The sequence below is a fragment of the Myxococcales bacterium genome, from assembly GCA_016712525.1.
In the GTDB taxonomy this organism is placed as follows: domain Bacteria; phylum Myxococcota_A; class Polyangia; order Polyangiales; family Polyangiaceae; genus JAAFHV01.
Genome location: JADJQX010000001.1, coordinates 2,432,844 through 2,489,131 on the forward strand (window position 1 = coordinate 2,432,844; position 56,288 = coordinate 2,489,131).

The 56,288-nt window shown below is 68.8% G+C and carries 51 protein-coding genes (2 of these 51 cut by a window edge); 26 read left to right on the forward strand and 25 right to left on the reverse strand.

The genetic code is table 11. From position 1 onward, the window contains the following. The 8 genes from IPK71_10375 to IPK71_10410 form a co-directional block, all read left to right on the forward strand. Positions 1–1,904: the 3' portion of a protein kinase gene (locus tag IPK71_10375; protein ID MBK8214139.1), read on the forward strand. The gene continues 520 nt to the left of window position 1, outside the view; only the last 1,904 of its 2,424 coding nucleotides appear in the window; the start codon falls outside the window, past its left edge; the stop codon is at positions 1,902–1,904. Positions 1,905–2,090: 186 nt separating this feature from the next. Continuing rightward, a complete protein-coding gene (locus IPK71_10380; GenBank protein ID MBK8214140.1) occupies positions 2,091–3,212 on the forward strand; it encodes a hypothetical protein in 1,122 nt (373 codons plus the stop codon). Beyond that, positions 3,209–3,748, forward strand: coding sequence for a hypothetical protein (locus tag IPK71_10385; GenBank protein ID MBK8214141.1), 540 nt, complete (start codon positions 3,209–3,211; stop codon positions 3,746–3,748). The genes IPK71_10380 and IPK71_10385 overlap by 4 nt, the downstream gene beginning before the upstream one ends. Next, positions 3,748–4,686, forward strand: coding sequence for a SpoIIE family protein phosphatase (locus IPK71_10390; GenBank protein MBK8214142.1), 939 nt, complete (start codon positions 3,748–3,750; stop codon positions 4,684–4,686). The genes IPK71_10385 and IPK71_10390 overlap by 1 nt, the downstream gene beginning before the upstream one ends. Continuing rightward, on the forward strand, positions 4,683–5,216 hold the full coding sequence (locus IPK71_10395) for an ATP-binding protein (protein ID MBK8214143.1): 534 nt from the start codon (positions 4,683–4,685) through the stop codon (positions 5,214–5,216). The genes IPK71_10390 and IPK71_10395 overlap by 4 nt, the downstream gene beginning before the upstream one ends. Beyond that, positions 5,213–5,620, forward strand: a complete 408-nt coding sequence (locus tag IPK71_10400) for a hypothetical protein (protein MBK8214144.1) — start codon at positions 5,213–5,215, stop codon at positions 5,618–5,620. Before IPK71_10395 ends, IPK71_10400 begins: the two co-directional genes overlap by 4 nt. A gap of 95 nt (positions 5,621–5,715) precedes the next feature. Continuing rightward, entirely contained in the window at positions 5,716–6,396 is a 681-nt protein-coding gene (locus tag IPK71_10405; protein ID MBK8214145.1) for an NAD(P)H-binding protein, read from the forward strand. A 124-nt stretch (positions 6,397–6,520) separates the two neighbouring features. Continuing rightward, complete coding sequence (locus IPK71_10410; protein ID MBK8214146.1) at positions 6,521–7,126, forward strand: hypothetical protein; 606 nt, start codon at positions 6,521–6,523, stop codon at positions 7,124–7,126. 56 nt (positions 7,127–7,182) lie between these two features. Here IPK71_10410 and IPK71_10415 read toward each other — a convergent pair whose 3' ends face one another. Continuing rightward, the gene (locus IPK71_10415; GenBank protein ID MBK8214147.1) at positions 7,183–7,737 is read right to left on the reverse strand and encodes an FKBP-type peptidyl-prolyl cis-trans isomerase; all 555 of its coding nucleotides are present in this window, start codon (positions 7,735–7,737) and stop codon (positions 7,183–7,185) included. Positions 7,738–7,800: 63 nt separating this feature from the next. Beyond that, a complete protein-coding gene (gene dnaA, locus IPK71_10420) occupies positions 7,801–9,219 on the reverse strand; it encodes a chromosomal replication initiator protein DnaA (GenBank protein ID MBK8214148.1) in 1,419 nt (472 codons plus the stop codon). A gap of 1,023 nt (positions 9,220–10,242) precedes the next feature. On the opposite strand from dnaA, the gene IPK71_10425 reads away from it, so the two are divergent. Both IPK71_10425 and IPK71_10430 read left to right on the forward strand, forming a co-directional pair. After that, positions 10,243–11,157, forward strand: a complete 915-nt coding sequence (locus tag IPK71_10425; GenBank protein ID MBK8214149.1) for a hypothetical protein — start codon at positions 10,243–10,245, stop codon at positions 11,155–11,157. Positions 11,158–11,201: 44 nt separating this feature from the next. Then, entirely contained in the window at positions 11,202–11,663 is a 462-nt protein-coding gene (locus IPK71_10430) for a transcriptional repressor (GenBank protein MBK8214150.1), read from the forward strand. Between the two features lie 171 nt (positions 11,664–11,834). On the opposite strand, the gene IPK71_10435 is transcribed toward IPK71_10430, so the two are convergent. Both IPK71_10435 and IPK71_10440 read right to left on the reverse strand, forming a co-directional pair. Continuing rightward, complete coding sequence (locus tag IPK71_10435; GenBank protein ID MBK8214151.1) at positions 11,835–14,300, reverse strand: DEAD/DEAH box helicase; 2,466 nt, start codon at positions 14,298–14,300, stop codon at positions 11,835–11,837. After that, positions 14,297–15,709, reverse strand: a complete 1,413-nt coding sequence (locus IPK71_10440; protein MBK8214152.1) for a DUF4403 family protein — start codon at positions 15,707–15,709, stop codon at positions 14,297–14,299. The genes IPK71_10435 and IPK71_10440 overlap by 4 nt, the downstream gene beginning before the upstream one ends. Before the next feature lie 45 nt (positions 15,710–15,754). Between IPK71_10440 and IPK71_10445 the strand changes: the two genes are divergently transcribed. From IPK71_10445 to IPK71_10460, 4 genes are all read left to right on the forward strand, one after another. Next, on the forward strand, positions 15,755–16,399 hold the full coding sequence (locus tag IPK71_10445; protein MBK8214153.1) for a carbonic anhydrase: 645 nt from the start codon (positions 15,755–15,757) through the stop codon (positions 16,397–16,399). Between the two features lie 300 nt (positions 16,400–16,699). After that, complete coding sequence (locus IPK71_10450; GenBank protein ID MBK8214154.1) at positions 16,700–17,917, forward strand: hypothetical protein; 1,218 nt, start codon at positions 16,700–16,702, stop codon at positions 17,915–17,917. Positions 17,918–17,992: 75 nt separating this feature from the next. Further along, on the forward strand, positions 17,993–18,427 hold the full coding sequence (locus IPK71_10455) for an SRPBCC domain-containing protein (protein ID MBK8214155.1): 435 nt from the start codon (positions 17,993–17,995) through the stop codon (positions 18,425–18,427). A gap of 115 nt (positions 18,428–18,542) precedes the next feature. Next, complete coding sequence (locus tag IPK71_10460) at positions 18,543–19,079, forward strand: GNAT family N-acetyltransferase (protein ID MBK8214156.1); 537 nt, start codon at positions 18,543–18,545, stop codon at positions 19,077–19,079. Between the two features lie 213 nt (positions 19,080–19,292). On the opposite strand, the gene IPK71_10465 is transcribed toward IPK71_10460, so the two are convergent. Then, positions 19,293–20,816 (reverse strand): hypothetical protein, encoded by a 1,524-nt coding sequence (locus IPK71_10465; protein MBK8214157.1) that lies wholly within the window; start codon positions 20,814–20,816, stop codon positions 19,293–19,295. Between the two features lie 182 nt (positions 20,817–20,998). Beyond that, positions 20,999–21,592 (reverse strand): hypothetical protein, encoded by a 594-nt coding sequence (locus IPK71_10470; protein MBK8214158.1) that lies wholly within the window; start codon positions 21,590–21,592, stop codon positions 20,999–21,001. A gap of 264 nt (positions 21,593–21,856) precedes the next feature. Between IPK71_10470 and IPK71_10475 the strand changes: the two genes are divergently transcribed. Together IPK71_10475 and IPK71_10480 are read left to right on the forward strand one after the other, a co-directional pair. Beyond that, positions 21,857–24,001, forward strand: a complete 2,145-nt coding sequence (locus IPK71_10475; protein ID MBK8214159.1) for a hypothetical protein — start codon at positions 21,857–21,859, stop codon at positions 23,999–24,001. A gap of 133 nt (positions 24,002–24,134) precedes the next feature. Further along, positions 24,135–24,944, forward strand: coding sequence for a HEAT repeat domain-containing protein (locus IPK71_10480; protein ID MBK8214160.1), 810 nt, complete (start codon positions 24,135–24,137; stop codon positions 24,942–24,944). 30 nt (positions 24,945–24,974) lie between these two features. Here IPK71_10480 and IPK71_10485 read toward each other — a convergent pair whose 3' ends face one another. Beyond that, entirely contained in the window at positions 24,975–25,385 is a 411-nt protein-coding gene (locus IPK71_10485) for a hypothetical protein (protein MBK8214161.1), read from the reverse strand. A gap of 577 nt (positions 25,386–25,962) precedes the next feature. Between IPK71_10485 and IPK71_10490 the strand changes: the two genes are divergently transcribed. Next, positions 25,963–26,400, forward strand: coding sequence for a hypothetical protein (locus IPK71_10490; protein ID MBK8214162.1), 438 nt, complete (start codon positions 25,963–25,965; stop codon positions 26,398–26,400). Positions 26,401–26,680: 280 nt separating this feature from the next. After that, positions 26,681–27,232 carry a hypothetical protein gene (locus IPK71_10495; GenBank protein MBK8214163.1) on the forward strand — a complete coding sequence of 184 codons (552 nt, stop codon included), beginning with the start codon at positions 26,681–26,683 and terminating at the stop codon, positions 27,230–27,232. An 814-nt stretch (positions 27,233–28,046) separates the two neighbouring features. Here the strand turns inward: IPK71_10495 and IPK71_10500 are convergent. From IPK71_10500 to IPK71_10520, 5 genes are all read right to left on the reverse strand, one after another. After that, a complete protein-coding gene (locus IPK71_10500) occupies positions 28,047–29,270 on the reverse strand; it encodes a ferritin-like domain-containing protein (protein MBK8214164.1) in 1,224 nt (407 codons plus the stop codon). A gap of 176 nt (positions 29,271–29,446) precedes the next feature. Beyond that, complete coding sequence (locus IPK71_10505; GenBank protein MBK8214165.1) at positions 29,447–30,262, reverse strand: hypothetical protein; 816 nt, start codon at positions 30,260–30,262, stop codon at positions 29,447–29,449. A 543-nt stretch (positions 30,263–30,805) separates the two neighbouring features. Next, entirely contained in the window at positions 30,806–31,492 is a 687-nt protein-coding gene (locus tag IPK71_10510) for a hypothetical protein (protein MBK8214166.1), read from the reverse strand. A 288-nt stretch (positions 31,493–31,780) separates the two neighbouring features. Then, positions 31,781–32,149, reverse strand: a complete 369-nt coding sequence (locus tag IPK71_10515; protein MBK8214167.1) for a hypothetical protein — start codon at positions 32,147–32,149, stop codon at positions 31,781–31,783. Between the two features lie 121 nt (positions 32,150–32,270). Next, positions 32,271–33,041, reverse strand: a complete 771-nt coding sequence (locus IPK71_10520) for an ATP-dependent Clp protease adaptor ClpS (GenBank protein MBK8214168.1) — start codon at positions 33,039–33,041, stop codon at positions 32,271–32,273. 216 nt (positions 33,042–33,257) lie between these two features. Here IPK71_10520 and IPK71_10525 point away from each other — a divergent pair, with 216 nt between their 5' ends. The 3 genes from IPK71_10525 to IPK71_10535 all read left to right on the forward strand — a co-directional run bounded on the left by IPK71_10525 (position 33,258) and on the right by IPK71_10535 (position 37,501). Beyond that, positions 33,258–34,406: an N-formylglutamate amidohydrolase gene (locus IPK71_10525; protein MBK8214169.1), complete on the forward strand. Its 1,149-nt coding sequence runs from the start codon at positions 33,258–33,260 to the stop codon at positions 34,404–34,406. A 317-nt stretch (positions 34,407–34,723) separates the two neighbouring features. After that, the gene (locus tag IPK71_10530; protein MBK8214170.1) at positions 34,724–35,503 is read left to right on the forward strand and encodes a transposase; all 780 of its coding nucleotides are present in this window, start codon (positions 34,724–34,726) and stop codon (positions 35,501–35,503) included. Between the two features lie 435 nt (positions 35,504–35,938). Next, positions 35,939–37,501: a hypothetical protein gene (locus IPK71_10535; protein ID MBK8214171.1), complete on the forward strand. Its 1,563-nt coding sequence runs from the start codon at positions 35,939–35,941 to the stop codon at positions 37,499–37,501. A 60-nt stretch (positions 37,502–37,561) separates the two neighbouring features. Here IPK71_10535 and IPK71_10540 read toward each other — a convergent pair whose 3' ends face one another. From IPK71_10540 to IPK71_10585, 10 genes are all read right to left on the reverse strand, one after another. Then, positions 37,562–38,818, reverse strand: coding sequence for a hypothetical protein (locus IPK71_10540; GenBank protein ID MBK8214172.1), 1,257 nt, complete (start codon positions 38,816–38,818; stop codon positions 37,562–37,564). 127 nt (positions 38,819–38,945) lie between these two features. Then, complete coding sequence (locus IPK71_10545; protein MBK8214173.1) at positions 38,946–39,305, reverse strand: hypothetical protein; 360 nt, start codon at positions 39,303–39,305, stop codon at positions 38,946–38,948. Between the two features lie 222 nt (positions 39,306–39,527). Further along, complete coding sequence (locus tag IPK71_10550) at positions 39,528–40,586, reverse strand: hypothetical protein (protein ID MBK8214174.1); 1,059 nt, start codon at positions 40,584–40,586, stop codon at positions 39,528–39,530. A gap of 173 nt (positions 40,587–40,759) precedes the next feature. Continuing rightward, entirely contained in the window at positions 40,760–41,575 is an 816-nt protein-coding gene (locus IPK71_10555; GenBank protein MBK8214175.1) for a hypothetical protein, read from the reverse strand. 615 nt (positions 41,576–42,190) lie between these two features. Then, positions 42,191–42,895, reverse strand: a complete 705-nt coding sequence (locus IPK71_10560) for a hypothetical protein (protein MBK8214176.1) — start codon at positions 42,893–42,895, stop codon at positions 42,191–42,193. 263 nt (positions 42,896–43,158) lie between these two features. Beyond that, a complete protein-coding gene (locus tag IPK71_10565) occupies positions 43,159–43,977 on the reverse strand; it encodes a hypothetical protein (protein ID MBK8214177.1) in 819 nt (272 codons plus the stop codon). 18 nt (positions 43,978–43,995) lie between these two features. After that, a complete protein-coding gene (locus IPK71_10570; protein MBK8214178.1) occupies positions 43,996–44,739 on the reverse strand; it encodes a hypothetical protein in 744 nt (247 codons plus the stop codon). Positions 44,740–44,891: 152 nt separating this feature from the next. Next, positions 44,892–45,221 carry a hypothetical protein gene (locus IPK71_10575; GenBank protein MBK8214179.1) on the reverse strand — a complete coding sequence of 110 codons (330 nt, stop codon included), beginning with the start codon at positions 45,219–45,221 and terminating at the stop codon, positions 44,892–44,894. Between the two features lie 110 nt (positions 45,222–45,331). After that, a complete protein-coding gene (locus tag IPK71_10580) occupies positions 45,332–45,757 on the reverse strand; it encodes a transposase (protein ID MBK8214180.1) in 426 nt (141 codons plus the stop codon). A gap of 136 nt (positions 45,758–45,893) precedes the next feature. Next, positions 45,894–46,574, reverse strand: a complete 681-nt coding sequence (locus tag IPK71_10585) for a hypothetical protein (GenBank protein MBK8214181.1) — start codon at positions 46,572–46,574, stop codon at positions 45,894–45,896. A gap of 1,729 nt (positions 46,575–48,303) precedes the next feature. Between IPK71_10585 and IPK71_10590 the strand changes: the two genes are divergently transcribed. The 3 genes from IPK71_10590 to IPK71_10600 all read left to right on the forward strand — a co-directional run bounded on the left by IPK71_10590 (position 48,304) and on the right by IPK71_10600 (position 51,110). Further along, the gene (locus tag IPK71_10590) at positions 48,304–48,972 is read left to right on the forward strand and encodes a hypothetical protein (protein ID MBK8214182.1); all 669 of its coding nucleotides are present in this window, start codon (positions 48,304–48,306) and stop codon (positions 48,970–48,972) included. Beyond that, the gene (locus IPK71_10595; protein ID MBK8214183.1) at positions 48,966–50,276 is read left to right on the forward strand and encodes a hypothetical protein; all 1,311 of its coding nucleotides are present in this window, start codon (positions 48,966–48,968) and stop codon (positions 50,274–50,276) included. The genes IPK71_10590 and IPK71_10595 overlap by 7 nt, the downstream gene beginning before the upstream one ends. Positions 50,277–50,576: 300 nt before the next feature. After that, positions 50,577–51,110: a hypothetical protein gene (locus tag IPK71_10600; GenBank protein ID MBK8214184.1), complete on the forward strand. Its 534-nt coding sequence runs from the start codon at positions 50,577–50,579 to the stop codon at positions 51,108–51,110. A gap of 59 nt (positions 51,111–51,169) precedes the next feature. Here the strand turns inward: IPK71_10600 and IPK71_10605 are convergent, their stop codons facing one another. Beyond that, a complete protein-coding gene (locus IPK71_10605; protein ID MBK8214185.1) occupies positions 51,170–51,553 on the reverse strand; it encodes a hypothetical protein in 384 nt (127 codons plus the stop codon). A 34-nt stretch (positions 51,554–51,587) separates the two neighbouring features. Further along, entirely contained in the window at positions 51,588–53,405 is a 1,818-nt protein-coding gene (locus IPK71_10610; protein MBK8214186.1) for a sigma 54-interacting transcriptional regulator, read from the reverse strand. A 218-nt stretch (positions 53,406–53,623) separates the two neighbouring features. On the opposite strand from IPK71_10610, the gene IPK71_10615 reads away from it, so the two are divergent. Both IPK71_10615 and IPK71_10620 read left to right on the forward strand, forming a co-directional pair. Next, positions 53,624–54,061 (forward strand): hypothetical protein, encoded by a 438-nt coding sequence (locus IPK71_10615; GenBank protein MBK8214187.1) that lies wholly within the window; start codon positions 53,624–53,626, stop codon positions 54,059–54,061. A 237-nt stretch (positions 54,062–54,298) separates the two neighbouring features. Next, positions 54,299–56,224, forward strand: a complete 1,926-nt coding sequence (locus IPK71_10620) for a protein kinase (GenBank protein ID MBK8214188.1) — start codon at positions 54,299–54,301, stop codon at positions 56,222–56,224. A gap of 9 nt (positions 56,225–56,233) precedes the next feature. On the opposite strand, the gene IPK71_10625 is transcribed toward IPK71_10620, so the two are convergent. Further along, positions 56,234–56,288, reverse strand: partial view of an alpha/beta hydrolase gene (locus IPK71_10625; GenBank protein MBK8214189.1) — the end only. The gene runs 926 nt beyond the window's last position; only the last 55 of its 981 coding nucleotides appear in the window; its start codon lies off the right edge, out of view; the stop codon is at positions 56,234–56,236.

Here is a 56,288-nt window from a genome sequence, read left to right on the forward strand (position 1 = left end):
AGGGCACGCTCAAGAACTCGCAGATGCTCGGCTCGCCCTTGTGGATGGCCCCCGAGCAGCTCCGCCCCGGCGCCACGATCTCCCCTGCGACCGACGTGTGGGCCCTCGGGCTCATCGCCTATTTCCTCCTCACGGGCAGCCACTACTGGGCCACGGCCAACTCGTCCGACGCGAGCATCACCGGGCTCCTCATGGAGATCGTGAACGATCCCATGCCTCCACCGAGCGAGAGGGCGAAGGCGTACGCGCCGTCCGCGTCGCTCCCGGAGGGCTTCGATGCGTGGTTCGCGGCGACCACGAACCGTGCGCCGGAGGGTCGGTTCGAGCAGGCGGGGCCGTGCCTCGACGGGCTCATCGCGCTGCTCGGGGAGCCGAGCGTCTCCGCGGTCCCGCTCCCGTCCATCGGCCCGCGCCCCTCGTCGGCCGCGCTCGATCGCGAAGGGCTCTCCGACTCGAACGATCCCGAGATGCTCCTCCGGCTCGCGCGCGTCTACGAGCTCCGCGACACCGACCAGCCACGCGCGGTCGAGGCGTACCGCAAGGTGCTCGAGCTCACCGCGTCGGACGACGCCCGCGACGCGCTCGTCACCTTGCTCGAGCGCATGGGGAGGTACGCGGACCTCGCCGACGTGCTCACGCAAGAGGCGGAGCGGGCAGGCCCAGGCGCTCGTGCGGCGCGGCTATGGCGCAAGGTCGCCGCGGCCAAGCTCGAGCACCTTGGCGACGAGCCCGGCCACATCGAGGCCTTGCGGCAGGCGTTCTCTGCCGAGCCCAAGGACGGTGAGGTCGCCGAGGGGCTCGTCGACGCGCTCGTCGCGGCTCGAGGTCTCGACGAAGCCGAGGCCGTGGTCGCCGCCGCACGCGAGGCGGGGCTCGGGGCCACGTTGGTCGAGCGGCTCGCGGGCCAGGTCGCCGAGGCGCGCGGAGACCTCGTGGGCGCCGAAGCCGCCTACGCACGAGCGCTCGAGGGCAACGCGCGTCAAGACATCTCCTTGCTCGTGAAGTCGGCGCGCGCCGCGGCCCTCTCGGGATCCGCCCCGCGCGACGTGCTCCGCGATCGTTGGGCTCGTGTCCTCGCCGTCGATATCGAGCACACGGAGGCGTGGGAGGGGATCCTCGCGATCGTCGCCGACGATCCGTTCGAGTCCATGGCCGTCGGAGACGCGGCGCGCACGCTCCTTGGTGATCGAGCTCCTGCGGCCGCGCTCGATGCCGCATCCCTCGCGTCGGCCAAGGTCCCCTCCATGGAGATCGGGCGCGAGCTCCTCGAGCAGCTCGCCGAAGCGCCGCTCGTGCTCCCCGATGGGCTCGCTTCGCAGTTGGCCGAGGTCACGGCGGCGGCTCCGCTCGCGTCGTTCGGGCTCGGCCTGAAAGAGCTCGTCGATCCGATGACGAGCTCCCGCGCCCTCCTGTCGCGCGCGATGCCGATTTACAAGCAGCTCTCGTCGGCCGGGGCCGCGCTCGACCTCCCGTCGACGCGCAAGGTCTACTTCCGCGAAGGCGGTTCGGCCGGGCTCACGCGCCTCCACTCCGATCCTCCGGCCGTGGTCATCGGGGCCGACATCGAGAGCTTCACGCCCGAAGAGGTGGTGTTCGCCGCGTTCGAGTTCTCCGCGCGCATGCGCCCCGAGCTCGACGCCCACTTCGTTCTCGGGCAGCTCCCGGGCCAGGTCGAGCTTGGTTCGGGCGCGTCGGAGTACCTCGAGGGGGTCGAGCGGGCTGCGGCCAAGGTGGGCCTGCTCGCGTCGGGGCGTCTCTCGGCGTCGAAGCGCCCGCTCGCGTCGCGGTCGACCGTCCACCCCGACGCGCACCTCACGCCTCCCGCGCTGCTCCGAGAGCTCGGCCTCTTCGTCGCTTCAGGTGCCTTCGCTCGTGCGCGCAAGGCCGCGGTCGACGCCGCCTGAACGCCCGAAGGGTACGACACCACCCCCGGGGGTGGGACGGTAAGGACCATAGATCCGCGAAACGATGCGATTTTTCCGCGTGCCGCGTGAGCATCTCGGATATCTTGAGAGCCTCGTGACTGGCGCCCGCTTCGAGGCTCCGTGCACGAGCATCGTCCCTGCCATGACTTTCGCTGGAGCTCCCCGATGATATTCGAGCCGGTCTACGAGGGTCTTCGCGACGCCTGCCGAGCCTTCGACATGCGCCGCGAGCGCATCGCCAAGAGCGCCATCGAGCGGTGGCTCGAGCCGCAGGTCGGCCCCGCCCTCTCGAGCGACAAGCTCATCTCGCACATCATCGCCGACGCCATGCTTCGCCGTATGGACCGGAGGCTCGTCGAGGCGAAGAACATCTACCTCGAGTCGTTCGACATCTCGCAGATCGAGCTCTTCTACGCGATGACCAAGGGCTACCCCCAGGTGCCCAAGGCGCACGACATCGCGAACCAGTACCTCTCGCACGAGCTCCGGAGCCACACCTCGGCGACGTTCGTCGAGATCGGCATCGGCCGCGGCGTGCAGGTGAAAGGGGTCGTCGACCGCCTCGCCGCCGACCCGGGGAAGCTTCGCGAGCTCACGGTGCTCGCCATCGATCCCGACCCGGAGAACCTGCGCGCGTCGAGGGCGCTCCTCGAGGGGACGAAGGGAGCGCTCCCGTTCTCGCTCACGGTGCTCGAAAAAGAGGGGTTCTTGGAGCGCTTCACGCCCGCGACCTTCGAGGATCTCGCGCGCACCGCCGGCCCGAACGTGGTGATGAACTCCGCGTACACGATCCACCACACGGCCCACCCGGTGGGGAACTCCGACGTGCGTACGCGCCTCTTCCGCGCGCTCCGCGAGGCCTTCGCGCCGAAGCTCTTCACGCTCGTCGAGCCGAACGCGAACCACGACACCGAGCAGCTCGGGCCGCGCCTCGCCGCGTGTTTCGAGCACTTCGGCACGGTGTTCGATCTCATCGACCGCTCGCAGCTCCCGGACGTCGAGAAGTTCGTCATCAAGGAGAAGTTCTTCGGCCGCGAGATCCGCGACATCTTCGGCACGAGCGACGCCTTCCGGTGCGAGCGCCACGAGACGCTCGAGAGCTGGCTCCTCCGCCTCACGAAGGCCGGCTGGGAGCCCTACGAGGCGCTCGGGACGATCGACGTCACGCTGCCCACCTACTGCTCCGCCGCGCTCGACGACGGCATGGTGAGGCTCGGGTACCGCGGTCTTCCGCTGCTCTCCGTCTTCGCGTACAGGTCAGGGAACACCCCCTCGAGGCACTCATGAACGACGGTCTCTCCGACGAAATGCAGGTCCATGGCGCGCTCATGGTGGGGTTCGCCCAGGCGTGCGTGAACCTCAACATCGTGGCGGGCCAAGAGGCGACACGCTTCATCGGTGGCCTCCAAATCAACGACTGGTACCCCCTCTCCGAGTGGGAGAAGCTCCAGAAGCTCGTGATTCGCTCGTATGCCAACGTGGACCCGATCATGGTCAAGGTCGGCATCGCGATGATGCACGGCTGGTACCACTTCGGGCCCGGCAAGAGCGCGGTGAAGAAGGGCGTCTCGTTCTTGCACTACCAAACGGGGTCCGGAGGCTTCGCGAGCGTCGTACGAGGGCCGGAGAGCGTCGTGGGCTCGTTCGAGCTCGAACAGTTCGACAAGACGCGAGGCCTCGCGGTCGTCCACTCGACGACCCCGTTCGATCGGAAAATGGAGTGCGGCGTGCTCATCGGAGGGATGACGGCCCCGGGCGACGTCGACTACGTGGACGTGACGAATACCGACGATCCCGACCGACTGATCGTGGAGTTCCACTGATGAATGCTCCGATTACCCTCGAGGACGTCCTCGCCGGGAACGACACGCAGCTCCTCGCCCAGCTCTCCGAGAAGGAGCTCCTGCGGCTCTACTGGAAGTTTCGCGGCCTCGCGAAGACCCTCGAGCGCGACACGGCCTTCTGGAGCTCCACGAACGACAACCTCAAGGTCGCCTACGAGCGGCTCGACGAGAAGGAGCGCGAGCTCGCCGCGGCCTACCACATCATCCGCGAGGACCTCGAGGTGGCCTCGAGCGTGCAAAAGGCGCTCTTGCCCCGCATGTTCGCCACGATGGCGAGCGAGCTCGAGCTCTCGGTCTATCACAAGCAGCTCTCCGAGGTCGGCGGCGACTACTTCGACTATTTCCGCACGGCGTCCGACAGGTACGCGATCGGCCTCTTCGACATCTCGGGCCATGGTGTGAGCTCGGCGCTCGTCATGGCGTACCTCAAGGCCCAGTTCATGACGATCATGGAGCGCCTCGAGGACCCGGCGGAGATCGTCGAGTGGGTCAACAAGGCTTCGTTCGAGTTCCTGCGCGAGGTCCGCAAGTACGCGACGGTGAACTTCACGACCTTCGCCGAGGACAAGCTCACGTACGTGTGCGGCGGTGGGTATGGCCTGCTCCTCGCCAAGAACGGCGAAGAGTACGTGTTCGAGAAGAAGAACCACTTCTTGGGCTTGCGCCAGAAGCCCTACATCGAGCGCGAGCTGCCGTTCGGTGTGGGCGACATCTTGGTGCTCTACACGGACGGCATGGTCGAGGCCCAGAGCGCCGAGGGCGCCGACTATTCGGTCGCGCGCCTCAACGGGCTCATCCGCAAGAACCGCGATCTGTCGACCGACGACATCGTTCGCATCTGCGTCGAAGATTACCAATCGTTCCGAGTTCAAGACTCCGACGACATCACGCTCATCGTGATGAGGAAGACGGCATGAGCCAAGAGCCCACACCCGTGAACGAGCTCGACGAAGCTCGGCTCATGCAGACACGAACCCGGTACCGCATGTCGCTCGGCCCGCTCGAGCACGTGAGCGGAGACCTCGGCGGCTTGCTCGGCGAGCAGGTCATGCAGATCTTGGGCATGTTCTACCCGCGTAACTTCGCCAAGAAGGCCAACGTGGTGGTGACCGAGCTCGTGACCAACGTGTTCGAGAACGTCTTCGACCCGAAGTCGACCTTCGACCTCGAGATCGACGCGGGCCCGAGCGGGCTCGTCATCGCGGTGAAGAACCGCGTGAGCCCCGAGCAGTACGAGAAGGTGAAGAGCCGCATCGACACCATCCGGACCACCCCGGATCTCCGCGCGCTGCTCGCCAGCACCATTCGAGAGCGCCGCGCGGAGCGGCTGAAAGGAGGGCTTGGCCTGATGCGCCTCGCCCAAGAGAACAAGTTCGACCTCGCCATCGCCTACGAAGACGGAGCCATGACCGTGACCGCGACGTACACGACGGGGGTAGAAGCATGAAGATCATCACCTTCGGCGAGATCGTCGACGCTGGGCAGAGCGTCTTCCACTCGGTGCTGTCGGTCGATGGCCGCTCCCTCAAACACCGGTTCGAGGGCGTCATTCGTGTCGACAACCCGTACCGCTCCCTCAAAGACCACATCGACGAAATCCCCAAGAAGGTCGAAGGTTTGGCGATCGACGAGGTGCTGATCGATTTCGCCGAGCTCCGGTTCTGCAACTCGAACGGGTTCTACGTCATCATGGACATCGTCGAGGCCATCTACACGAGCGCCTCCGACGCGAAGGTCACCGTGCGGCGCCTCGACGACGACGACTGGCAGCGAGAGACCTTGCCGATTTTGCTCAACGTCGACGACGAGTCGATCGGTCGCCGCACGAGCTTCACGAACGTGCGCGAGTAGCGGTCGAGCGGACCGTAAAGCTTCGTGAACGCACGTTGCTCGCGGGCAGCCGCGGAGCTACCGATACGGGCTCACTCAGGCCGAGGGAGCTCGTCATGAAGGTCGTGTTGTTCGGGGCGACGGGGATGGTCGGCCAAGGTGTCTTGCGCGAGTGTCTGCTCGCGCAAGACGTCTCCGAGGTGTGCGTCGTGGGCCGCACGAAGCTGCCGGCTCGGGGGCCCTCCGAGCCTCCGCGCGACAAGGTCCGAGAGGTCACGGTCGACGACGTCGGCGAGCTCGGCGCCGTGGCGGGGGAGCTCGCCGGGGCCGACGCCATCTTCTTTTGTGCCGGGGCCTCGTCGGCGGGCATGACGGAGGAGGCGTACACCCGCGTCACGTACGACCTCACCTTGCGCGCGGCGAAGGCCCTCTTGCCCGCCTCTCCGGGCGCGACCTTCGTCTACGTGTCGGGGGCCGGGACCGACGCGTCCGAGCGGGGGCGAACGATGTGGGCACGTGTGAAAGGGCGCACCGAGAACGCTCTCCTTTCGCTCGGGTACGCGCGTGCGTTCATGTTCCGGCCGGGCCTCATCCAGCCGCTCGACGGGATTCGCGCGAAGACGCCCCTCTACCGCGCGGCCTACGTCGTCCTCGCGCCCGTCGTGCCGGTGATGCGGTGGCTCGCACCCGGCCTCGTGACGACGACCCGCTCGGTCGGTCGCGCCATGCTCGAGGTCGCACGGAAGGGCGCCGACAAGGCCGTGCTCGAGAGCGCGGACATCGCCGCCATCGGGTGAGCGCACGAGCGCCGTTTCGGTCCTCGCGGGAGACCGATTCGTTCCTCCGCCCCTCCCCGGTGGCTCGCGGGAGCCAAGGAAAACGAGGGGATTCGCTCGGCACACATGCTGCTCTCGCGCCGGCGTGGACCTCCCTGACCGCTCGTCGTCCGTACCACCGGTGCTCGTCCGAGCGCCCTCGTGGGAGGACGACACGAGCCCGACCGAGGTCTTCGTCCGGCCCGACTCTCTCGCCCCCGTCGCGCCCGCGTATCCTCGCGAGGGACCGTCGCACGTCGTGCGGACGGGCCATCTCGGTCGTGGGCTCACCCTCGCGGCGCTCGTGCTCGTCGGCTTCGTGTCGGGGCACGGCGTCGTGAGCTCATGGCGGCACGCGAGAGGTACGGCCGCCACGCCGCTGCCGCTCGCCGCTGCGGTCGCCACCGTGGATCGTCCACGCACCGACATGTCGGTCTCGCCCGGTGTCGCGCCTGTTCCGCGCGTCGATGGGCGCCCCGTGCCCGCCTCGTCGATCGCGCCGACCGCCGTGGCGAGGCCTTCGCCCGTCCCGCCACCGAGCTCTCCCGCGGTGGTGCCCGCTCGTCCGCTGCGAGGTGCCGTTCCGGCCGTGAAGCAAGGACGAAGAACCAAGGTCGACGTGCGCTCGGCCGAGCCTCCGCGTTCGTCGGGCGACGAGTCGAGGTCGCGTGCGATCGCTACGGCGAGGTCGGCGTTGGACGGCGCGTTGTGAGCTCGCGCCCGTCGCTCCCTCACGCGTCGTCGAAATGTCGATCCTTGGACGGCTCTTCACTCCACGAGCACTTCGAGGAGCTCGACGTCGAAGACGAGGGTCGCCTTCGGGGGAATGTTCCCGTGCCCGTCGCGGCCGTAGGCGAGGGCGTAGGGGATCACGAGCTTGCGCTTTTCGCCCTCTTTCATGCCGAGCATCGCCTCGGTCCAGCCGGGCACGACCTGGCTCAGGCGAAAGTCGAACGGCTTGCCGCGGTCGACGGAGCTGTCGAACTTGGTGCCGTCGAGGAGCCATCCCGTGTAGTGTGCACGTACCGACGAGAGGCGGCTCTTCGGCTGTTTCCCAGCTCCCGGCCGCAAGACCACGTACTTGAGGCACGAGGGCGTCGTGACCCACTCTCCGGTCACGGGCTCGCCCGCGAGCTTCGTGAGGTCGGGCGTGTTCGGGCAGTCGGGCGGCGGGGGCGGGGGCGTCGGCGCTTCGGGGGTGAGCGCGGCCCCGTCGGATCCGTGGCGTTCGGCCGCCCGCGGGGCTGCCAGGGGCTTCGGCTCACACGCCGTGACGGAGAGGCACACGAGAGACACGAACGGGATCGAAGCGCGCAGCGACATGCTCCCTTGGTAGCCGAGCCGAGGTCGCGTGGGCAAGGTCACCCGCGCCGGCGTGCCGTGGGATCAGCCTCCGAGCTTGCGATCGAGCGCGTCGAGGTGGGCGCGTGTCTCCGGATCGGTGTCGCGGAGGCCGTCGACCTTGCGTACGGCGCTCATCACGGTCGTGTGATCCCGGTTGCCGAACGCGCGCCCGATCTCCGGGAAGCTCGCCTTGAGGCGCTGCTTGCAGAGGTACATGGCGATGTGCCGCGCGAAGGCGATGCTCTTGTGCCGGTCCTTCGAGCAGAGCTCGCGCTCGGTGAGCTTGAAGTGGTGGCATACGGCGCGCTGGATGTCGTCGATGCTCGTCTCGGTGATGCGAGGCACCGTGACCGAGAGCTCCTGCCGCACGAAGTCGAGGTCGATCGGGTGACCGACGAGGCTCGACTTGGCCGCGAGGCGGATGAGGGCCCCCTCGAGCTCACGCACGTTGCTGCGCACGGCTTGGGCGAGGAGCAGCACCACGTCGGGGGAGAGGTCGATGTTCTCGGCGAGCGCCTTTTTCCTGAGGATCGCGACCCGGGTCTCGAGCTCGGGCCCCTGGATGTCGGCGACGAGGCCCCACGTGAAGCGCGAGATGAGGCGCTCCTCCATGCGCTCGAGGTGCTGCGGGTACTTGTCGCTCGTGACGATGATCTGTTTGTCGGCCTGGTGGAGCGCGTTGAACGCGTGGAAAAACTCCTCCTGGGTCTGCGTCTTCGAGGCGAGGAACTGGATGTCGTCGACGAGGAGGAGATCGCACTTCTCGCGGTAACGCGCGCGAAACTCGGCCATTTTGCCCTCTTGGAGGGCCTGGACGAACTCGTTCACGAACTTCTCGGCCGAGATGTAGACGATCTTGGCCTGCGGCCTCTCCGAGCGCACGCGGTGGGCGACCGCGTGCACGAGGTGCGTCTTTCCGAGGCCCGTTCCACCGCACAAAAAGAGCGGGTTGTGACGAGGCCCTCCTCCTCCGGCCGCCGCGATCGCCGCCGCGTGCGCGAGCTGGTTCGACGGGCCCACGACGAAGTTCGCGAAGGTGTACTTCGGGTTCAGCGTGATGGGGGGCGGTGGGGCGAGGTTCGGGCGTCGCGCGGACGCGGGCGCAGGCTCCCACCCCTCGGGTAGCGCGGGGGGCGGGGCGGCCGACGGGCGGAGCACGCGCGGGCGCACGGCGGGCGCGATGGGGCCGTCGACGACGGGGCTCTCGAGGTCACCACCCACCGACCACGCGGTCTGGATGGAGAGCCCGGTCTGCGCGCGGAGGTAGTCGGCGAGCGTCGGCAGGAAGTGCTGCTCGACCCAGTCGCGGACGAACTCGTCCCGAGCGCGCAGCGACAGCACCCCGTCGATGAGCCCCTCGAACTGAACGCCCGAGAACCACTGCTCGAAGCTCCCGGGAGAACGCCCCCGGGTGTACGCGACGGCGTCGTGCCAGAGCTCGTCGTGCGCGCGATCGATCATCCCCATGCGAAACGAACCTCGAAAGAGTGAGCGGGAGAAGAGAGCCAGAAGGCCGAAGAAAGGACGAAGCGGCGAGGTACTGAAAAAAGGACTGGACGAAAGAACAGGTTCGAGTAGAAGAGACGACGAAGCCCCCCCGTGCCGCCGAGGCATGGGTGGGTGGGAAGATTCGGGTTATCCACAGGCTTCCCGCAGCGGCGGGCTAGCCGGTGCTACGGAGCGACGGGCAGGAAGGCGAACGACCTCGCACACTTCGGCGCGCGCGTTCGGCACACGAGGGGAGCCTCACCGAGAGACTGTCCACAAGTTCTCCACATGCCCATGTCGACTCCTCGAAGCGTCGGGTAGCGAGAGCGGCGAGGCGAGCGGCCTGCCAGAAGACCAGTCCCGTGAGACAATAGAAGCCCCTCGCACGCCAGGCTTCGGCGCGCGGGTCGAGAGTCGGTTTCAGCGTCACGGGGCCCGAAGGCCGAAGCCACCGGGAAAAAGCCTAGGCACGGAGGGAGCACTTCCCCTTCATGTTCGGCGAATCCAAGCACACGTCCGTGTCGGGCGAACGATCGAGGGGAAACCCACCCGCATGTGGGAGGGAGACCCACCCCACGGAGCCGATGCGCTCTCCGCCGATCGCTCGCGACGACGAAGATGGAGCTAGCACCCGTCCTTCCGGGCCGTCCACGACCATTCGAAAAAAACGTATAAACTCATGAAATGAGTGGGTTTTATTCCTTGTAGATGCCCCGCGAAACGCGGCCGAGGGGCCTGCGTTTCGACGCGCTGCAGGGAAGCCGATGGAACCCTTGTGGAATTCGCGCGTCACGTGAACGTTGCACGGAAAGTTCTGTCAAATTTCCGAGGGATTCGCTGTCAATACTGGCCAAGTGCCCGATATTACAGTGTTAAAAGGTTCCGCTAGAAATTGTCCCAGCCGAGGTGCCCTTGTTAGGTTCGGGCGCGGTGACCCCCATGCGTCTGGCTCTTCGCGCCTCGTTGGCCTCAGGTTTCGCGCTCGTTTCGATGCTCGTGTCGGCTGAGGCACACGCCGATCCTTCGACGACCTCTCCCGAGCAAGGGTACGATTTGGGCGAGGTCCAGCACCCCCGATCGGTGGCCATGGGCGGCGCTCGAACGGCCCTCGGCACCTCGACCAACGCGCTCTGGGGCAACCCCGCGAACCTGCCGATGTCGCGCGTCTACCACTTCGAGGCGCTGGCGAATTGGGGGCCCGAGGCCCGAAGGCAGAGCTACGGCGGCGCCATCGTCGACTCGAGCACGAACCGTCTCGCGGGGGGCTTCGGCGGCGTGTGGGGCTCGATGGACCCCGATGGCATTCGGAGGCAGTGGACCGATCTGCGCCTCGTGCTCGCCTATCCGCTGCTCGACAAGCTCTCGGTCGGCGTGACGGGGCGCTACCTCCGCGCGAACCAGTCGGTCTCGTCGGGCCCGCTCGGCGAGAGCTTCGTCTCCGGCGGAACGCGCGGCGAGGCCGTGTGGAACAACCTCACGCTCGACCTCGGCGTGACCCTCGCCCCGATCGATGGCCTCCGCATCGCCGCGGTCGGCAAGAACCTCTCGAACCCCGGGCACGGCATCGCGCCGACGCTCTTCTTGGGCGGTGTCGGCTACCAGACGGGCATCGTGTCGATCGAAGCCGAGGGGCTCGCCGATTTCACCACCCACGGTAGGGCCGCGGGCCGGTTCATGCTCGGCGCCGAGGTGTTTTTGGCCGACCACGTGCCGCTCCGCGCGGGCTACCGCTTCGACGAAGCCACCAAGGTGCACACCGTCTCGGGCGGCGCGGGCTACGTCGACAAGCGCTGGAGCATCGAGCTCGGTATTCGGCGTGACGTGTCGGCCACCTACCCGGCCACGCTCGCCACGCTCGCCCTCCGGTACTTCTACGACGCGGGCGGCGCTGACGCGGGCCCCGAAATGTAAGGTCGAGAGCGACGACCGCCCCGAGTCGCGGTAAGCTCACCCTCGTGGCCAGGCCGAAAAAAGACCCTCCTCCCGGCATCGACGAGCTCAAAGAGCTCCTTCGTGGCTCCGGGCTCCGCGCCACCCGTCCGCGGATCGCGGTGCTCCAATGCCTGCATGATGCGACCGTCCCGAAGAGCCACGGCGACCTCGTCGAAGAGCTCGCGCGCGAGGGCTACGACCGCGCGACCATCTACCGCAACCTGACCGACCTCGCCGAGTCCGGCATCGTCGCGCGCACCGACCTCGGCGACCACGTGTGGCGCTTCTCGCTCGAGAAGAGCGCCTCCGGGGCCCGCCACGAGGGGCACCACCCGCACTTCGTGTGCTCCGACTGCGGCACCATCGCGTGCCTCTCGGGGATCTCGCTCGCCGTGAAGGGAGACGTCGCGAGCGTGCCCAAGAGCGTGGGCAAGCTCGCCGTCGAGGTGCAGCTCCGCGGATTGTGCGACGCCTGCGCGAGCTGAGCCGCCCGAGGGAAGCGCCGAGAGAAAAGGCGAGAGAAGCGCCGAGAGAGAAGAGCCGAGAGAAGAGCGCGGAGAGGGGTGCCCCCACTCGCAGGTGCTCGGCCTTCGGCCTTGCGCGCCTGCGGTCTCCCCCAAACGTCGAGCTCCGCTCGCCGTGGGGGAGACACCTCGTCACCCGCGTCGCGCGGCGCGTTTCCCGCGGCCCTCGAGCTTCTCGAGGGCCGCGAGCAACGCGCGCGCGGCCCCCGGCGCGGCCTCGACACGCACCCCGCCGTCGGCGAGGTGCGTGACCGTGATGCCCGCGAGGCGCGGCTCCTCGGCCGCCGGCCGAGGCCCCGCACCCCGCGCCCCCACGTCCTCCACGTCCCCCGCGTCCCCCGCGTCGCTCGCGGCCGCGTCGTCGTTCGACTCCGCGGCCGCGATCGGCACGGGATCCACGAGGCGCCCGATCGCCGAAAAGAGCGACTCGGCCGAGCTGAGCTCGACCTCGTCCCTCGTGTCGTCGAGAACCGCGGAAAACAAGGCGGATTTTCGCTCGAGCAGGCCCGCGATGCGCCCCTCGAGGCCCTCCTCGGACACGAGATCGTACACGTCGATCGGCGCCTTCTGCCCGAGCCTATGGATGCGCCCGATGCGCTGCTCGCGCACCTGGGGGCTCCACGGGAGCTCGAGCTCGATGCACGCCGTGATCGTGTCTTGCAGGTTCAAGCCCACGCCGCCCGCGTCGCTCGCGAAGAGCACGGCGCACGTGTCGTCCTCGCGAATGGCCTCGAGGGCGCGCTCGCGCTCGGCCTTCCCCTCGGCGCCGGTGAAGAACACCGCGCGCTTTTTGGCGGCCGCGAGCACGTCCCGCACGGCCCACTCGGCGAGCTGGAGCATGCTGCGAAATTGGCTGAAAATAAGGGCTTTTCGGCCCTGATCGACGACCACACGCTCCACGAGCGCGCGCAGCACCGAGAGCTTCGGCGAGTGCAGGCTCGCGCGCACCTCGTCGGTCGGGGGGAGGTCGCGGATGCGCGGCCACACCGTGGCGAACGCGTGGTGGGCGATGCCGTTGCACAGCATGCGCTGCTCGGCGAGGAGCGCGAGCAGCCTTCGTGACGAGCCCGGCGCGAGCTTGCCGCTCCGAGAGAGGGCGAGGAGCTGCGAGATCGGCACGAGCAGCTCGTCGTGTTTTTCGCGCTGCTCCGCGGTGAGCTCCACGGGGACGCGAATGTCGGTGCGTGGAGGCAGATCGGCGAGCACGTCTTTTCGCGCTCGCCGCAGAAAAAACGGGCCGAGGCGCGCCCTTAGGCCCCCGAGACCCCGCGCCCCGGTGGCCGGGCCGTCCCCTTCGGGGCCCGAGGTCACGTGCTCGGCCGCGAGGCGCCACTTCGGCTCGAGCACGCCGTCGTCGACGAGGTCCATGAGGCTCGCGAGCTCGTCGAGGCGGTTCTCCATCGGCGTGCCCGTGAGCACGAGGGTGTACTTTGCATCGATCGCGCGCACGCACGCCGACGATTTGGTCGCCCAGTTCTTCACGCGCTGGGCCTCGTCGACCACCAGCACGTCGGGGCGGAGCTCGAGCACGTGCGCGAGGTCACGGAGGAGCTGCTCGTAGCCCACGACCACCGCGCCCCGCGTGACCGCGCGGAAGGCCCTCGCCCGCTCCTCGCGCGAGCCCTCGACGACCACGATCGGCGCCGCGCCCGTGGTCGCCTCCCACTCGCGTCGCCACTGCGAGCGCAGCGCGACCGGGCACACCACCACGACCTTGCGGGCTCGCTCGCTCGCGAGGAGCGCGTGGCACACCGCGATGGCTTGCGTGGTCTTTCCGAGGCCCATGTCGTCGGCCAAGAGCGTGCGGCCCGAGGTCAAGACGTGCTCCACGCCCGCGCGCTGGTACGGGTAGAGCGGCCGCGCCAAAGACGTGAGCGTGGCGAGGGAGCGCGGCAAGGCTCGGGCGGCCTCGGCGCGGAGGTGAGCCGTGCGCCCCTCGTCGGCGAGGAGCGTCCCCACGGACGGATCCGCGGTGAGCTCCGCGCGCTCCAGGGCTTGCGTGAGCGCGTCGACGAACGCCGCGCGCGACTCGGGAGATGCGAGGGTCTCCGCCGACGGACGCGGGCCGTCGAGGTACGGCGCGAGCGCCTCTCCCGCGCGCCGGATGCCGAGCCTCGCCAGACGATCCCGCGACCCCGCGAGGGGCACGAACGGGTCCCACGCGACGTCGACCTCGGGTCCCGCGCACTCCGAAAAAACAAGGGCTCCGAGCGACTCGAGCACCACGAGCCCGTGTTTACAGATGCCGAGCCCGCTCCGCACGAAGTCGGGGCACGAGCAGCGCGTGACGACGGGCCCGAGCGACACGATCCGGGTCACGTAGGGCCGCTCTCCGGCGCGTTTCCCTTTGGCGCCCGCGGTCGTGTAGTCGCCGAGCGGTGGGGATCCGAAGGTCGTGGCGTGGGTCGGGGAGAGCTCGTCCCTCCGCGCGAACGCGTACCTCCGCGCGAGCGCGTCGAAGGCGGCCTTGGCGACCGCGAAGTCTCCACCGCTCGCCGCCCCGAGCGCGAGGCTCGCCACGAGCTCCGGCGCCAAGCGCCCGAAGCGCCCGCGCGATTGCCCCTCGAGCAGCGCCCGTGTCTCGGCGAGCGACGTCATGGGGCGCTGCGTTTGCCCTTCGGTGCCTCGTCGGCCACGGTCACGGTGATCTGCGCACGCACACGTGAGCCTACACGTACGTCCGTGTCGAGCACATGCACCTCGCCGGGAGCGACGCTGGTCGTCTGCGCGTCGACGGTGACGTCCTGGGTCGCCGTGGCGGCCGCGCGCGCCAACGCAGGGAGCCCCGTCTCGAGGCCTCGCGGGGTGAGCTTCGGCGTGACGGCGACGTGGGCTCCGACGAAGGTCGCGAGCGCGTCTCCGGGGAGGCGCGCGTGGGCGAGGGCGTCGCGGTCGGATGAGCCGGGGCGCGCGTCGACGAGCCGGATCGCGAGCGCGTCGCTCGACCACGCCGGCCGTGCGTGTGCGCGCGAAGGGCCGCACACCTCGCCCTCGAGGGTGGCGTCGAGCCAGAGGCCGTCCGCGTCGGCGCGCGCCTCGGCTCTCGCCACGCGGGTGACCTTCGCTCCGAGGTCGACGGGCGTCGTCGATTCGGCGGCGCGCGCGAACGCCGCGAGGGGGACGAGCTCGGAGATCTCGGTCTCGTCGGAGGCGGGCATGGCGGCGTCGTGCCCGAGCTTCGGGACGAGCGGCGCGAAGAGGGGCGCGGGCGCGTCGCAGCGAGGCCGCACCTCGGGGCTCACCTCGAGGCGGAAGCGGAGCGAGACGGCCTTGTCGGTGGCCGAGGCGGGGCCTTGCGTGATGCCTTGCGGGTGCACGTACGCGCACCCGAGGCCGAGGGGCAGCTCGCGCGGGTGCCCGAGCTCGGCATACGCCCGGACGACCTGGGGTTTGAGGCTCGGGAGCTCGGATGCGAGCCGCTGCTCGACCTTGCGCAGCTCGGGCTCGATGCGCGCTTCGATCGTCGGGGTGATGTCGATCTGGACGAGCCCTCCGAGCGCGGCGATCCGGCACCCGCGTGTGATCTTCACCATGACCCTCGGCTGGGCGAAGCCATAGCTCTCCGTGAGCGCGAGCGGCACGTGCACTTCGGCTGCGGCCTCGGGCGCGCACGTCGCGTAACACCCGCGGGCCTGGGTGCAGGCGCGCGCTTGCCCTCGGAGGTTCGTGCGGACGACGAGGTCGCGGTCGGTGGCCGACACGAGGAGAGGACCGCGGTCGACCGTGAGGTCGAGAGAGCCGGCAACGCCGATGTCGTGCCCGCGCTCGTCGGCGAGGCGGGTCGGCACCCGGGGCTCGAGCTCGCGGGCGATGCGCGAGTACGGGACGACGACGTGGGCGACGAGGCCCGTCGTGCGCGCGGGGGTGGTCTGGGCGGGCAGAGAGACCTCCGACGGGCTCGGAACGAGCGTGATTTCGCACGTCTTGGGCACGCTCCTCGGCCCCTCGGTGGCAGCAGGCCCGCATCCGGCGACGAGGGTAAGCGCGACCATAAAAAAGCGAAGCATGGCCCTTGGCGCCGGCCCGAAGGTCGGTAACCTAACGAAACCGTCATGAAAGCCCATACCAAAGAGACCCAAGCCTCGATGACCCCGGCCAAGGCGCTTCAGTTCCTCCGCGAGGGGAACAAGCGCTTCCAGGAAAACCTTCGCGCTCATCGCAACCTGCTCGAGCAGGTGAACGACACGCGCGACGGGCAGTTCCCCTTCGCGACCATCCTGAGCTGCATCGACAGCCGCACCTCGGCGGAGCTCATCTTCGACCAAGGTCTCGGCGACATCTTCAGCGTTCGTATCGCGGGCACCATCGTCAACGAGGACATCCTCGGCTCGATGGAGTTCACCTGCAAGATCGCTGGAGCGAAGATCATCGTGGTCCTTGGACACTCCAAGTGCGGCGCGGTCAAGGGCGCGTGCGACGGCGCCCAACTCGGAAACCTGTCGACGCTGCTCAACAAAATCCAGCCCTCGGTGTACCGCGAGAAGTCGGTCACCGAGAACCGCAACTCGAAGAACGATGCCTTCGTCGAGAAGGTTACCGAGATCCAGGTGCGCCGCTCGGTCGAGCAGATCCTCGAGGCGAGCGTCGTGCTTCGTGAGATGGTCGAGAAGGGGGAGATCTACCTTATCGGTGGCACCTACTCCGTCGAGACCGGGGAGGTCACGTTCTTCGATGACACCCTCCACGGCGCGAGCTGAGCGCCGCGCGGGCGGGCCTCTCTTTCAGGAAGAGCGTCGGGTCCTTCGGGCTCGGCGCTCTTGCGTTCGGGGGCCGGGGCCTGACCACGAGGGGGCGGGGAGGGGCGCGTGGGCGTCACTCTGACCTGCGTTGGGAAATGGGCCTCTTCTGAATCCTTTCGATGGGTTGGCGCCAACGTCGGTCGCCCATTTTCGACTTCGACCGGGTCGGGCGGCGGGGGCGACCGTTCGGCGTTCCCGGTCGACCGCTCGGCGGGTCACCGTTTGGGACCACCCGCGGGCAGGCGCTAGCCTCGAAGGATGAGCGAAGACTACCGCGACGCCCTCGACGCCGCCCATCGTCGCATCGAGCGCCTCGAGCGTGAGCTCTCGATGGCCCGCGCGGGGATCTCGCATCCGGCGAAGTCGTTCGCCTGGGTCTTCGCGGTCGTCCCTCTCGTGCTCGTCGGGAGCGTGGCGCTCCTCGCCTACGCGCTCCACTCTCCGCCACCGCCCCCTCCACCTATGCCGACGCCGCCGCTCGGAACCGCGGCCCCGCAGCCCGCGTCTCGCTACTACTCGGCGACGTTCTACACGGCCGGCGACACGAAGCCCCACCTCGAGGACGTCGACGGCGACGGCAAGCCCGAGATCGTGGGGCTCTTCTGGAGCGCGAACGATCCGCGGCCGCTGCGCGTCGGCGCCCTCGATGCGGAGACGCACACCGTACGGTGGATGAGCGAGGGCATGACGAGCCAGTGGGGAGGGGTGCACACCCACGTGACGCGGATCGGGGGGCACGTCGTCGTGCACGACTCGAACGCGAAGGCTCACGTGTTCGAGCTCGCCTACGGCGCCGAGGAGCGCGTCGTCTCGTTGCCCTCCGGGGTCATCCGAGCGTGCCCTGCCCGCGGGTCTACGACCACGCTCTTGCAGCAGACCCAGGACGGCGCGACGTTCTCGCTCGACGTCCTGTCCGGCGCCCTCACGCCGAGCGCCGAGCGCATGCCCGAGTGCAACTCGCCGCCCCCGTGCACGCCCACGACCCCGCGCGAGACGGCCTGCCTGACGTACGACGAGGCGGCCGCGCGCAAGGCGAAGACCCCGGGCCTCGTCGTCTGGGGGACGGCGCGTGTGCAAGGCGACATGCGGCTCTATCCTGGGAGCATCACCCTCAAGAAAGGGGAGCCCGACCGCGACGGCCTGCTCTTGCTCGACCGCGCCGGAAAGGTGCGCACGTGGGACGGGCCCGCGGTCGCAGAAGGCGACACGATCCACCCCGGGGGCTCCGCGCGCAGCCTCGTGACGTCCCGTGGCGCCGTGTCCGTGTATCCTGCACGAAATGGAGAGCTCTACGTGGTCGTGCGGAACGCGGAGGGCAAGGTGCTCGTGCACCACGCGGTGCAAGGGGCGAAGGAAGGCTCGTACGTGGGAGAGGTCTACGCCGAGGGCGACGAGCTCTTCGTCTTCGTCGACCACGCGCTCCACCGGGTGAGCTTGGAGACCGGGGCCGAGCGCCCGCCCATCATGTGGCTTTGAGGTGGGGGACTTTTCCCCATCGGTCGCGCCTCCGTCGGCTAGCCTGCGCCCTGCACCGATGCCTAGGAGGCTCCCATGACCGCCGAATCCAGGACCATGCGCACCGCCCGCGATCTCCCGTTTACGCCCGACCAGGTCTACGCGGCGTTCGCGTCGCCGGACGTGCTCGCTTCGTGGTGGGGCCCGGACGGGTTCACCAACACGTTCGAGTCGTTCGCCTTCGAGGTCGACGGGCGGTGGACCTTCGTCATGCACGGGCCAGACGGCGCGAGCTACCCGAACGAGAACGTGTTCAAGGTCCTGGAGCCGGGCAGGACCGTCGTCATTCGGCACGACTGCGCTCCGTACTTCACGCTCACCGTGCGTCTCGCTCCGGCCGAAGGGGGGACGCGTCTCACGTGGGAGCAGGTCTTCGACGACGCGACCTTCGCCGCGAACGTCCGGCACATCGTGGTGCCCGCGAACGAACAGAACATCGACCGGATGACGCGCGCGCTCGCGAAGGCGTAAGGCGGTCGAGGTCGTCGTCGGGTGAAGTCAGCGGTTATGACCTTCGATCAAGACTGCTGATTTGGCCTGCCACTTGAACCCATCTTGACGGTGGCAAGGGCACCAGACCTGACGGATGGTACCTTCACTGCCGAGGAGGGCCGGAGCCCCGAACACGTGGTACCTTTGGTCGGTGAAGGCCGTGGAGTCACTCGCCCTGAGAATTCGCCCCGACGACCTGACGGGAGAGGCCATTCGAGCGGTTATCGCCGAACACCTCCGGGGGATGCGCGAGGCCTCTCCGCCGGAGAGCGTCCACGCGCTGGATATCGACGCTCTCCGCGCGCCCGGGCTGACGTTCTGGTCGGCGTGGGTCGGGGAGGAGCTCGCGGGGATGGGGGCGCTCAAGCGCCTCGATGGCCGCCGCGGAGAGATCAAGTCGATGCGTGTCGCCGCCTCGTTCCTGGGGCGCGGGGTAGGGCGCGCGATGCTTCGTCACATCATGGCGGAGGCGAAGGTCTCGGGCCTTGCCAGCCTCTGGCTCGAGACCGGAAGCACCCCGGCCTTCGCGGCCGCCCTCGGGCTCTACGAACGCGAGGGGTTCACGCGCTGTGGCCCCTTCGGCGACTACGAGCTCGACCCGTTCAGCGTCTTCATGACACGGACCCTTTGACGGAGGCTTGGCTCGTCCGTCGAGCGCCACGCTTCTCGGTATCGTACCCCTGTCTGCGTTGCGGCGATGGGCGGTTCAAAGCGACATCGTGACGTTGGCGTCAACGCGGTCGGAATTCGGCAGTCGGAGCTCGGTACCCCAAGCAAGTACGGCTCCCTTACTGCGGTCGTTGACGAACGTGCCGGAGGCCGCGGGCCCTCTCGACCCCCACTGTCAGAACGACACGGTCGGTAAGGCGTCGCCCATTTGGTTCGCGCTCGCGCCGCGACCGGCCTTGTCGCCGAGGCCGAGCTGTCCGCTGTTGTTGCTGCCCCAGCACTTGAGCGTGCCGTCGTCGAGCAGCGCGCACGTGTGGTCGATGCCACACGCGAAACCCGTGGCCTTTCGGCCCGTGCCGAGCGCCACGGCGGGCAGGGCGTCTCCCATGTGGGCTGTCAGGGTGCCGCGATCGCTCGTGTCGCCGAGGCCGAGCGGGCCCCCGAAGTTGTATCCCCAGCACTTGAGGGCGCCATCGTCGAGCCGCGCGCACGTGTGCGAAAAGCCGGCCCGCACGTCCACCACCGTGCGCCCCGCGCCGAGCCGTACGGTGGGGAGCGCGTCGCCCATTTCTCCCGGGCCGTCGCCGCGTTTTTGGGTATCTCCCAGGCCGAGCTCGCCATTTTGGTTGTTGCCCCAGCACTTGAGGGTGCCGTCGTCGAGGCGGGCGCAAACGTGGTGTGCGCCGCTCGTGAGCTGCTTCACCGTGCGGCCGGCGCCGACGTTCGCGCGCTGGAGGCTATCTCCCATCTGATTGGGCGAAGTTCCACGATTTTGGGTGTCGCCGATACCGAGCTTTCCGTGGTTGTTGTTGCCCCAGCACTTCACGGTCTCGTCGTCGAGCAAGGCACACGAGAACTGAGCGCCCGCTGTGACTTGTTTGGCCGTGCGCCCCGTGCCGAGGCTCACGGATGGGAGGGCGTCGCCCATTTCGCCCGGGCCGTCGCCACGGGCGGAGGTGTCGCCGAGCCCGAGCTGGCCGAAGTCGTTCTCTCCCCAACACTTGACCGTGCCATTGTCCAGGAGCGCGCAGGTATGCATGTATCCTGCAGCGAGCTGGACGGCGGTGCGGCCGATGCCGACATTGACGACGGGTAGGGCGTCGCCCATCTCGCCGGCCTGGTCGCCGAGGATGTCCGCCCGCCCGAGGCCGAGCTGACCGGCGTTCACGTCGTTGTATCCCCAACACTTGACGGACCCGTCGTCGAGGAGCGCACACGCGTGGGCTTTGCCGAGCACGACTTGGCTCGCGGTGCGGCCGGTCCCGAGGGCGACGGTCGGGAGCCTCGTGCCCATTTCGTTCGGGTCGTCGCCTCGGTTCGTGGTGTCTCCGAGGCCGAGCACGGCCTGGCCGTTGAATCCCCAGCACTTCGCGGCGCCGGTGCTCGAGAGCGCACACGTCGCTTGGTACCCGGCGACCAGGCGGTTCGAGAGCTGCAGCGCGCCGGCATCGTTCGTGGTGCCGCCGTCGTGTCGTGCGTCCGCGGTCGCGTCGTTCGGCATGCCTCCGTCGCTCGTGTCCGTGGCGCTGCCGTCGTCACCCGGTGCGAGCCCAGACTCCGTGGCCCCGTCGCCCGAGGAGGTGGTCGCGTCGGGACCACCCGGGCCGTCGAAGGTCTCCGAGCCGCACGCCACGAGGAGGTGCACCAAGAAGAACGCGGTCGCCGCTGGCCAAACGAGCAGGGGAAGGGACGGTCTCATCGGAGGGAGGAGGCGGCTCGGGCGGAATGTCGCGCGGGTGGGGAGCGAATTTTTGGTCCCGGCGGAGCGCCCGCGGACGTGCCTAAGGCCTGCGTTGCGATGAGGGGTGGAGTTGAATGGTTCCGTGGGGTTGGCATCAACGTCGGTCGGATCTCCCCCGGGATCCCCCGCTCGACGCGCCGTCACTCGTGTTTCGCGCCGGCCGACTCCGAGACGTGCTTGGTGCGCGGCTCGTCCGATCCCGGGGCCGTCGGGACGCTGTCTCGCATGAAGAGGAGCGCGACCGCGAACACCCCGACCACGAGCACCCCGACCGCGACGAAGATCGCGGCGAGAGGCACGAGCCCCCGCGCCTTGGCCTGGTCCACCGCGCGCGCCGTGCCCTGCGCGGTCTTCACGCGTGCGTCCTCGAGCATCGGGGAGAGGTGCGCCGCAGCGCGCGCGCCGCCCTCGGCGACCCTCTGGGCGATTTCGCGCACCGACGGCTTGGGGGCGGGAACGGCCTGGGGCTGAGGGGGCGCGTACGGCTCCGGGCTCTGCGCAAAGGGGTCAGCCCCGGGGGTAGGTGCGGGCGCGGGCGCGCCAAGGTCGGGCGTCGCGAGCCCGGGCCCCGCAGACAAATCAGCGCCTCCCGCGGGCTCGAACATCGACTGGGCTTCCGGCGCGGCGTGAGGTGCGGCAGGACCCGGCCCGAGGTCGAGCTCGATCGATTGCAGGTTCGCGAGCTCCTGCTCCGAGAGGTTGGCGGACTTCGCGGCGTCGTCGTTCCCGTTCATGGGCGGTGCTCGAGCAAGGGCACCCGAGGGACAGAGCGACGACGCGAGGGCCGCGAGGCAGGGCGAACCGGCATGTCTTCATCATGCCGCGAATCGCCGCCTCCTGCCAAACCCCTCGGAAGGAAACCGGAAACAGCCGAGCCACGTGGGCGGTCGTCGTGCCGAGCAGGTTCCGCGTATCGTTGTCGCGCGCGTCGGTCCGTACGTCCCTCGAGGTCGCAGCTCGCGCTCGACACCTGCGATTCACCGGCCTATTCGTCGATCATGGCCATCTCCCTTCGCCGCGCGACGCGCGTCATGGGCGCCCTCGTGCTCGTGCTGGGCTGCTCGTGGGCGTGCTCCAGCCCCTCGGAACGAGAGCTCCCGGCCTACGCGCCGCGCCCGCCTCAGGCCCATGACCCGGGGCCATCTCTCGGCGCGACGTTCGACGATCCCATCCTCCTCACGTTCGCGGCCGCGCGACCGCGCACGCGCTACCTCGGAGATCAAGGGTTCACGCTGACCCGCACGAGCGAAGGGTTCGTCTCCGCGAGCTCGCAGCACGCGGGAGACTTCGGCATCGCGTTCGAGGTCGACGGCGAGTGGCGAGCGGTCGACGCGCGCATGGCGAAGCCCATCGAGATCGTGTCGACGGCGAGTGACTCGGTGGTCTACCGGTACTCCCTCCTCGAGGACCTGACGGTGGAGGCGCGCTTCGTCGTCGTCACCTCCGGTGCGGCGGCGCTCGATGTCCAGGTACGCGGCGTCGGGAACCAGGCCCACACGGTCACGGCGCTCCCGTTTCTCCGCCGGTGCGACGCGCCGTTCACCGAGCTTGGCGACCTCGAGGGAGGCCTCAGGGCGACACGAGAGGTGCTGCCACCGCCCGTCCTGCCCGTGATCGGGCCCGGTACCTACCTGACCTCGATGGTCGATGGATTCGTCTCCGAGTCTCCGACCTGGAGCTGGGCAGGCATCGAGACGTGCAGCGCCGGCGACACCCCGTCTGCCCAAGACATGATCGCGCTACGCCAAGCGTGGAGCGAAGACAAGAAGCCAAGCACGGCCGCGGCCGTCGCGCTCGCGCCCATGCGAGCCGTGGTCCATCCCGGCGAGACCGTGCCGTTTCGTGTGTTTCGCGGCGCGGTCGACGCGGCGAGCCCCGAGCGGCTCGGCGCCGAGCTCGGTGCCGCCCGGGACGCGTCGTTGCCTGCGCTGCTCGACGAGGGAAAGAAGAGAAACGCCAAGATCCCGAGCCCCAAGCCAGGGCTCACGCGCGAAGAGTCGTTCCTGTGGACCTCGTCGTTCGTGTTGCTCGACCAGCTCCTCATGCCGGCCGAAGGCAAGCTCCGGCACGAGTACTTTCTCTTCTCTCGCGAGCCGACGTGGTGGTTCGCGCGCCTCGGGCTTCACATTCACGAGGCCCTCGCGATGATCTTGCTCGCTCACGCCGACCCGCGCGCGGCCACGGAGGTGCTCAGGAACTTCGTCGATCGCACCGAGGCCGACGGATACTTGCCCTACAACTTCGGGCCAGTCGTGGAACAGACGACCGGTCGAACGGCCAGCTCCCCGCTCTTCTCCTACATCTCGTGGGAGGTCTACGCGGTCGCCAAAGACGAAGCCTTCTTGCGCGACGCGTACGCCGCCGGAAAGCGCATCCATGGCTTCTGGACGCGCGAGCGAGACACCAACAAAAACGGCCTCTTCGAGTGGGGTGGGCTCGCCATCAGCGAGTCGCTCCGCGACCTCGAGAATGTCATTTGGACGAACGTCGCGGCGCCGAACCTCGTGGAGGCCATCGATCTCCAAGTCGAGATGATCGTCGAGGAGCAGAGCCTGGCGAAGATGGCGGATGCCCTGGGCCTTGCGGGCGAAGGCGCCGAGTGGCGGGCCAAGGCCGACGCGCTCGCGAGCGCCGTGAATGCTAAGATGTGGGACGAGGCCACCGGCTTCTACTACCACGTAGGGCGAGACAGTCAGTCGTTCACGTTCAAGACGGAAGGGGATCTCAAGCGCAAGGAGATCGCGGGGTTCTTGCCTCTTTGGGCGAACATCGTCCCGACCGACCGAAGAGCGCGGCTCCTCGGGCACCTCACCAACCCCGATACCTTCTATCGGCCCTTCGGCATCCCGGGCCTCGACCGCACCGACCCGTACTTCTCGGCGGGGGCCACGCGGTGCTGCCGCTGGAACGGCCCCGTGTGGGTCCCCTGGATGATGCTCCTCCACCGCGGGCTCCGCGCGGCAGGACGCCCCGAGCTCGCGGTCGAGCTCTCGCGCCGCACACGGGCCGGCGTGATGGCGCAGCTCGCGCGGTACCACCAGTTTCGGGAGCTCTATGACCCGGACGACCAGAAGGCGCCGAACGACTCCATGCCCAACTACGTGTGGAGCAGCCTCGCGACGCTGATGATGATGGAGGACTAGTACCTCCGCGACGCCGCCGAACGGAGGTGCCTTGATCCACCCTGGAGAGGCGCCGTGTGGGGGACGTCGATTCCGAGGCGGAGCACGCCCACGAGCTCTTCCACGGAAAATTTCCCAGGCCGAGGAGCCGCCGATGTCCACGTTGTCCGAAGCCATCGACGAAGCGACGCGCCCCGAGGAGGACGATGACGCCTATTGGGCCGCTGTCGAAGGGCTCCGAAAGGAGGGCCCCTCGGAGGCGTGGCGCCTCGTAACCCCGCTGGCGCTCGACCCTCGGCCCGAGGTGCGTGCGCTCGTCCCGGACGTCATGCGGTACTTCTCTCCTCACCCGTTGCGCGACGAGGTCGTCGGGCGGCTGGCGACGATGCTCGAGATCGAGAGGGCGCCGATCGTGCTCCGCTCGATCGCGATGGCGTTCGTCGACCTTCATCACCCGCGCGCCGCCGAGCTCCTCCCTCCGTTACTCGAGAGCGCAGACCCGCGTGTCCGGGGGGCCGCCGTGCACGGGCTTTTGTCCGTCCCGAACGCTACCCCCACGGACTGCTTCGTTCGCTCTTCGTCCGATGAAGACGATGACGTGCGGAATTGGGCGACGTTCGGGCTTCGGGTGCTCATGGGAGCCGTCGATGACCCCGACGCGCGCGACACCCCCGAGATCCGGGCCGCTCTCGTGGCCCGCCTGGACGACGAGGTCGCCGAGGTTCGTGCCGAGGCCATCCTCGCGCTGGCGACGCGGCGAGATGCGAGGGCGCTGCCTCGCCTGATGCACGAGCTTCGTGAGTGGCCGGAGTGGAATCATTGCATCGAGGCCGCAGAGCACTTCGCGAACCCAGCGCTGCATCCCTTGCTCCTTTCTCTGGCGCGCGAGTGGCCGGAGGAGGCTGCGGCGCTCGCACCTGCGATTCGGGCGTGCGCCCCGCCGGCCGGAAACGGTGAAGCGTAGGGGCCTTCCGCGTCGCCGAATCCTCCGCGCTCACTCGCCGGCGCCACCCCACATCCACAGCGCGGCGAGGGCGAACCCCGTGATCGCCGACGCCCCGAGGCCGACGCGCTTCCACGTGGGCGCGGCGCCCGGTGTGCGGTAGTCGCCACCGACGAGCGCCTGCCACCCGCCCGCGCCCACGCAGGCGCCTCCGAGCACGGCGATGGCGGGATAGTACCTATTTGCGAAGTGCGCGGCCGCGACGTTGGCCGCGAACATGCCGGCGCCTACGAGGCCGATGACCACCCCACCCCCGCGCTCTCCGAACGGCGATACCTGCGCTGCGGGGCGTGCGTCGATCGTCGCCTCGAGCGGTGACGGCAGGGTGCCGCAGCGCGGGCACGGGCGCGAGCCGTCGAAGAGGTACTTGAGGTTGCATCCGTCGCAGGTGACGCCGCGCATCGCGCAGCATCCTTCGTGCCCCCCGGCGCCGGGTCAAGGTTCAACGCGGATACGGCGTCGAGCATGTCGTCGTGGCACGTTCATGCGCCCCTCAGAGGCCGACGTCGGGTGGAGTCGTCCTCGGGCTCGGGCGATTCGCTCCACATCGACCCGAGGGGGAGAGCCTCGCCGCCCCGCCGGGGTGCGGCTACGAACAGCGCTGTCGCGAGGAGGAAGGGGAGGGGCGAGAGTCTGCGGAGGGGCATGGCCGGTCTGGTGCTGGCGCCTGGGCTGGGGTCGATGTTCCCGGCGGGACGGCGGGAGTGAGCGCGAGCGGCTGCCGCGAGCACCTTTGCTCGTCGCAAGACGCTGCCCTCCTGTTCGTGTGGGAGGGAGTCACCGCGTAGCTCCGACCACTCGTGCGCGAGACGTGAGAGGGCTCGGGAACAAGCTCGCCCCCATGAGACCGTTCGACGGCTCTCGGTCGGGTCGAGCGAGCGGCGTGGAGCCTTGACGCCGCGCGTGAGCTCGTGTCGTCTCGGGGGCTTCCGGCGGCCATGTGCCTCCAGCTGATGCGCGACGAGCAGACGACCCGGCGATGAGCGAGTACGGACCTCCTGAGCACGTGTACGTCGAGAACGATTGGTACGACGGTCCGCGGTCCGGCGTGGCCGACGTCGACGGTCGTCCTCACCGCTTCGTGTCTCGGTTCGACGAGGCCGAAGAGGATGACGACATGGGAACCTTCGTTCTATGGCCCCTCGAGGAGGCGGAGCTGCTTCTCGAACGAGAGCAGTGGAACATCTTCGTGAGTTGGAACGAGCAATACGAGGCGGGGCGATGTGGTGTCGAGTCGCATCCGGGCCATGGTGGAGTAGACAGGCGGTGGGACGAGCTCGAGTCCATCTTGAAGGAGCTTCGCGCGCGGGTGCCCGAGGGCGTGAGGTACGCCAAGGCGCGGGTGGTGCCTGTCGAGCGCACGGCGCGATATGCGCCGTCGGGGCCGTCGTATCGGTTGGCGTGGAAGCTCTTGTGACGTCGGAGACGAGGAGGCGACCGACGTTGACCCCACCGACTCTCGTGCTGCGCCCGGAGGAGGGGTCGAGGCGAGAAGATCCGACCGAGGCCAAGGAGAAGCATTGGTCGGGTGTTCCCGTGAGTGCGCGGCGTCGCGTGCCTACGCCCTACGTGTCGTCGGGGCCTAGTTCCGAGTAGTTTCGGCACCTTGGCGCCAACGTCGGTCGGATCTGGCCGCGGTTGGATCTGGCCGCCGCGCCCGCTCGTCTCCCCCTCCGGTTGATGTGTCACGCTCGAACATGCGCTCCGCGATCTCCCCCGCCGTCCCTTTTTCCCCGTGTTTCGTCTGCGGCGCGACCACCACGGTCGCCGCGCCGGGCTCGGACGTGCGGCTCTGCGTCCCGTGTGTGCCGAAGCTCGGGGCCACGCTCGGCGACGCGTCGGCCGCGGCGCTCGAAGCGTGGTTCGTCACGTCCGACCGGGCTCACGCGGAGCGCGCCTCCCCGGGAACCGTGCACACCCTCGTGGTCTCTGGAGACCGCGGGGGGTCGCGCGCATCGACGCCGGACGCACGGCCAGCCATCGCATCGGAGCTCGAGCCCTCGTTCGTCGACGCGCCGACGCACGTCGATGCACGCGAAGAAGGCTCGCCCGAAACCCACCTCGACCTCGCGTTTGCCTACGACTCGATGGGCCTCGTCGGCGACGCGATTCGGGAGGCTGCGTGCGTCCTTCGGCGGGCCCCCGAGGACCTCGAGCTCGTGCGCGGGAGCTTGCAGATCGTCTTTCGCAAAGGGAGGACACGCCCCGGCGCGCTCGCCGACCTCGCCCGCGTGACCCGCGACCAATGAAAAGAGTGCTGGCATCTCGAATGGAAGGGGCCCCGATGCACTTTCGAACCGTGCCCGTGATCACCTTCGTCTCTCTCGGGGCCTGTTCTGGCGGACCCGAACAGCAGGTACAGGTCGTCGCGCCCGTGAGGCCGCGAATCGCGATGATGGAGCGCTTTCCCAGCGAGTGCCCGGCGGAGATGATCCAATACAGCAGTATCTGCACGGTCTGTCCGCTCGTTCCTCGCACAAAATGCTTGGCAAAGTGCGATTCGGGAGACCCAGATGCCTGCGCGCTCTACGCGTTTTCGACGGCGATAGGCGTCGATAGTGACGCTGACCCGGTCACCGCCGCCCGATACTTCAAGAGAGGGTGTGATGGGGGCTCGTTGATGGGATGCGAGGCCGTGGCCCACGCGATTCGCAGAGGCGACGGCTACCCGAAGGACGAGGCGCGAGCGCGCGCCATGCTCGAAGATGTTTGCGTTAAGGGTCTCTCATCGGCATGTGTAGGTATCGCGACCATTCTGTTGCGCGGTGGCGAAGCGACGGCTGCCTTCACCTGGGCGGAACGCGGATGTACCGATCGCTACGGTTGCTCGTCGCTCGCGCGGCTATGTGTACAAGACCCGGCCCATGCTCCCCCTCGTTGTATCGAGTCCGCCGCTGCGCGAGCGTGCCAGTACGGCCACGAAGCGAGCTGCGGGGGTAGCCGAGCTCCCGGTGAGGTGTCACCGCCGCCACCGCCGTCGCTTCCGTAGCTCGGATCACGCGCGGTGGCACGCGCGGTCGGTGCTCGTGGCACGCGCGATCGGGCTGTCGACGCGGCTCTTGGTCAGGCGGCCTGGGCTGTGCCCGTCGTCTCACGGACCATGGTTCGAACGGCGGTGAGCGCGCGGGCACGTACCCGCACTAGCGGGGCTGAGGCGCGGCTCCCGCGACGCTCGTCCTCGGGCGTCGACGCGGCGAGGAGCCCCTCGAGCCAAGGTCGTACGGACGACGGATCCGCGCGGAGGGCGTCGCGGACGAGGTCGAGGCCGAGCCGGGCGTGGCGGGCTTCGTCGCGTGCGATTCGCGTCAGGATGGCGCGCTCCTCTGCGCTCGCCGCGGCCCGGGCGCGGGCCCTGAGGCGCGCCGCGGCGACCCCTTCGTTGATGGCGCCGTCCACGAGCCCCTCGCGCGCGATCGTGAGCCAGCTCGCGGTTCGTGCGACGGTCGCGACGCCAGGCATCCGCGCGATGGTGACCTGGCCTGCGCCGTGGCGGGAAGCCAAACGAAGGCAGGCCTCGGCGTGACGGATCTCGTCGAGCGCGGCGGCGTGGGCGCGCCGTACGAGGTCGGCCTCCGCGCCGAGATCGAGCAGCTCGAGGGCGAGCCTTCCGAAAGTGGCGATCGATGCGTGCTCGTCGCGCGCGGCGGCGAGCCATCGCCGAGCCGCGAGGGGCGCGCCGTCGGCCACGGGGGTGAGCTCGGGCTCGGTGCCTTCTCCCCCTCGGAGTGGGCGCCCTTCGATGACGTTCGGGGGGAAAGCCTGAAAACCTTCGGGTAGATACCGGACTCCGATGTCGACCGACATGGAGAACCGGTGACGCCTTTCGCCGCCGGTCAGAGGAGCGAAGAGCGTGATTCCGACGAATGGCATGACGCCCGCCGAGCGCGACGACGAGCCGATCGGCGCGGGGAAGCCGTGCCCGATGCCGCCAAGGAACCCCGAGCTCGTGCTCCGCTCCTCCGAGCCGGTCCGCAGGGCCCAGCCGACCTTGGCCTCTCCCGAGAGAAAGGCCGCCGACACGCCCGCCGCGCCGAAGAGCTGCGGCTCGTGGGAGAAGGGGAAGACGACGCGTGGCGTGACGAAGCCTCCGAGCCCGGGCAGCATCGCTGCGTCGGAGAGGTGGACGCGGACGATCACCTCTGGGCCGACCGAGATAGCCCATTCGTCGAACATGTGGAGCGACACGATCCCGCCCACCAGCGGCGTGGGTGTCTCGGCGCGGGCGAGGCGAGGGGCGGCGACCAAGGTGAAGGCGAGCGCGACGCACGAGAGGGTCTTGGAAGGCATGACGACCCTGGTTTGCATCGCGTGTACCAGCCCGTCGATTCTTGGGAAAAACGCCTGGAATGTGGCCTTCGTGGCACGGGTTGGCACGTCGAAACGGCGTGTCTCGGCGGCCGGCGCCATGGGGTTCCTTCGGTCGGCGCTTTTACTCCCAACGCGCTCGCGGCAGCCGCTTGTGCTCACCGCGTGTCGCGGCGGAGCTGAGCGCTCGTCATGGGCACGTCGCGGAAGCGCCGGATCTTGACGACCTCGAGGGTCGTGTCGTCGACGTCGACCGTGCTGGGCACGCGACCGAGGCGAAGGAAGAAGCGATGCACGAGGTGCGCGCGGTTGCCCGCCGAGACGACCACGACCGGCTCGGGCGGCTCGCCATCGGGCCGTGGATCGGTGACGACGAGCTGGCGAAGCGCGGCCTCCTGCGCTTCTCCTCGCGTGTACTTCGGCTCGTCGGGAAGCGACTCGGCGCCGTCGAGGCTCTCGAAGGCGATCCATGGGGTGCCGTTCGCCTCGACGCCCACCGCGCAGTCGCACGGAAAGCGGCGGTGCACGCTGCGGGGATACCAGCTGATGCCGTCGGCGACTCGCAGCGCGGAGCCGAGACCGCGCTCGGGATGGGCGCCGACGAACAGGGCATTTTGTGCGCGAAGGCCCGAGCGGAGGGCCTGAACGTTCGGCGGGGAGCCGAGAAAGACGCGGGTGACACCGCAGTGCGGGGCGCACCTCACGCGAGCGCGCTCGAGGCCGCTCGACGGCGCGTAGTAGACGCCGAGCGCGCGCGCGATGCGGGCCTCTTCCTCGTTTCGGACGGACTCGTCGTAGAGGCGCCGGGCCTCTTCGGCGGGCGTGGGCGGAGTGGGTGTGGAGGCGTCGTCGGGCTCGGGCGAGTCGCCCCACATCGACCCGAGTGGGAGAGCCTGGCCGGCCCGCGGGGGCGCGGCCACGAACAGCGCGGTCGCGAGGAGGAAGGGGAGGGGCGAGAGTCTGTGGAGGGGCATGGCCGGTCGGGTGCTGGCACCTGGGTGGCGGTCGATGTTCCCGGTGGCGGATGGACCTCTCATGGGCCGAGTGTCGGCGCGGTGGCGCCTTTTGTTGCTCGCTGGGAGGCGCTATCGCGAGGGGTACCAGAGTGCCTCTGGTGTGCGGTGCGTTGGGGGCGTGTTCTGAATCATTTCGGAGGCTTGGCGCCAACGTCGGTCGGATCTGGTCCGGCGCTGAATCATTTCGGAGGCTTGGCGCCAACGTCGGTCGGATCTGGTCCGTGGTCCGTGGTCCGCGCCGGCGCACGGAGGTCGTGACTAAGGCACGAGGCATGACGAAGGGCGCTCCAGAATCCTTTCGAGGGCTTGGCGCCAACGTCGGTCGGACCCCGACCCCATTTCGGTCGGACCCTATTGTGCGGGCGGAGGGGCATGGCCGCCCCATGTGCCAGCGCCCGACCGCGGTCGATGTTCCCGGGGGCGACGCGGTTTGGCGCCAACGTCGGACGAACTTTCGCCCAGAAGCGGCCCGTGCGCGGTGGCGCAAAGGAGCCGACCGCGTCAGTCGATGCGGAACGCCTTTCCGACGCGCACGGGCGTGTCCGAGAACGGTGGGATCGAGATTCTCTCCAGTGCGTCCGTGATACATTTCCCCGCGGGCGTTCCGGCGAACACGGGGCCGGGCGCGCCGAGCGTGAGCGAGGTCTCGTCGAGCTCGGCGAGGGCCACTTTGCCCGAGGGCGCGAAGGTCACCGTGAAGTGCCCGACGCCTGTCGGACCATCGGGGCTCTTGCACGCTTGGGGTTTCACGGACGCGATCGCGGCGGCAGCAGCCCCTCTGTCGAACGGAGGGAGCGAGCTTGGCCCTGACCGCGCGACGATGATGCGTTTGCGCATCTCGACCCCCGGAGGGAAATGCCCCTTGGAAACGTGGCTCCGTACGAGCTCCGCCTCCAAACACCGGCACAAGTCGGGAGAGGGCACGAGCTCGGGTCGGCTCGGCGAAGCGGGCTCGACGCGGACACGCGACACCTTCTGCTCGGCGTCGAACGTGACGAACGCGCTTATGTCGCGCGCTTCGCCCTCGGCGAGGCCACACCTCACGAGCGACCCGTCATGGACTACCAAATCCTCGATCTTGTCCGACGCCGAGGGGTCTTCGGCGCCCTGCTGAGGCACGCAGCCCGACAGGAGCGCCGTGCCGACGACGAGGCATGCGAGGAGCCGGAGGCTCGCGAGGCGGACCATGTGGTTTCGTTATCTCACTTGTGCCACGAGGCGAAGAGGTAAGTCGCTTAGGGGCAGCGCGCGCGGGCGCGTTCATGCCTCGCTTCAGAACAGCGAATCGACGAACGCGGGCCTCTCGGGGATGGCGAGCCGTGCGCGCTCGAATGCGGATACGCGCAGCAAGATCGTGCCGAAGCGGCCTTCGTGGTCGCGGCCGGCCTGGAAGAGCGCGCGCGCCTCGGCGGCTTCGGCCGGGTCGTCTCCAAAGGCGATCGAGCACGTCCTCGTGCTGGTGGCGGGGCGACGCCCCTACGGCCCACCAGGCACGGCCGCCGGAGGGGCCATGGACAGCAAGCTAATGATCTGAATCGAAGCGTCGGTCACCGCATGGAGCTCGCACGGCGTGCCAGGCAGGACGACGAGCTGCGACATCTCCCGCATGGGAACGGTCCCGGAAGGGAGCGAGGCATCGACGCTGCCGCGGATCACCAGGATCACGAAGACGTGGCGCGGCCACTTCTCCGTCCACACGGGCATGCGCTCGTGCGCTGCCAGGCGGAAGATCTGACCGCGCAAATCCGAGTGCATTCCCTCGGCGAACACGTGAAACGAGGTCTGATCGGCTCGAGCTGCCGCGACGTCGTCGAGCTGCGCAAACCACGAGTCGATGTCCGCCATGCGATGCCACCGAAACTACCAGCGTTCGGCAGGGGGAACCAGGTGGGGTGCCCCTTGGTTCTTCGGGGGCCATGGTCCGACGCTCGCGGACCGTGCCCCAAACTCTGGGCTTCCGCGCTCGCTACGCCTTCCCCACGTGGAAACGGAGCGGGGTCTTTCGCGCGTCGGCGTGGCTCTTCGCGCGGGCGAGGTGGGCCTCGGCTTCGGCGCGCGGGTAGGTGCCCACCCTGGCTTGGCCCTCGTGGTGGGTCGTCATCATGACGTGCCAAGCCCGGCGGACCGGGATCCGGAAGCCTTGCTCGAGGATGCGCATGACGTCGTCCATCCGTGAGGTGGTGTCGTCGAGCACCCACACCGACACACGCGCGTCGTCCGCGGCCGCCGCCGGAGCGAGCGGCTCCACGAGCTTCGAGTCGAAGGCGGCGAAGTCGAGCGAGAGCGGCGCGAGCAAGCGGGATGCCTCTCCCTCCGTCGACGCGATCGCGGCGAGGAGATCGCCCAAGGTGATCGTCGAGCGGAGGTGACGGCGCATGCGCTCGAGGGCGTGCGCGAGCACGTGGGCGTTTCGGGGAGAGGGCTCCTTTGCCCGTGCCTCCGCGACCACGTCGGGCCGCGCGAGGGCGAGCAGCAGCGCCTCCCTCATCGGCTCGAGCCCGAACGCGGGGCGCTCGGCGAGCTTCTGTACGAGCAGGTCGTTCTCGAGCGCGGCGAGGAGGGTTCGCTCCGGGGTGGCGTTGAGGTGCCCGTAGACGAGCGCGTCTTGCTGCGCGAGGGTCATGACCACCTGCGTGTCCGTCGCGAGGGGGTAGGCCTCGAGGTCGAGCGAGAGCACGCGAACGTGCTTCGGGAACACCCGCGAGAGGGCCTGCGCGGCGCGCTGGAGGAAGCTCATGAGACTCTTCTACGGCCGCACGTCCCCAGGCCTTCCTCGCGGTCGCGCCCGGTCGGCGCTTCCCTCCGGTCGATGCGCGTCCGATCGCGGGGCCGGCCCGGGGGCTGTACCCCGACTTCCCGCGGTGGTCGGTGGACACCCGAGGCCACCTGCGTCGCGTCGACCCCGGACCGCGGGGTTGTGTGATGGGTGCCCGCGAGAGGTAGACTGACTGTCATGTTTCGCCGAGGCGCTCTTTCATGGGGGCTCGCGATCGCGGCGGCGGCCTGCTCCGGCGTGGTGGTCGAGCCAGGCCCCTCTCCGTCCGAGTCACCCGCCGTCGCGCCGCGCGAGGATGCGAGCCCCGGCGATGGCCAGGTGCGGGACGTCGCGACGAGCCTCGCCGACGCAGGCCCCTCGGACGCCGCCTCCGACGCGCGCCCGGGCGACACGTGCGACGCCGCGGCCGATGCCTCCCCTCCGGCGTACGTCTCGGGCCAGTCGTACTTCGACACCAGCGGCAACGGCTGGCTCGAGTACATCGCGGGAGATTTGCCGATCGTCCTCAGCGTGCCTCACGATGGCACGCTGGAGCCCGCGACCGTCATGGACCGCGCGGCCAACCCCGCATGCCCCGCCGACATCACGACCGCTCGCGACACGAACGCCGCGCCGCTGGGCCGAAAGATGCAGTCCGCGTTCGTCGCGCGGTACGGGGGGCGTCCCCACCTCGTCGTCGCGCACATCTCGCGCAAGAAGGTCGACCTCAATCGTGACGCGCTCGGCGTCGACGAGGCGGCGTGCGGCGAGCCGCGCATGCACAAGGTGTGGGACGAGTTCCACGGCTTCATCGAGGCGGCCATCGCGGCCGAGGTCGCTCGCTTCGGGCACGTGCTCTACATCGACGTGCACGCGCACGGTCACGCGAAGGAGAGCCTCGAGCTCGGGTACTTGTACGGCGCCGGCACCCTCCGGAGCTTCGCGAGCAACCCAGCGTTCACGAGCGGAGTGGCCTCTTCGCTCGCCAATCTTCCGAAGCATCGCACCGGCCTCGTCACGACGCGCGAGCTGCTCTATGGCGCTACCGCGTTCGGCACCCTCGTGAGCGAGCGCGGCCTACCCTCCGTGCCCAGCCAAGCGGATCCGGCGCCGCTCGTGGGGGACGCGTACTTCAACGGTGGCTACAACACGGTCCGCTACACCGGAGCCTCCCACCCGGCCACGTTCGGCTGGCAGATCGAGGCGAACCCGGCGTCGCGCAGCACCGACGCGGTCCGCACGGCGTCGGCCACGGCGATGGTCGACGCCGCGATCGGGTTCCTGTTCCATCACCACGGGACGTTCACGGGCGCATCGACGTGGAGAGTCCCGTCGCCGTTGCCGTGAGGGGGAGGCAAGATCCGACAGGCGGCAGGCAAGATCCGACCGACGTCGGCGGGGGCAAGATCCGACCGACGCGGCGGGGGCAAGATCCGACCGACGTTGGCGCCAAGTGCGCGAAAGTACTCGGGCGAGCGCGAGCAGACCCGAGAAGTTCCGACCGACGACCGGGGAAGATCCGATCGACGTTGACCCCAAGTACGCCAAGCACTCGAAGGCCTGGCCGGGCCACCCCAAAACGTGGCCGGGCCACCCGGAAGAGCCCATTTTGCTCGGCATTTCCGGCAAATTCACGTTGGCCCGCGGTGTGCTCAATGGTCGGCATGTCCAACCCTCGTCGCATCGTTCCGGGCACCACCTACCTCGTCACGCGCAGGACCACGCGCCGCTACTTCCTCTTGAACCCGGACAAGCGGCGCATGCTGCTCGCGTTCTACTGGTACGCGACCGCCGTGCTCGCCGCAGAGTTTGGCATCGAGATCCATGCGGTGCAGATGCTCTCGAACCACCTTCACGAGGTGCTGACCGACACTCGCGGCGAGCTGCCAAAATTCCTTTCGCAGAGAAATCGCCTGCTCGCGAATGCCATCAAGGTGCTTCGCGGATGGCCGGAGGAGGTCTTCTCGCGCGAAGGAGCGAGCGTCGTCGCGCTCTATGGCGAAGACGCTGTGCTGCAGAAGATCGGCTACACGCTCGCGAACGTGGTCGAAGCGGGCCTCGTCTCGAGCCCCGAGGATTGGCCGGGTGTGACGCTCGCGGCGACCGACATCGGCACGCGCACGTTCCGTGTGGCGCGGCCCGAGGTGTACTTCGACGCGGAGAACACGCGTTGGCCTGCCATGGCCGAGATCGCGATCACCGTGCCGCGGTCGCTCGAGGCGAGCTCCGGTCACGAAGGGGCGCGGGAGCGCATCGTCTCTGCGGTGAACGCGGCGGTCGAGAAGGCGCGCACCGTGGCGCGGAAGGCGGGCAAGTTCGTGCGCTCGCTCGAGTGGATTTTCGCGGTGCCGCATACGACGCGTGCGTCGTCGTTCGAGAAGGAAGGGGCGCGGAACCCGAGCTTCGCGGCTGGGGGAACGTCGAGATGGCCGTGCGCGCGATGAAGGAGCGGGCGGCGTTTTTGGGGGCGTACCGGGAGGCGTTCGCGAAGTTGAGGAACGCGGTGCGGGATGTGTTGTTTCCAGCGGGGACGTGGCGCCTCTTCCGCGAGCTCGGCGTCAACGTGGTTTCAACCACTTAGCGCCAACGTCGGTCGGATCTTCCGCGTCACGTCGGTCGGATCTTCCGCGTCGGTCGCAACCACTTAGCGCCAACGTCGGTCGGATCTTCCGACGTCGGTCGGATCTTCCGCGGGGATCTTCCCCTGGTCGGATCTTCCCCCCTGCCTTACAACACCGTGAGCCTCGAGAGGCCGGCACCTTCGGTCGCGGCCCGGGCGAAGAGGCGGACGGCCGCTGACGGGCGCGCCGCGCTGATGGGGTCCGCGGCCCCCCGAAATTCCGTGTGCGGGGCGGGGGACCGCTCGATATCGTGAGACCATGGTCGTGAAGCGCGCTTTGCTGGGCATCATCCTTTGCGTCTCGGTTGGGGTGTGCTTGCTCGTGGGCTGTGGGGGCAAGACGCCCAGTGCGGCTGTCGCGGAACCGCCGAGGTTCGAGCCCAAGGACCAGGCCAAGTGCGGCGTTGCGAAGAGTCACGCCAAGCCGCTGATCGTCGAGTGGCCGTCGAGCGAGCGCAGTGAGCTCGAGGCACGCGCCAAGCGAGGGGTCGTCGCGGTCCGGTACGTGGGCTGCGAGATGGAGATGTTGCCCCGCTGCCACGTGCCCGGGACCTACAAATATGTCGCTATCACGCCGAAGAGCGACGGCATCGTGATCCGCGACGCGGACGAGCTGTACACGAACGTGCCGCTCGGCGCCGCGAAGCTCGAGGCGCGGCTCTCGCGGGCGGCCTCTCTGCGGGTCGTCATGACGATCGTCGGCCGCTACGAAGCGGACGCCGACGAGGTTCGGCCCGACCAGCTCCGGGGAGACTGCGCGCGGGCTACCCACTTCGTCTCCGCGCTGACCGCCGGGGCGTTCGACTTCTACGCGGAGGGCAAGGCGCGCGTGGCGGGGAGCGCGAGCGTGCTCGGCGCGGGCGGGGGCGGCGACACCGCGGCCGAGCGCGAGAACATCACGAAGGATGGCGATGCGACCGCGTGCGCGGGAGCAAAGAGCGAGGACCCCAAGCCGCCGTCGAGCTGCGGAGCGCTCTTGCGGATGGAGGTTACCCCGTTCGGCGCCGCCCGCCGCGTGGAGGCGCAGTGCCCGGAGGGGTCGAAGTGGAGCGGCTCGGCGTGCGTACGGACGAACGTAGTCACGGAGGTGGAGTGCCCCGGGGGGACCAAGCGCGAGGGCGCCCGATGCGTGCCGCTCGTGAGCACCGCGTGCCCGGCGGGGCTTGTTTTTCGAGAGGGGCGCGGCTGCGTACCCGAGAGCGGCCCCACGGCCCCCACGCCCTCGACGCCGTCGGCCAGGCCGTCCTCGGCGAGCGCGGCGAGCGCGGCCCCTCCCCCCGAGGGCCCCGCGCCGACGCTCGCGGAGGCGCTCGACTGGCTCAAGAAGGGATTCCGCGAGCAAGTCGCGAGCGAGTATTCCGAGAGCTGGTGCGGCGGTGGCGGCCCGTGTTGGTGCAATCGTTACAAGCACTCCTACACCCTCAGCTTCAGCGCGTGCACGGTGACCCTCGAAGACGTGAGGCGGGGCTGGGGCAACTCGGCCGACCCCGACAAGCCCCAAGGCACGAGCGACGCGACCGTGGTCGCCCCGCTCGACTCCGTCGTGGGGGTCGACGTCCAGCCCCCCGTAACCTACCGGAGCAGCTCGGCATGGAGCAGCACCAACGACTGCACGGGGACCAAGCTGTGGGACGTCCATGTCCGGTTCGGTGCGGGGCAGAAGTCGTCGCGGTCGGACAACGACAGAAGTCGCGCGACCCCCACCTCCCCGAACGTCGTGTCGTTCAAGGTGGACTCACAAGCGACGGCCGAGCGCTACAAGCGCGCCTTCACGCACGCGGCGGCGCTCTGCCGCGCGAGCCGGCCAGCCGAGGCGTTCTGAGCGGCCGCCATCGCCGCACCGGGCGCAGGGACCGCGGCGTGAAGGCACGTACTTGAGCCCTCAGGGCGTCCGGATACTCTTCACGAGCTGGCACTTCCGCGCGCCGAGCGTCCCCTTTCCGTACGCGCCGCTCACGATCGCCGTGCGCGTCTTCGTGTCCCACGCGAAGAGCGCTGCGCGCGCGAGCTCCTTTCGAGGGCCGCTCCGTGGGTGCCAATACGTGTGGTCGCCGCCGCCTTCGTTCATCGATTGAAGGAGCATGTTCCCTTCGTCGTCCACCTGTCCGAGCTGGTCGGTGACGGTCTTGACGATCGTGTTCGTGCTCATGTCGACCAGCGAGACGATGTACGTGAGCGCGACGGCGCCGACGAGGTTCTTTCGGCCTTCTTCCCACTTCACGATACCGAACTTCCGACCGGGCGAGATGTCCTGCCAGAACTGCGCGGGCCACGGTCCGGTGTGAACCTTCGGGAGCGCCTGGCAGACGGAAGACTCCCTCGAGGGCGTACCGAGCTGGAACGTGTCGAGGCACGTCTCCGTCGCGCTCGTGCGCCAGAACATCGCGCGCGCGTCGCCCGTGGTGTCCATCAAGAAGGTCTGACCGCCCGTGAACCGGGCCGGGGCGCGTGACCCGTCGGTGGGCAGGCTCATGTAGCCGCACGACAGGCCATCCTTCCCGCAATCCTCGTAGACGAGGTGCTTCCCGTCCTTGCCCATGGCGAGGCGACGCACCGGGCGGTCGAGGGCCTCGTCGTAGTGTTTGCCGCCGTCGCGTGAGTGAAAGAGCTTGCCGCGCACGGCGACGAAGATGTGCCGGCCATCGAGGCTCCAGTGGATGGGGCCCGCGAACCTGTGGTCCGTTGCCTCGAAGCGGCGGCCGAGGCCCACGAGCTCGCGGATCGCGCGCTTCACGTCGTCTTTGGCGAGCTCCTCACCTGGGTCGTCGCCCGTCTCCGACGTGACGAGCTGCTTGAGGAGCGGGTTGTCGACGTACGCCTCGGTCGCGCAGCCCGTCGCGCGGCTCACGACCGCCGAGTAGCCATCGACATAGACCCACATGTCCGTGGCGTTCGCGCCCAGCAAGAGCGCGACGCCGTCCACCGGCAGCTTGGGATCGATCGGCCGCACGGCAGGGGCCTCGGGAGCGTCGAACACCTCGGCGGGCTTGGGTGGTGGCGGCGGCTCCGGCTTCGCCGCGACCTTCGGCGGGGGCGCGGGCTGCGCCGGGAGCGTGACGACGGAAGGCCGACTCTCGGCGTTGCCACATGCGACGAGCGCGAGCGCCAGGAAGGGCGCCAGGAAGGGAAGAGCTCTCACGGGGCCATCGTAGGGCCAAACGCCTTCGACGAGGGCCGCTGACCATGGGGCGCGATCGAATACGCGGAAGCCCGCCGCGGAGAAGGGCCGTGAGGGGTTCCAAAGTGCGTCGAGCGACCCAGGACGCCTATCCCGGGACCGAAGGAACCTCGCGCCGCAAGTCCGACTCGCCGTCCGGGAACGTGATCGACAACGTGCCCTCGAGCTCTTCGTTGGCGCTCGCACCGGCTTCCAGGACCGCGAGACTTTCTTCGTCGAGCTCGAGCCCAGCCTCCGTGAGGGCCTTGGCGAGTGCACGAACGGATGCAGGCCTGGCCTCGAACGCGAGCGTCGTTTGGACGCCCGAGAAGAAGTGAACGTCGACGATGTCGGCGCCCACCGTGCTCATCGCCTCCGAGATGCGCGAAGTGGCCACGTTGCGGTCGCCCCAGGCCATGCCCTTCAAGCGCAGGATCTTGTCCCACCGATCCTGGAATTTCCACCGCATGCTCCCACCATGCGACCTCGAAAGTGGGCTCGCAAGGCCTGCGGGACATCTCGCCGAAGCAGTCCGAAGGCCGCGGGATGGCAACGTGCATCCCGCGGCCCTTGTGGCTCTTCTTGAGGACCTCGAGCTCACCCCCCGAGAATGACGCGGGGGTGGCTCTTGGTTTCCTCGGGGTCTTCCTACACGAGCGGCGCGTTGGCTCCACTGGGAGCGAGGGCAGCCTCAAGGCTTCAAGGTGAGCTCGTAGGTGCAGTCGTATCCGATGAGCGAGAAGGTGCCGCCGGCAAGGCCAGCGGACTGGACGAAGCGAGTGTTGGGCAGCGGCGTAGAGAACCTCATCGGCGGGACGCACAACTGAGACGCCGGCATGCTGCCGCCCCACGCCCGACGTACCGCGAATCGCCCGGGTCCGCTCTTCGTGAAGGTGGCCATGACCGGGTAAGGCTGCGGAGAGGGCGGGGGAGTACACGTCATTGCCAGCGAGCCTGCCTGGGGCGCACTGCCGCACGCGCCACGGTATTCGTCGCCTCCTCCCTCTCCCCCGCTGAAAACGGTTCGCGCGTAGGTTCCCTCGAGGAGCGAAGGCCCTCCTTGCATGACACCGTGTTGAGCCGCGTGTTGAACCGGGCAGGTCATGGAGTTGCTGTCGCAGCGCGGCAGGTTGCCGCTCCTGTTGCAGGTCAAGTCCGCCGACGTGCTGACGCATGCGCCCATGGGATCGATGCGCACGATCAAGTTGCCGGCTGCATCGCGCTCCTCATGGAGCGCGGTGGTACACGTTGTTTCGATGGAGTAGCTCCCCGTGCGACAGCACATGTCCACGCTCCCCACGCGGTTCGATGTGTACACCGTGCAGGCCGCGCGCAGCTCGTAGGCCGCGTGGTTCTCCGAGGGCAGAAAAATGGGCTCGGGCGCACATGCGGGGCCGCACGAGAGCGTGCCGCCGCAGCCGTCCGCTAGCCCGCCGCAGGTCTTGCCCTCCACGGCACACGACGTGCGGATGCACTTGTCATGGCATTCGCCGCGGGCGAAGTCCGATACGAGCTGGCCGTCGCCGGAGGCGTGGGCCACGCACGACACGCACTGGCCGTGGTTGTCGTGGGTGCCCTTGCAGGCTGCACGCACCTCGTCCTCGGCAGAGAGCGCCGCGGCCGTCGTGCCGACGGAGGCCGGGGCTGCCGGCGCCTCGGGGGCCGCGGTGCAGCTCGCAGCAGCGAGCGCGACAAGGCCAACGACGAGGGTGGATGAGGCGGCGCCGAGGCGGTGCTGGGTGACTCGCATAAGTCCCGTGCGTGCAACCGACAGGCCACCGGGAAAGCTCCGCAATGACGTCAAGTTACGGAAGGGCCGGCGTGCGAGATGTGCAGCGCCGCGCAGCCCATGCGCATGCCCACGTGCGCGCGAAGCGATCGCTCCGCACCGGCGATCCGGCCGCTGCCGAGAGCGCTGCCCAGTCAAGAATCGGCGCGTCGCGTGATGTTACGTCGCACGGTCACCTCGGCCTTCGAGAGTCGGAGCTGCCGCTCGCCGGTCGCCTCGAAGAACGCTTCGCCTAGACGAACGGCCACGGCCTCGTACGACAAGTAATGTTTCGAGGCGACGTGGGTGTCGTAGACGGCTTCGAGCAGGTGGTCGAGCGCGAGCGGCGAAGGGTCCGCGGCCCACTGGATCACGAGCGGCTCGAGTGGCACGCGCAGGGCGTTCGCCACCCGCAGGACGTCGAGCGGAACGGAAGGCGAATAGAGAGACCACACGACCACTCCGTCTTCACGCGGCCGCTCGAACGTCGGCTCGGGGGCGAGGCGGAGCGGCGTCGCGAGCGCGGCGTCGAGCGCCGTCTGGAAGAACGCTTGGAGCGCCAGCGACTCCTCGTCGGTCCATAGACCCGAGTCGTCCTCTTCGACCGTCGCGTCACCGACGATGTGCTCGATGTCGAGCGCACCGAAAGGGGCATCCCCCGGGCCCGGCGCGCGATCGAGCCAGGAAGCCAGCAGCGACGGAACGAACCACGCGAGCCGACGAGGGTGCACGAAGTCGAAGCCGTGGTATGGCGCGCCGGTCGCGCGGAGGGCCTGGATCGGGATCGCGAGACGGTCCTTTCTGTGCGCTCGGAGAATCGCGTCGAAGTGGTCGTTCCTCTCAAGCTCGTCGCCATCGAACCACGTCGGCGGGCGCGGCTTCGCGAGGTGCTCGGGGAACACCGTGAGCAGTCCCGCGAGGGCGCCCCGCAAGTCGGCCGCGAGCTCGGGTCGTCCGTCGAATCCGATCATGACGCGCAGCTTCTCCGACTCTCCTCGATCGAGGCAACGGAGAACCACGCGAGGAGCGTCGCCCACGGCACGTTCGACGTTGCGGTGTAGAGGAGTCTGCCTTGGACGCGAGCGAGGTGGTGGACGGGAAGCTCGTTGGACCGCGGGACCGTGGCGCCCAGAGGAGCGTCGTCTGAGCGTCTCGCACGGAGGTACTTGGCGCCAACGTCGGTCGGATCGTCACCGCGTGAGCGCGCTCGAGGCCGCGCGGCCGGACCTCGAGGTGGCGTGGGTCTCCCTGCGCCACCCGGACGCGCGCGACTCGTTCGCGATGCTCTTCGGCCCGGGGCGTCTGTCGGTGTGCAGTTCGACGTCGACCTCGGGTAGGTCGTCGTGTGGGCGCTCGAAGGCGAGCCGCGGTGGGGCGAGCACGGGGACTGGTGGGCGGGCCTCGACGCGCAGGTGGGCACGGCGCCCGAGCACCTCCTCGTGCGGGTGGCGGGGTAGAGGTCGTGGGGTCGGCTCCCGGAGCTCGAAGGCCGTGACTAGGGCCTAAGGCGTGACGGAGGGCGATCTCGAATCCTTTCGGGGCTTGGCGCCAACGTCGGTCGGATCTCTCCCAGATCTCTCCCACCGCTACTCGTCGACGTCCACGACGCGGGAGAGGGCGAGCCTCACGTGGCGCGCGTCCTCGTGGAGCTCCGCGAGCCGATGGAGCCGAGCCCACGTGTCCTTCGCGACGGGCACGGTGGCCCCGTCCTCGTCGAGACCGTCGGCGAGCTCGTGGGCCGCCCGCACGACGGCGCGGGAAACGAGCGCGGGTGCGCCATCGAGGGTGCGGACGAGCGCGACGATGGCGAGCTCGGCGGCTGCCGCGCGATCGTCCGAGTCCGCCATCGCGAAGTGCGAGAGGGCCGACAACGCCTCGACGCGCTCGGCGTCCGTGAGCGCCCCGCCGAGGTCGCGAAGGCAGGCGTGCACGCCCTCGGACACCCCGTCGCTGGGCGCCTCGCCCCGCGAGCTGCGACCGTCCGCGTAGGTGAAGAGCGCGCTCTGCGGGTCGTAGACGATGAAACCGTGGTCGACCGCGAGCCTCGTGATCGTGGCGAGTGAGGCCTCGAGGCGGCTCGCCGTGAGCGCGATCCCGACCCGCCCGAGGTCGTCCGCGATCGGCGCGACCGAGAACGCCTCGCCGGGCAGCGTGTCCACGACGGCCGCGGCGAACGCGCGGGCCTTCGCGAGGCGCGCGCGCGACGTCCTCGGGGGCTCGTCCATGGCGCGGTGAGCCGCCTCCGTGTCTCGGATCGTCGGCGCGTGCCATGCGAGGAGGTCGTAGCTCATGGCCGAGCTTCGCACGGAAGCGTGCGGCACGTGGACCCGACCGACGTTGGCTCCAAGTGCCCGAAAGTACCGCGCTGGCACTTCCAGCCCGAGAAGTGGGCGGCCATCCACGCGCACGACCTAGCCCTGGCGTGTCCAACCCGTCGTCGCATCGGTCCGGGGCCACCCACCTCGTCGCGCGGCGAGAACATCCGACCCACGTTGGCGCCACGTGCGCGAACGTACGCGCGCACCTCTCCCGAACCGGCCCGGGCCTCGAACCGCTACCGAGTCTCCGCGGCCACCGCCCAGAGGTCGCGTGGAACGACCAGGAGCTCGAGCGCGTCCTTCGCCGACACGCTCTCCCGGCGTGGCCCGAACGTGGTCGCCGAGAGGAGCGTCGTCTGGGCCCCTTGCACGGAGGAGTCGTACCTGTACGCGTCGAGCTCCGGCTTCACCGACGGGTCTAAGGCCTCGATCATGTCCAAGAAGAAGTCGCGCTCGGTCGGGGTCAGGTCGTCGGGCCCCATGCCGAGGACGGCGGCGCGGTCGACGATGCCCGGCCGCGGGCTCTTCGCCGCGATCGCGTCGAACTTCTTCCGCAATCGGATGACGGCTGCTTCGATGTCCGCCGCGGTGACGCTCGCCGCGTGCGCCGTTCGGCCGGTGGCGATCGCGAAGAGGGCGCGTTCGGCCATGTCTCCGGTGGCAGCCTCGGTCGCGGACACCTGGCCCTCCTTGGCGCGGAGGACGAGGCGCGCGACGGCGTCGTCGACCCAGAGGGTGAGGGTCGAGACCGCGACGTTCTCCTTCGGGTTCGTGACCCGACGGAGAATGAAGTGCCGAACCGCGAACGAATACCCCGGGAGCTCCCGCGCCTCGGTCACGCTCACCGTGCCGCGTTGGTCGCGGTCCGCCTCGCGAATTGCCGCCTTGAGCTCGACCGCGGTGGCCGCGAGTGCGCCGGTTCGCGCGCTTGTCGAGGAGGGCGTGCCCGAGGTCGGCGGATCGGGCTCGTCGTTCCGACAGCCCGGCGTACTGGTGGCGAGCACGAGGCTCGTGAGGCACGGGAGAATGAACGGTTGGGAAAAGGGGAAGCGCATGAGGGTCTCTTGGGGGGATCAGGGCGCCCCGGGGCTCACGGCGCGTGGGCACGTGACGCGGAACCATGCGCGCCCGGGGAAGACGCCCGCAACCACGTTGGCGTCGTAGCTCGCTACGCAGTCCGACTGGGCGAACTTGCCGAGGTCGGGGCGCTCGAAGACCACTTGGATCCCCGTTTGGGGCGCGTTCTCTTGGCGGAAGATGCCAGAAACACGCACGGTGCCCGAGCGCTCGCGGGTCGCTTCGGCGCTGATGCGGAAGGAGCCGTCCGCCTCCGGGAGCACCGAGCAGCTCACGCCGACACGGTCTCCGCCTTCGGTCTCTCCGTCCCTCACCGGGCGGTGAAAGTTGGTCCCTGCGGTGCTCGCGTAGGAGCCAATGGTGAGCCACGATTGTTCGGCGACCGCGCAGACGGTGGGGCCGTTCGCGCCGGCCGCGATGCGCGACTCGACGATGACCTGAGGGGTCGCGGGGCGGCCCGCGTCGCCAGTCGTCATGACGCAGTTCTCGAAGCGGACGATCGCCTCGGTCTCGCACGTCCGTTCGCGGGCCGCGGCGTCGCTTGGCGACGTATCGGGCCCCGAGCCGTCGGTCGCGTCGGGGACGGAAGAGTCGCGCGAGGTGGTGGCCGCGTCGGGCAAGGGGGCTGGACCTCCGCTGTCGCTCGCGCCACCGTCGGGCTCGGCAGCGATCGTGCCGCACGCGGCCACGGCGAGGCAGGCGAAGGCGAAAGCAGAGGAAGTCAGGGTGCGAAAGCTCATCTCCGAACCTTACGAGCGAGCTTAGCGACGTTCACGAGGAATCTTTGGAACGCGTGACCTTTGGACGCGGGGTGTGTCGGTCCGAGCGCCACGCATCTCATTAGTCCGCGACCCCCGCCCCCGTCTTTCTCGAGTCCGGAACAGCGGCGCGGTCAGTCGCAGATCGAGCCGCAAGGGGTGTTCGCACACCCGTTGGTTATGCAGTAGTAACGACCCGCGCACTCGATGCAGGTACGCTTAGCAGCGTCGCTGGGAGGTGCGGGCTCCGATGACCGCGGCATGATGACCACGGTGGGGAAGAAGTCCTCGCGACGCAGGCGCTCGCCGGGCCGAAATTGGGGGGGCGCATAGATCGCGACCGCGCCGTTGGATCGGACCTCGTAGATGTGATTGTCAACCTGCAACTCAGCAGGCCGCGTGGTGTCTGCAACGAAGACGTGAATGATGGTCTCATCGAAGATCTGTACCGCAATTCCAGTCATACCTCGCTCCTCTCACAATGACGTCCGTCAAACGGCGGACCGTTGAACGGTGGACCGTTGAACGGTAGAGGTCGTGGGACGGTCCTGGCAATCACAATGTACACGCTGTACTAACTCCGCGTAGACGCGCGGGGCCGTTGAGGAAGGGTGGCTCGGGCCCGGGTTTTGTGAGTCACTCCTCGCGATAGGTCGAGCCATCGCGGCGAAGCCCCCCCCGGAGCATTGTGTGCTTCACCCGCTTGGCGAAGAAGGCCGTCGCTTTTTTTAGGATATCGCGCTCCATCTCGAGGCGTTTCACCCGCTTTCGCAGCTCCTTGAGCTCGTCGCGCTCCGTCGCGCTGAGCGCCTCCTCGGGGGGTCGGCGCTGCTGCGTCCTCGGCACGCTTCAGCCACTCACGGAGCGCCGTCTCGGTGAGGTCGAGGTCCTTCGCTACCTCACCCGCGCTGCGGTCTCCGACCTGGCAGAGACGCACCGCGTCCGCCTTGAATTCTGCAGCAAACGATCGCCTCGCTCGTCGTGCTTTCTGTTTCGCCATCGGAACACTCCTTGCGCATTCTCGCGCACTTTTCGTGTCCACGAAACCGGGGGAACTTCAGGATCGAGCGTCGCCATGTCGACCGTCACGCGCATCGTCCTTCGACGCGCGACGGGGCCGATCTTCAGCTCGAAACCTACCCCTGCGGCTCGACCTTCTTCGTCTTCCCCTTCCCCCTCTTCTTCACCGGCGCCTGCACGACACTCCGCCCCGAGAACAGCGCCTCGTACGCGCCGGGGTCGTCGAGCAGAGCGGCTTTCGCGCGGAGCTTGAAGCGGCCGTACGCCTTGGAGGCCCCGGGGGCGAGCGCGTCGCGCGCGGCGCGTGCTTTGGTGTAGCGCGTCTCGGGGGTGGTCACCGCGTCGAGCAGCTTCTGCACCGCCGCCGCGTTCTTCTGCACTTTGGCCGCGAGCGCCTTTACGGCCGCGGGTGGGTTCTTCTTCGCGAGCGCCGCGAGGAGCGTCTGCACCTCGTCGACCTCGGTCTTGTAGGCGAGCTCTTTCAGGGCGGAAGGCGTGTACTTGGAGAAGCCCGCGAATGGGCTCGTGCGTTTGCCGAGCTTGGCTCCGACCATGCCGTCGGCGAGGTCGTCGATGCTGACGTCGAGCGTGGCGTCGGCTTCTCCCACTTTGACGAGCGCCTCGTCGCGAACCGCGAGCGCTTCTGCGTACTTCGCTGCCGCGGCAATGAAGGGGCCGACCACCGTGCGGAACTCTTTGACGTCCGCCGCCGGCAGCTTCGGCGCCTCGCGATCGCCGAGCCGATCGACGGTGATGGTAAGGCGGGCGAGCAGGTCCGATTCGTTCTTTCGAGCCATGGTCGGAGCGTTTCAGACACCCTACGGAGTGGCAAGCGCTTTTTCGCTGCCCCTAGGCTCTTGAACGTGAGCGAAGACAACCTGGCGTAACTCCGTGTGAAAACGAGGCCCGCTTCGGACCTCGGAACGGCATCCGCGGGTCCACGGGAAGCGTTCGGAGCGGGGGAACGGGGGCCCGCGTGCCGGGGGAGGCGTTCGGAGCGGGGGAACGGGGGCCCGCGAGCGCGGGGAGGCGTTCGGAGCGGGGGAACGGGGGCCCGCGAGCGCGGGGAGGCGTTCGGAGCGGGGGAACGGGGGCCCGCGAGCGCGGGGAGGCGTTCGGAGCGGGGGAACGGGGGCCCGCGAGCGCGGGAGGCGTTCGGAGCGGGGAACGGGGGCCCGCGAGCGCGGGGAGGCGTTCGGAGCGGGGGAACGGGGGCCCGCGAGCGCGGGGAGGCGTTCGGAGCGGGGGAACGGGGGCCCGCGAGCGCGGGTAGGCGTTCGCGGCCTCGATGTGCACCCACGGCACGTTGCGCGGGTCGTTCGTGGGGGCGAGCTTCGTCCGGACGCGCGAGGAGGCCTGGAAAAGATGCTCGCAGAGCGCGGCATCGGGGGGGGGGGGGGGGGGGGGGGGGGGGGGGGGGGGGGGCGGGGGGGGGGGCGGGGGGGGGGGGGGGGGGGGGGGGGGGGGGGGGGGGGGGGGGCCGGGGGGGGGGGGGGGGGGGGGGGGGGGGGGGGGCCCCGGGGGGGAGGTCGGCGTTCGGGCCGCGCAAAGAGCCCTAGCCGACCAGCGTCCCGTGCGGTTCGAGACACCGCTCGGCGACCGTCTCCACATCGACTTGGGTGAGCATCCCTAGGTTGCTCCGCGCGGCGTGGGCGCGTGCGCACCCCGTGCGCGGGAAAGAATGAGCACCGATCCGCCCGCGGGTAAAATGTTCGAGCGCGCGACGTAAAGCGTTGACGCCGCGGGAGTGTTCGTGTCGTCTTGGGGAACGTTGCGCGTGTTGTGAGGGCGGTGGATTTCCGGGAGGGGGCGATGTCGCGGACTTCGGGCGGGCAAGGGAGGCCAGGGGCAACGTGCCGTCTTCCGGCGCGTGTTCAGCGGTCATTCGGACACGAGACCCTAGTGCAGCGGGACGTCAAGCAGGTCGTGCGCGCCTCGGGAATCGCCAAGCGGGCGATCTGTCACACCGAGAACAATACTTACGAGGAACTCAGGTGCGCTCTCCATCAACTGGGGTGGCGCTGGCTCGAGACCTCCGCGTTCGAGCTTGTAACCAGCGATATCTCCAAGAGCTGGGAAAGAATCGGACTGATCGGCCGCCAAGTGCCATTGCCAGGCGAGCTCACCGCCCTGACTTTCGCTGTGCAATGCAAAGGTCCGATGAAGCCTTCATCCCTGAAGAGTCATCCCAACGCATTGGCGAACGTCAAAGCCCGTCCTTCCCCGTTCTGAGCCTGCTCGATGTCGCGGCCTCGTTTCTCGATAAGGAAGAGCAAAGGGCGCCTCCTCGGGCGGGACGAGAGCGACTGGTCCTCGTATGCCAGCTTCTATGCGCCGGCATTTCCCGATGTGATGGAGGTAATATCGCTCGGCGACCGCTATGTTGCGAGCCTCGGTGCGCACGCTACGCATGGGCATCTAGTCATGGACCGGGAGGGAAAGTACCCGCTCACTGTCTCCCAAGCGCACCTTGCGTGCGCAACGCTCGCATTCGCGACAGACAGTCCCGTTGTGCTGCAGTACAGTATGACCAAACGAAAGCTTCCAGATGAGCGGGCGTTCACTTCGTCGTTTCGACGTGGAGCCATTCCCTCGGCGGAAGAGTATGCTGAGGCCCTTTCACAGGTTGCTGTGCTTGCGCACGGCCTCGGGTTTGACGCGCACAACGAGCGCTCCTTGCGCAGCTTCACCCGGCGCAAACTTGATCTCCACTACTGGTGGCACTATCCGTGGCCCGAGAACCCTTCCGTCGCTCGCGGGATTTCAGCCTATTCGGTCGGTCTGCTATCGGTACTGGCGCCGTCGCGAATTTTGAACTTTTGGCGGGCGATCGAAGCGATTGTTGGGCCGAGTCTCAAGGCTCGCAACGACTTCTTCGCTACGTTAGAGACGACGCGTGCCACGCCTGTATGGGCATACGGCGTCAGGGCGGGAGTTGAGACCGAACGCGAGGTTTGCTCAAATATCGCCGCCTCGCTTCGGCGATTTGCGCTTGCCCATTGGCGGCGTCTTGTCGTAGCGCATACGTCTGTCGAACTCGCTGTCAAACATCTTTACGACACGCGACGAGGTAAGGCCGCGCACGCCGATCGCGTGTCGCTGGAGTTCGATTTCTCCGCCGATGTCGCGCAACAATTCGCCGATGCGGCTCTCCTTCGGTACGCTGCCCGAGTTGCCATCGAAGCGGATTGGTGATCTGTCGGTCGCCTAACAGATCGACGAAGCTGAAAAAGGCGTCCGTTGCTAGGTTGGAAGAGAGGGTTGGGACTATGAGTCTGACGCGGTTTGGGGCCTTCGGTATCTTCACGGTCCTCGTATTCGGGTGCGATGCCGGCAGGGCCGCGTACGACGAGGCTACCTTACTTGAGCAGCAGGGCAAGCTCGCCGACGCAATGCTGAAGTACGACTTCGTCTGCACCAAGGCTCCAGATTCGAAGATGTGCGGCCCCTCGCGCGACCGCGCCGGTGTAGTGCGCGTGCAACTTGCCGACATTCAGATGAAAGACTTCCAGTTCACCGAGGCGAAGAAGCTGCTTGATCAGGTGTTGGAAGGGGGAGCGTCGGAAGCCACGAAGAAAACTGCGCGCGATCGCCTTGCGACCAAGGACATGTCGTATGGGCTCCGGTGGGAGAAGGTAGCCTCTGTCGCGGAGAAGCGAAGCGCCCTCAAAGAGATGGAGTTGATCGCGGCGTCCGGCAGCATCGCTGCGTCGAAGGCGAAGGAGTGGGTCGATAGGGAGGGGCCTGCGATCTTCGAGGCTGAGAACGCGCGACTGTATCCTCTTCTCCTTCGCGCCGAGTCGCTCATCGGCGAGTGCCGCCGGCTTTGGGCGGAAGGGCGAAAGCTCGACGACTGTCGTCTGGAGGCGCTCGCGAAAACGCCAAACAACCCGCTCGCGGCCCTCGCTAGTTGCGGAGGAAACTTTTCGGGAGACGAAGCGCGCAAGGCTCGTGAGAAACTGGATGAGTCGTGGAAGAAGCTGTCGGTCGAAGTCGGAGACCCGGCGAGAATGGCCAACCTCGATACGCGCCTGAAGAAGGCGTGCGACGACGGCGACTATGAACGCGCGACCCTCCCAGCACCGAACGGCGCTGTTGCCGTGGCGGCAACGCCTGCGGCCTCTGACGCGGGGTCTGGCACGCCCAAGGGGCTGGTTAGTGCATGGATCGATTTTCTCGAGAGCCCACATGAGTGGCGGGTACAAGCCGCCGCCAACGGGCGGAAACCGCTCTTTGACCTAGTGTGTACCACCGTTTCGACCACGTTCACCTGCAAAGATAAGTGTGGGGAGAACTCCGGTCAGCTCCTGATTTCTCCAGAGAGCGACAACGGGATGGGTGCGCGCACTGACAATGCAACTCACGTTGTTCTTTCGTTTAGGCGGCTCTGCGGCAAGGACACCCGGCGAGACGTTCGATACAGGCTGGTAGAGCGTTCGGACGAATCCTTTCGTGTCGAAGGCCCGTACGACTGGCAAGTGTGGAAGGTTACCAAGTGAGCGCAGGTCTCGGTGTGTTGTTCCTTGGAGAGATGCGTGCCGTCCTGTTTCGAGTTCGTTCGCTGAGCGCCCGGGAAGGCCCCCGGGTTGGTGACCGCGTCCGCCTTGAATCTGTCTATGGACTGCCATTGTTTTCGTCGTACCATGGCGCCGAAGTAGACGTGATGTCGGCTGCGCTTTTCGCGGCGGAATGCGAAGAGCTGAGCGAGGTCCGCAAGCGCTTGAAACGACCGCAAGTGGCTAAATGGACAGCCTGTTTGGGGCGCCCGATCTCGAGCGTTTCAGAGTCTTCGCAAGGAGATGTCGGAGATGGTTGACGAGGTTCTGTCCGTTTTTGCTGAAACGATCGCGCACCTTATCGAAGCGCGCGACCGGCTGAAAGGGCGCGCCTTTCGGAGCTACGACGAGTTGATCTCGCTTGCCGTCAGAAAGGTGGACGAGGTAGCTCCGGTCAACGTGTCTGAGGCCGCGGCGAAGCGGGCGGGGGAACTCGGGTTGAAGGACTTAAGACGATACTGCTGGTTCTGCCAACCGCAGAAGCGAGGGATGAATGATCTTGGCCGGGAGACGTTTCATTGGGAGCATTTCGCGACTGTCAGTGAGATGACCCGCGAGATATACTCGCTGGGCGAGAAACCGTCGACCGCCAGTATCGCGACCGTTCTTTCGCAGGCGAGGATCGTGTGGATCCTCAAGAGCGAAAACGCCAGGCTTGGCGAAGCGAAAGCCGGGAGCCGGCGTGCAAACCCTGCGGAAGCTTATGAGCGTGTCGGTATTGCACTGAAACACGACTGGGCTGAATGTGTGCGCATCCCTTGCAAGTGGCACGGATGACATCATGTCGCGTCCCACGCCCGCGATCTCCTGTCCTACGCCCCCCGGGCTGGGCACCCTCACTCCCCAACCACCTCCCGAAACGGCACACACTCCGCCCGCGTCACCGGCCCCGTACAAAGCGACCCCTCCACCTCACACCCCGCTGCCCCCGCGCCCCCCACCTCCACCGAAGCCGCCCGCTCCTCCAGCACGAACCCCGTCACGCTCTTCCCAGCACAGGTCATCACCCACCGGTACCCGGTGTGAACCCGCCACTTCCCCAGCACCGCGACCGTCACGCGCCCACCCACGACGCTCGTGGTGTGGGTCCCATCGGGCCCATGGATCATCCCAAACACGAACCGCTCGGCCAGCTTGCTGCGCGCGGCGACCGCGATGACCACGAGCACCACGAACCCCACGACGGCCTTCTGAACCCACCTCGGCACTCGCTCGTTCATCGCGCCGTCCCTCCCCACGCGCCCACGCGCCCCATCACCGCTTGATCCCAAGCTCCTTCATCTTGTGGGTCAGCGTGCGCACCGGCAGGTTCAACGCCTTCGCCGCCGCGGTCTGATTCCCCCCGTGCGCCCGTAGGGCCTCCACGATCAACGCCGTCTCGAGCGCGCGGGTCTCGTTCTTCACATGCTCACGGAAGTCCTTCGGTCCCGCATCCCCCGGCGCCGCAGGCATCCCGGGCCTCCCTGGCATCGCAGGCCCCGCGGGCCCCGCAGGCATCCCGGGATTCGCAGGCGCCATCGTCGGGCTCGGCCCGGGCGCAGCGTCGTACCTTGGTCCCCCCGCGCCTGCGGCCGCCGCGGCTTTGCGCACGCGCTCGGGCAAGTCAGCGAGGGTAATCACGTCTCCCTCGGCCACCACGACCGCGCGCGCGACCGCGTTCCTTAGCTCGCGCACGTTGCCGGGCCACGCGTACGAGTGCATCGCCGCGAGGGCCTCGGCGTCGAAGCCCGTGGTCGCGCGGCCGTTCTGGCGGTTCGCCTCGTCCAAGAACACACGCGCGAGCGGCTCGATCTCGGCCGTGCGCGCGCGCAGCGGCGGGATGGCCACCGCCGCTCCCTCGAGACGAAACAGCAAGTCTTGGCGGAACTCGCCGCGCTCCACCATCGCGTCGAGGTTCCGGTGCGTCGCCGCCACCACACGCACGTCCACCGCGATCGAGCGCTCGCTGCCCACACGCGCCACCGTGCGCGTCTCGAGCACACGCAAGAGCGCGGCCTGCGCCGCCGTCGTGAGCTCGCCCACCTCGTCCAAAAAGAGCGTGCCCCCTTGGGCCACCTCGAACACGCCGCGTGTCGTCTTCTCGGCGCCCGTGAACGCCCCGCGCTCGTGCCCGAAGAGGGCCGACTCGAGGAGCGCCGGCGCCACGGCCGCGCAGCTCACCGCGTGAAACGGCCCATTTCGGCGCGCGCTGCGGTCGTGCACGCGCCGCGCGAGCACCTCTTTGCCCACGCCCGTCTCCCCGAGGAGGAGCACGGGCAGCTCGCTCGCCGCGATGCGATCCACCTCGGCCCGCGCCTTCTGCATCGCGGGGCTGTCGGCGAGCTGGGCCACCGCGCGGCGTGGCGTGCGACCTTCGCGGGCGACGTCGAGCAGCTCGTCGAGCGTCGTCCCGTCCTCTGGGTAGGTGGCCCACGTCACGCGCGCCGAAGGCACCACGCGCCCGAGCCGCTCGGCGAGCCCACCCGCGCCCTCGGCCCCGAGCTCCGGCGCCAAGATCTGCGCGCGCCGCTCGGCATAGTGGCCCACTCGATCCACCGGCCGGAGCTCCGCGACGAGCTTCGCGAGCGCCTCGTTCGCTTGCACCCTCGCGTCCCGCGGGAGCGTCACCATGAGCAGCGCGAGCGGCCTCCCGAAGCTCTTCGCGCGCACGATCTCCTGCTCCACGCCGAGCACGAACCGGTCGTACCCCTCGAGCCCCGCAGGCGCCTCGCCCCCGCGGCCCGACTGCACGAGCACCGTCACGTCCCCGAGGCGCACCGTGTCGCCGATGGCGATGCGCGCCCGCGCCACGCGCTTGCCGCCGACGAACGTGCCGTTGGTGGAGCCGAGATCGAACACCTCCACGTCCCCGCCTTCGGACACGTGGATGCGCGCGTGCTGCCGCGAGAGGCTCCCGTCGACGACGACGAGATCCGAAGGGTGCGCCCGCCCCACGACGACGCTCGCCCCGCGCCTCACCGGGAGAGACTTCGCCCCCTCGGGCCCCACGGCCACGACCGTGAGCTCCGCGAGCGTGATCTCGGGCGCCGCGCCGCGCATCGTGGTGAGGTCGCCTTGTCGTGTTCCGCTCATCGTGTCCTTCGTCGGGCTCGCGGGGAGCATGATGCGCCGTTGCCGGGCTTGGCAACCCGTTGCCGGCAACCGGCCGCGGGCACTCTAGCAAATATCGGAAAAGACGCAGAATCTTGGCTGGTACGTGGGTTGCTGTAGTCCCCCTCGAGCCGCGGGCCCCAGGGTGGGGCCGCGAAGCTCCCTCGACCCGAGCGGCGAGGCGAACGAAGGAGCATCCCATGTACACAGGCGCGATCATCGGTGGCGGCATCACGGCGGCGGGCGGCATCTTGGCGGCGGCGAGCCTCGTCGCGAAGGCACGCGCGAACGCGAAGGAGCTCATCGACAAGCTCGTGCCCTACCAAGGCTGGATCGGCGGCTGCATGTTCTTCTGGGGCATCTGGGAGACGTTCGAGACCGTGCGCGCCGTCGGCAACCTCGGCGAGGTCGGCGTCGTCAACTTCGCCTTCATGGCCCTCACAGCGGTCGCCGACTTGCTCGTTGGCTTCCTCCTCGCCTTCGGCCTCATCACCACGTACGCCCTCCGCGGCAACCCCACCGCCATCGAGAAGGGCCAGGCCATCCGCGGCAAGCTCGCCACCGCGCAGATCCCCCTCGGCATCCTCGCCATCATCATGGGCGTGCTCTACGCCGTCGTCGTCGGCGTCCTGGGCTGACCCTCGGCACTTCGCGAGTCACTCGAAGCGCGTGGGCGGCCCTCCTCCCGCCCCGCGCGCCGCCACTCGCTCGAGCGAGCCGACGAACCTCGGTCGTTTTGGGCCGGGACCCAAACCAGGAGGTGGGGACCCAGCGGGCTCTGCGCGGACCTGTCGCGGCGGAGGACGGCGTCCTGCGATGACACGCTACGAAACGAACGGTTTCGACATTCACCCTCGCTGAACTAGGGTACCCCCGTGACCTCCGCGCCCCCATCCTCGGCGACCGGCATCGGCGCCGGAGTCGTGGTCGACCGGTACGAGATCCTCGCGCCGCTCGGCCGCGGGGCGTTCGGTCACGTGTACCGCGCGCGGCACATGCACACGCGGCAAGAGGTGGCGCTCAAGGTGCTCCGCTCGCGCCCCGCCCAAGACCCGCGCAGCTTCGAGCGGCTCGTGCGCGAGGCGCGCGTCATGGCGAGCATCCGCCACCCCAACATCGTCGCCGTGTACGACTGCGGCGTCGCCGAGGGGCGCGCCTTCGTCACCATGGAGCTCGTGTCCGGCCGCACCCTCGAGGACATCATCTTCGAAGACGGCCCGCTCACCCTCGACAAGGCCATCCCGCTCGCGCTCCAGCTCCTCGACGGCCTCGGCGCCGCCCACGAGCGCGGCGTCATCCACCGCGACATCAAGCCGGCGAACATGCTCGTCACGGCCGACGGCACGCTCAAAATCCTCGATTTCGGCATCTCTCGCGCCGACGCCGACGGCCCCCTCGGCCCCGAGTCCCAAGTGGGCATGTTCGTGGGCACGCCGGGCTTCATGGCCCCCGAGCAGTACGCCCTCGGCCGCATCGACGCGCGCGTCGACCTCTACGCCGCCGCCGTCACGATCTTCTGCGCGCTCGCGGCGCGCACCCCGTTCGACCTCGAGGTCCCCCTGTCGGACCTCGCCGCCAAGGTCATTCACGAGCGCCCCCCGCGCCTCGACGTGTTCGTCCCCGGCCTCCCGCAGACCTTCGTCGAGGCGATCGATCGCGGCCTCGCGCGCGACGCGGACGCACGTTTCCCCGACGCGCAGGCCTTCCGCCGCGCCCTCCTGGGAGACTCCGTCGCCTTCTCGCCCACCGTCGCCTCGCGCCCGGGTGCGCCCGGCTCTGCGCCCACGCCCGATCCGTCGAACCCCGCCTTCCACCCCACCGCCATGCGCCCGTCGGCTACACCCGGCGGCTTCGGGCAAGGCACGCCGGTCCCGCTCGGCTCGGGGCCTCCTCCGGCCTTCTCTCCGACCGCGCACCATCATGCGGCCTCGGCGCCTCCTCCCGGCGATCCGAACGCGCCCACGCTGCGCGAGGCCAAACCCGCGTCGTCGCCCGCGTGGATCTTGGCGGGCGTCGTCGTCGGGGCGCTCGTGCTCGTCACGGGCGCGGTCGGCGGGGCCGTCGTGATGGAGGCCCGCGCGAAGCGTGAAGCCCTGGAAAAACAAGCCTCGGCGGCCGCATCGACCCCGCGCCCCCAGGGCAGCGCGGTGCGCGAGCTCGCGAACGAGGGCATCTACATCAACCCGCCCACCATCGAGAAGACCGGCACCTTCACCACCACGCAGATCTGCAGCGGGCCCAACGATCTCAAGTTCACCAAGGCCACGTTCACCGTCCAAGACGGCCCCGCCATCCTCGTTCAAGGCGGGTGCGAGGTCACCGTGATCGACTCGCAGATCCGCGCGCCCGTCGGCATCCGCATCACGTCCACGGGCTCGGCCCACGTGAGCGGCGGCGCCATCGTGGCGCAGGTCGCGGGCATCGATCACGACGGCGACGAGCTCACCCTCGCCGACACACGCGTCGAGGCCCCCACCGCGGTGAGCCTCAAGGGCGGCGTGACGGCCAAGATCCGAAAGAGCCAGCTCCTCGGGCGGTCGTTCGGTCTCGTGGGCGCGGCCGCCGTCCGCACCGAGCTCACCGACGTGACCATCTCCGGCATCACCGCGGTGTCGATCGAGAGCGGCCACCTCGTGGCCAACGGCGGCAAGTTCGAGGGCACCACGTACTCCGTCGACGCCAGCGGCATCTCCGAGGTCGACCTCACCCGCGTCGAGCTGAAGGGCCCCACGCGCACGCGCGACCTCGCCAAGATCAACCAGGGCGTCGCCGCCCCGCCCAAACCCGGAAAACTTCGGTAGCTCCGAGGCTCAGAGGCGCTTCGACCAGGTCACGAACGCGTCCCACGCCTCGGGCTCGACGAGC

Bases quoted from the DNA above. Each gene is read 5' to 3' on its own strand.
- IPK71_10530 (MBK8214170.1), top strand. From the start codon at position 34,724: ATGTCCAACCCTCGTCGCATCGTTCCGGGCACCACCTACCTCGTCACG.
- IPK71_10455 (MBK8214155.1), top strand. From the start codon at position 17,993: ATGACCGCCGAATCCAGGACCATGCGCACCGCCCGCGATCTCCCGTTT.
- IPK71_10590 (MBK8214182.1), top strand. From the start codon at position 48,304: ATGACCAAACGAAAGCTTCCAGATGAGCGGGCGTTCACTTCGTCGTTT.
- IPK71_10465 (MBK8214157.1), bottom strand. From the start codon at position 20,816: ATGAGACCGTCCCTTCCCCTGCTCGTTTGGCCAGCGGCGACCGCGTTC.
- IPK71_10435 (MBK8214151.1), bottom strand. From the start codon at position 14,300: ATGACGTCGCTCGCCGAGACACGGGCGCTGCTCGAGGGGCAATCGCGC.
- IPK71_10615 (MBK8214187.1), top strand. From the start codon at position 53,624: ATGTACACAGGCGCGATCATCGGTGGCGGCATCACGGCGGCGGGCGGC.
- IPK71_10415 (MBK8214147.1), bottom strand. From the start codon at position 7,737: ATGTCGCTGCGCGCTTCGATCCCGTTCGTGTCTCTCGTGTGCCTCTCC.
- IPK71_10570 (MBK8214178.1), bottom strand. From the start codon at position 44,739: ATGAGCTTTCGCACCCTGACTTCCTCTGCTTTCGCCTTCGCCTGCCTC.
- IPK71_10545 (MBK8214173.1), bottom strand. From the start codon at position 39,305: ATGCGGTGGAAATTCCAGGATCGGTGGGACAAGATCCTGCGCTTGAAG.
- IPK71_10400 (MBK8214144.1), top strand. From the start codon at position 5,213: ATGAAGATCATCACCTTCGGCGAGATCGTCGACGCTGGGCAGAGCGTC.
- IPK71_10440 (MBK8214152.1), bottom strand. From the start codon at position 15,709: ATGCTTCGCTTTTTTATGGTCGCGCTTACCCTCGTCGCCGGATGCGGG.
- IPK71_10405 (MBK8214145.1), top strand. From the start codon at position 5,716: ATGAAGGTCGTGTTGTTCGGGGCGACGGGGATGGTCGGCCAAGGTGTC.
- IPK71_10575 (MBK8214179.1), bottom strand. From the start codon at position 45,221: ATGACTGGAATTGCGGTACAGATCTTCGATGAGACCATCATTCACGTC.
- IPK71_10460 (MBK8214156.1), top strand. From the start codon at position 18,543: ATGGTACCTTCACTGCCGAGGAGGGCCGGAGCCCCGAACACGTGGTAC.
- IPK71_10555 (MBK8214175.1), bottom strand. From the start codon at position 41,575: ATGATCGGATTCGACGGACGACCCGAGCTCGCGGCCGACTTGCGGGGC.
- IPK71_10485 (MBK8214161.1), bottom strand. From the start codon at position 25,385: ATGCGCGGCGTCACCTGCGACGGATGCAACCTCAAGTACCTCTTCGAC.
- IPK71_10475 (MBK8214159.1), top strand. From the start codon at position 21,857: ATGGCCATCTCCCTTCGCCGCGCGACGCGCGTCATGGGCGCCCTCGTG.
- dnaA (MBK8214148.1), bottom strand. From the start codon at position 9,219: ATGATCGATCGCGCGCACGACGAGCTCTGGCACGACGCCGTCGCGTAC.
- IPK71_10610 (MBK8214186.1), bottom strand. From the start codon at position 53,405: ATGAGCGGAACACGACAAGGCGACCTCACCACGATGCGCGGCGCGGCG.
- IPK71_10445 (MBK8214153.1), top strand. From the start codon at position 15,755: ATGAAAGCCCATACCAAAGAGACCCAAGCCTCGATGACCCCGGCCAAG.
- IPK71_10585 (MBK8214181.1), bottom strand. From the start codon at position 46,574: ATGGCTCGAAAGAACGAATCGGACCTGCTCGCCCGCCTTACCATCACC.
- IPK71_10600 (MBK8214184.1), top strand. From the start codon at position 50,577: ATGTCGGAGATGGTTGACGAGGTTCTGTCCGTTTTTGCTGAAACGATC.
- IPK71_10510 (MBK8214166.1), bottom strand. From the start codon at position 31,492: ATGGTCCGCCTCGCGAGCCTCCGGCTCCTCGCATGCCTCGTCGTCGGC.
- IPK71_10605 (MBK8214185.1), bottom strand. From the start codon at position 51,553: ATGAACGAGCGAGTGCCGAGGTGGGTTCAGAAGGCCGTCGTGGGGTTC.
- IPK71_10390 (MBK8214142.1), top strand. From the start codon at position 3,748: ATGAATGCTCCGATTACCCTCGAGGACGTCCTCGCCGGGAACGACACG.
- IPK71_10490 (MBK8214162.1), top strand. From the start codon at position 25,963: ATGAGCGAGTACGGACCTCCTGAGCACGTGTACGTCGAGAACGATTGG.
- IPK71_10525 (MBK8214169.1), top strand. From the start codon at position 33,258: ATGTTTCGCCGAGGCGCTCTTTCATGGGGGCTCGCGATCGCGGCGGCG.
- IPK71_10395 (MBK8214143.1), top strand. From the start codon at position 4,683: ATGAGCCAAGAGCCCACACCCGTGAACGAGCTCGACGAAGCTCGGCTC.
- IPK71_10560 (MBK8214176.1), bottom strand. From the start codon at position 42,895: ATGAGCTACGACCTCCTCGCATGGCACGCGCCGACGATCCGAGACACG.
- IPK71_10450 (MBK8214154.1), top strand. From the start codon at position 16,700: ATGAGCGAAGACTACCGCGACGCCCTCGACGCCGCCCATCGTCGCATC.
- IPK71_10535 (MBK8214171.1), top strand. From the start codon at position 35,939: ATGGTCGTGAAGCGCGCTTTGCTGGGCATCATCCTTTGCGTCTCGGTT.
- IPK71_10580 (MBK8214180.1), bottom strand. From the start codon at position 45,757: ATGGCGAAACAGAAAGCACGACGAGCGAGGCGATCGTTTGCTGCAGAA.
- IPK71_10480 (MBK8214160.1), top strand. From the start codon at position 24,135: ATGTCCACGTTGTCCGAAGCCATCGACGAAGCGACGCGCCCCGAGGAG.
- IPK71_10385 (MBK8214141.1), top strand. From the start codon at position 3,209: ATGAACGACGGTCTCTCCGACGAAATGCAGGTCCATGGCGCGCTCATG.
- IPK71_10565 (MBK8214177.1), bottom strand. From the start codon at position 43,977: ATGCGCTTCCCCTTTTCCCAACCGTTCATTCTCCCGTGCCTCACGAGC.
- IPK71_10500 (MBK8214164.1), bottom strand. From the start codon at position 29,270: ATGCCTTCCAAGACCCTCTCGTGCGTCGCGCTCGCCTTCACCTTGGTC.
- IPK71_10520 (MBK8214168.1), bottom strand. From the start codon at position 33,041: ATGAGCTTCCTCCAGCGCGCCGCGCAGGCCCTCTCGCGGGTGTTCCCG.
- IPK71_10470 (MBK8214158.1), bottom strand. From the start codon at position 21,592: ATGAACGGGAACGACGACGCCGCGAAGTCCGCCAACCTCTCGGAGCAG.
- IPK71_10550 (MBK8214174.1), bottom strand. From the start codon at position 40,586: ATGCGAGTCACCCAGCACCGCCTCGGCGCCGCCTCATCCACCCTCGTC.
- IPK71_10380 (MBK8214140.1), top strand. From the start codon at position 2,091: ATGATATTCGAGCCGGTCTACGAGGGTCTTCGCGACGCCTGCCGAGCC.
- IPK71_10515 (MBK8214167.1), bottom strand. From the start codon at position 32,149: ATGGCGGACATCGACTCGTGGTTTGCGCAGCTCGACGACGTCGCGGCA.
- IPK71_10495 (MBK8214163.1), top strand. From the start codon at position 26,681: ATGCGCTCCGCGATCTCCCCCGCCGTCCCTTTTTCCCCGTGTTTCGTC.
- IPK71_10505 (MBK8214165.1), bottom strand. From the start codon at position 30,262: ATGCCCCTCCACAGACTCTCGCCCCTCCCCTTCCTCCTCGCGACCGCG.